Annotated in this window: 53 protein-coding genes and 1 riboswitch (2 of these 54 cut by a window edge); of the genes, 26 read left to right on the forward strand and 27 right to left on the reverse strand. The window is 71.6% G+C overall.

What is annotated here, in order from left to right; all coding sequences use genetic code 11:
* Both serS and ACFYNX_RS19385 read left to right on the forward strand, forming a co-directional pair.
* Positions 1 to 144 carry the 3' portion of a serine--tRNA ligase gene (gene serS / locus ACFYNX_RS19380; protein ID WP_365544647.1) on the forward strand. It extends 1,146 nt beyond the left edge of the window, so only the last 144 of its 1,290 coding nucleotides appear in the window; the start codon falls outside the window, past its left edge; it ends in the stop codon at positions 142 to 144.
* Positions 141 to 947, forward strand: a complete 807-nt coding sequence (locus ACFYNX_RS19385; protein WP_388662787.1) for an HAD family hydrolase — start codon at positions 141 to 143, stop codon at positions 945 to 947. Before serS ends, ACFYNX_RS19385 begins: the two co-directional genes overlap by 4 nt.
* A 157-nt stretch (positions 948 to 1,104) precedes the next feature.
* Here ACFYNX_RS19385 and ACFYNX_RS19390 read toward each other — a convergent pair whose 3' ends face one another.
* Both ACFYNX_RS19390 and lpdA read right to left on the reverse strand, forming a co-directional pair.
* Entirely contained in the window at positions 1,105 to 1,764 is a 660-nt protein-coding gene (locus ACFYNX_RS19390) for a rhomboid-like protein (RefSeq protein ID WP_388663392.1), read from the reverse strand.
* A gap of 95 nt (positions 1,765 to 1,859) precedes the next feature.
* Entirely contained in the window at positions 1,860 to 3,263 is a 1,404-nt protein-coding gene (gene lpdA / locus ACFYNX_RS19395) for a dihydrolipoyl dehydrogenase (protein WP_365544653.1), read from the reverse strand.
* A 123-nt stretch (positions 3,264 to 3,386) separates the two neighbouring features.
* On the opposite strand from lpdA, the gene ACFYNX_RS19400 reads away from it, so the two are divergent.
* Entirely contained in the window at positions 3,387 to 4,076 is a 690-nt protein-coding gene (locus tag ACFYNX_RS19400; protein WP_388662789.1) for a FadR/GntR family transcriptional regulator, read from the forward strand.
* Between the two features lie 110 nt (positions 4,077 to 4,186).
* Positions 4,187 to 5,458 (forward strand): CynX/NimT family MFS transporter, encoded by a 1,272-nt coding sequence (locus ACFYNX_RS19405; protein ID WP_388663394.1) that lies wholly within the window; start codon positions 4,187 to 4,189, stop codon positions 5,456 to 5,458.
* Between the two features lie 127 nt (positions 5,459 to 5,585).
* On the opposite strand, the gene ACFYNX_RS19410 is transcribed toward ACFYNX_RS19405, so the two are convergent.
* From ACFYNX_RS19410 to ACFYNX_RS19425, 4 genes are read right to left on the reverse strand one after another with little or no spacing between them, the layout of a single operon-like run.
* A complete protein-coding gene (locus tag ACFYNX_RS19410) occupies positions 5,586 to 6,305 on the reverse strand; it encodes an ABC transporter permease (protein ID WP_125660657.1) in 720 nt (239 codons plus the stop codon).
* Between the two features lie 14 nt (positions 6,306 to 6,319).
* A complete protein-coding gene (locus ACFYNX_RS19415) occupies positions 6,320 to 7,231 on the reverse strand; it encodes an ABC transporter ATP-binding protein (RefSeq protein WP_365544659.1) in 912 nt (303 codons plus the stop codon).
* Positions 7,228 to 8,139 (reverse strand): ABC transporter permease, encoded by a 912-nt coding sequence (locus tag ACFYNX_RS19420; protein WP_365544661.1) that lies wholly within the window; start codon positions 8,137 to 8,139, stop codon positions 7,228 to 7,230. The genes ACFYNX_RS19415 and ACFYNX_RS19420 overlap by 4 nt, the downstream gene beginning before the upstream one ends.
* Positions 8,136 to 9,110, reverse strand: coding sequence for an ABC transporter ATP-binding protein (locus ACFYNX_RS19425; RefSeq protein WP_388663396.1), 975 nt, complete (start codon positions 9,108 to 9,110; stop codon positions 8,136 to 8,138). Before ACFYNX_RS19425 ends, ACFYNX_RS19420 begins: the two co-directional genes overlap by 4 nt.
* A gap of 283 nt (positions 9,111 to 9,393) precedes the next feature.
* Here ACFYNX_RS19425 and ACFYNX_RS19430 point away from each other — a divergent pair, with 283 nt between their 5' ends.
* The 6 genes from ACFYNX_RS19430 to ACFYNX_RS19455 all read left to right on the forward strand — a co-directional run bounded on the left by ACFYNX_RS19430 (position 9,394) and on the right by ACFYNX_RS19455 (position 15,704).
* Entirely contained in the window at positions 9,394 to 10,239 is an 846-nt protein-coding gene (locus ACFYNX_RS19430) for a M24 family metallopeptidase (protein ID WP_125660647.1), read from the forward strand.
* Positions 10,239 to 12,032, forward strand: coding sequence for an SDR family oxidoreductase (locus tag ACFYNX_RS19435; protein WP_388662792.1), 1,794 nt, complete (start codon positions 10,239 to 10,241; stop codon positions 12,030 to 12,032). The genes ACFYNX_RS19430 and ACFYNX_RS19435 overlap by 1 nt, the downstream gene beginning before the upstream one ends.
* A 146-nt stretch (positions 12,033 to 12,178) precedes the next feature.
* Positions 12,179 to 13,108 (forward strand): MerR family transcriptional regulator, encoded by a 930-nt coding sequence (locus tag ACFYNX_RS19440; RefSeq protein ID WP_388662794.1) that lies wholly within the window; start codon positions 12,179 to 12,181, stop codon positions 13,106 to 13,108.
* Between the two features lie 178 nt (positions 13,109 to 13,286).
* Positions 13,287 to 13,829 (forward strand): RNA 2'-phosphotransferase, encoded by a 543-nt coding sequence (locus ACFYNX_RS19445; RefSeq protein ID WP_388663397.1) that lies wholly within the window; start codon positions 13,287 to 13,289, stop codon positions 13,827 to 13,829.
* Positions 13,830 to 13,924: 95 nt separating this feature from the next.
* Positions 13,925 to 14,797: a DUF72 domain-containing protein gene (locus ACFYNX_RS19450; protein WP_388662796.1), complete on the forward strand. Its 873-nt coding sequence runs from the start codon at positions 13,925 to 13,927 to the stop codon at positions 14,795 to 14,797.
* A 10-nt stretch (positions 14,798 to 14,807) separates the two neighbouring features.
* Complete coding sequence (locus ACFYNX_RS19455) at positions 14,808 to 15,704, forward strand: LLM class flavin-dependent oxidoreductase (protein WP_388662798.1); 897 nt, start codon at positions 14,808 to 14,810, stop codon at positions 15,702 to 15,704.
* 139 nt (positions 15,705 to 15,843) lie between these two features.
* Here the strand turns inward: ACFYNX_RS19455 and ACFYNX_RS19460 are convergent, their stop codons facing one another.
* Positions 15,844 to 16,005: a hypothetical protein gene (locus ACFYNX_RS19460; protein ID WP_365544678.1), complete on the reverse strand. Its 162-nt coding sequence runs from the start codon at positions 16,003 to 16,005 to the stop codon at positions 15,844 to 15,846.
* 320 nt (positions 16,006 to 16,325) lie between these two features.
* Between ACFYNX_RS19460 and ACFYNX_RS19465 the strand changes: the two genes are divergently transcribed.
* A complete protein-coding gene (locus tag ACFYNX_RS19465; protein WP_365544681.1) occupies positions 16,326 to 17,216 on the forward strand; it encodes a Cof-type HAD-IIB family hydrolase in 891 nt (296 codons plus the stop codon).
* Between the two features lie 95 nt (positions 17,217 to 17,311).
* Here the strand turns inward: ACFYNX_RS19465 and ACFYNX_RS19470 are convergent, their stop codons facing one another.
* The 5 genes from ACFYNX_RS19470 to hisC form a co-directional block, all read right to left on the reverse strand.
* Entirely contained in the window at positions 17,312 to 19,024 is a 1,713-nt protein-coding gene (locus ACFYNX_RS19470) for a GAF domain-containing protein (RefSeq protein ID WP_388662801.1), read from the reverse strand.
* Between the two features lie 23 nt (positions 19,025 to 19,047).
* Positions 19,048 to 22,758, reverse strand: a complete 3,711-nt coding sequence (cydD, locus tag ACFYNX_RS19475; protein ID WP_388662803.1) for a thiol reductant ABC exporter subunit CydD — start codon at positions 22,756 to 22,758, stop codon at positions 19,048 to 19,050.
* A 25-nt stretch (positions 22,759 to 22,783) separates the two neighbouring features.
* Complete coding sequence (gene cydB, locus ACFYNX_RS19480; RefSeq protein WP_388662805.1) at positions 22,784 to 23,806, reverse strand: cytochrome d ubiquinol oxidase subunit II; 1,023 nt, start codon at positions 23,804 to 23,806, stop codon at positions 22,784 to 22,786.
* 18 nt (positions 23,807 to 23,824) lie between these two features.
* Positions 23,825 to 25,333: a cytochrome ubiquinol oxidase subunit I gene (locus ACFYNX_RS19485; RefSeq protein WP_388662807.1), complete on the reverse strand. Its 1,509-nt coding sequence runs from the start codon at positions 25,331 to 25,333 to the stop codon at positions 23,825 to 23,827.
* Between the two features lie 289 nt (positions 25,334 to 25,622).
* Positions 25,623 to 26,720, reverse strand: a complete 1,098-nt coding sequence (gene hisC, locus ACFYNX_RS19490) for a histidinol-phosphate transaminase (RefSeq protein ID WP_365544695.1) — start codon at positions 26,718 to 26,720, stop codon at positions 25,623 to 25,625.
* 391 nt (positions 26,721 to 27,111) lie between these two features.
* Between hisC and ACFYNX_RS19495 the strand changes: the two genes are divergently transcribed.
* The 3 genes from ACFYNX_RS19495 (at position 27,112) to ACFYNX_RS19505 (ending at position 30,900) form a co-directional block, all read left to right on the forward strand.
* Positions 27,112 to 28,218: a LacI family DNA-binding transcriptional regulator gene (locus tag ACFYNX_RS19495; RefSeq protein ID WP_125666247.1), complete on the forward strand. Its 1,107-nt coding sequence runs from the start codon at positions 27,112 to 27,114 to the stop codon at positions 28,216 to 28,218.
* 753 nt (positions 28,219 to 28,971) lie between these two features.
* Positions 28,972 to 30,042 carry a metallophosphoesterase gene (locus ACFYNX_RS19500; RefSeq protein ID WP_388663399.1) on the forward strand — a complete coding sequence of 357 codons (1,071 nt, stop codon included), beginning with the start codon at positions 28,972 to 28,974 and terminating at the stop codon, positions 30,040 to 30,042.
* A 207-nt stretch (positions 30,043 to 30,249) separates the two neighbouring features.
* Positions 30,250 to 30,900, forward strand: coding sequence for a hypothetical protein (locus tag ACFYNX_RS19505; protein ID WP_388662810.1), 651 nt, complete (start codon positions 30,250 to 30,252; stop codon positions 30,898 to 30,900).
* 111 nt (positions 30,901 to 31,011) lie between these two features.
* On the opposite strand, the gene thiC is transcribed toward ACFYNX_RS19505, so the two are convergent.
* Positions 31,012 to 32,793: a phosphomethylpyrimidine synthase ThiC gene (thiC, locus tag ACFYNX_RS19510; RefSeq protein ID WP_365544701.1), complete on the reverse strand. Its 1,782-nt coding sequence runs from the start codon at positions 32,791 to 32,793 to the stop codon at positions 31,012 to 31,014.
* A riboswitch (TPP riboswitch) is annotated at positions 32,787 to 32,933 on the reverse strand. (Overlaps the previous gene by 7 nt.)
* A 38-nt stretch (positions 32,934 to 32,971) precedes the next feature.
* Here thiC and ACFYNX_RS19515 point away from each other — a divergent pair.
* Positions 32,972 to 34,438 (forward strand): YibE/F family protein, encoded by a 1,467-nt coding sequence (locus ACFYNX_RS19515; RefSeq protein WP_388662812.1) that lies wholly within the window; start codon positions 32,972 to 32,974, stop codon positions 34,436 to 34,438.
* 105 nt (positions 34,439 to 34,543) lie between these two features.
* On the opposite strand, the gene ACFYNX_RS19520 is transcribed toward ACFYNX_RS19515, so the two are convergent.
* The 4 genes from ACFYNX_RS19520 to ACFYNX_RS19535 all read right to left on the reverse strand — a co-directional run bounded on the left by ACFYNX_RS19520 (position 34,544) and on the right by ACFYNX_RS19535 (position 36,874).
* Positions 34,544 to 34,984 carry an SsgA family sporulation/cell division regulator gene (locus tag ACFYNX_RS19520; protein ID WP_125659784.1) on the reverse strand — a complete coding sequence of 147 codons (441 nt, stop codon included), beginning with the start codon at positions 34,982 to 34,984 and terminating at the stop codon, positions 34,544 to 34,546.
* A gap of 138 nt (positions 34,985 to 35,122) precedes the next feature.
* The gene (locus ACFYNX_RS19525) at positions 35,123 to 35,887 is read right to left on the reverse strand and encodes a helix-turn-helix domain-containing protein (protein WP_365544706.1); all 765 of its coding nucleotides are present in this window, start codon (positions 35,885 to 35,887) and stop codon (positions 35,123 to 35,125) included.
* A gap of 288 nt (positions 35,888 to 36,175) precedes the next feature.
* Positions 36,176 to 36,394, reverse strand: a complete 219-nt coding sequence (locus ACFYNX_RS19530) for a DUF5326 family protein (protein WP_125659712.1) — start codon at positions 36,392 to 36,394, stop codon at positions 36,176 to 36,178.
* A gap of 162 nt (positions 36,395 to 36,556) precedes the next feature.
* A complete protein-coding gene (locus ACFYNX_RS19535; RefSeq protein WP_030206848.1) occupies positions 36,557 to 36,874 on the reverse strand; it encodes a cupin domain-containing protein in 318 nt (105 codons plus the stop codon).
* Between the two features lie 51 nt (positions 36,875 to 36,925).
* On the opposite strand from ACFYNX_RS19535, the gene ACFYNX_RS19540 reads away from it, so the two are divergent.
* The 4 genes from ACFYNX_RS19540 (at position 36,926) to ACFYNX_RS19555 (ending at position 40,182) form a co-directional block, all read left to right on the forward strand.
* A complete protein-coding gene (locus ACFYNX_RS19540) occupies positions 36,926 to 37,303 on the forward strand; it encodes a phage holin family protein (protein WP_125659715.1) in 378 nt (125 codons plus the stop codon).
* A gap of 8 nt (positions 37,304 to 37,311) precedes the next feature.
* Positions 37,312 to 38,484 carry a cystathionine gamma-lyase gene (locus tag ACFYNX_RS19545; protein ID WP_388662815.1) on the forward strand — a complete coding sequence of 391 codons (1,173 nt, stop codon included), beginning with the start codon at positions 37,312 to 37,314 and terminating at the stop codon, positions 38,482 to 38,484.
* Positions 38,485 to 38,720: 236 nt separating this feature from the next.
* The gene (locus ACFYNX_RS19550) at positions 38,721 to 39,617 is read left to right on the forward strand and encodes a LysR family transcriptional regulator (RefSeq protein WP_125659720.1); all 897 of its coding nucleotides are present in this window, start codon (positions 38,721 to 38,723) and stop codon (positions 39,615 to 39,617) included.
* A gap of 85 nt (positions 39,618 to 39,702) precedes the next feature.
* On the forward strand, positions 39,703 to 40,182 hold the full coding sequence (locus ACFYNX_RS19555; protein WP_125659723.1) for an NUDIX domain-containing protein: 480 nt from the start codon (positions 39,703 to 39,705) through the stop codon (positions 40,180 to 40,182).
* A gap of 69 nt (positions 40,183 to 40,251) precedes the next feature.
* Here the strand turns inward: ACFYNX_RS19555 and ACFYNX_RS19560 are convergent, their stop codons facing one another.
* Positions 40,252 to 41,550, reverse strand: coding sequence for a globin domain-containing protein (locus ACFYNX_RS19560; RefSeq protein ID WP_388662818.1), 1,299 nt, complete (start codon positions 41,548 to 41,550; stop codon positions 40,252 to 40,254).
* Positions 41,551 to 41,769: 219 nt separating this feature from the next.
* On the opposite strand from ACFYNX_RS19560, the gene ACFYNX_RS19565 reads away from it, so the two are divergent.
* The 3 genes from ACFYNX_RS19565 to ACFYNX_RS19575 all read left to right on the forward strand — a co-directional run bounded on the left by ACFYNX_RS19565 (position 41,770) and on the right by ACFYNX_RS19575 (position 43,765).
* The gene (locus tag ACFYNX_RS19565; RefSeq protein ID WP_388662820.1) at positions 41,770 to 42,633 is read left to right on the forward strand and encodes a GNAT family N-acetyltransferase; all 864 of its coding nucleotides are present in this window, start codon (positions 41,770 to 41,772) and stop codon (positions 42,631 to 42,633) included.
* Positions 42,634 to 42,816: 183 nt separating this feature from the next.
* A complete protein-coding gene (locus ACFYNX_RS19570) occupies positions 42,817 to 43,275 on the forward strand; it encodes a MarR family transcriptional regulator (protein WP_365544725.1) in 459 nt (152 codons plus the stop codon).
* A 37-nt stretch (positions 43,276 to 43,312) separates the two neighbouring features.
* Positions 43,313 to 43,765: a GNAT family N-acetyltransferase gene (locus tag ACFYNX_RS19575; protein ID WP_388662822.1), complete on the forward strand. Its 453-nt coding sequence runs from the start codon at positions 43,313 to 43,315 to the stop codon at positions 43,763 to 43,765.
* 76 nt (positions 43,766 to 43,841) lie between these two features.
* On the opposite strand, the gene ACFYNX_RS19580 is transcribed toward ACFYNX_RS19575, so the two are convergent.
* The 4 genes from ACFYNX_RS19580 to dnaB all read right to left on the reverse strand — a co-directional run bounded on the left by ACFYNX_RS19580 (position 43,842) and on the right by dnaB (position 48,395).
* The gene (locus tag ACFYNX_RS19580) at positions 43,842 to 45,224 is read right to left on the reverse strand and encodes a serine hydrolase domain-containing protein (RefSeq protein WP_388662824.1); all 1,383 of its coding nucleotides are present in this window, start codon (positions 45,222 to 45,224) and stop codon (positions 43,842 to 43,844) included.
* Positions 45,221 to 46,147, reverse strand: coding sequence for an alpha/beta fold hydrolase (locus ACFYNX_RS19585; protein WP_388662826.1), 927 nt, complete (start codon positions 46,145 to 46,147; stop codon positions 45,221 to 45,223). The genes ACFYNX_RS19580 and ACFYNX_RS19585 overlap by 4 nt, the downstream gene beginning before the upstream one ends.
* Positions 46,144 to 46,737 carry a TetR/AcrR family transcriptional regulator gene (locus ACFYNX_RS19590; protein WP_388662828.1) on the reverse strand — a complete coding sequence of 198 codons (594 nt, stop codon included), beginning with the start codon at positions 46,735 to 46,737 and terminating at the stop codon, positions 46,144 to 46,146. Before ACFYNX_RS19590 ends, ACFYNX_RS19585 begins: the two co-directional genes overlap by 4 nt.
* A gap of 197 nt (positions 46,738 to 46,934) precedes the next feature.
* Positions 46,935 to 48,395, reverse strand: a complete 1,461-nt coding sequence (gene dnaB / locus ACFYNX_RS19595; protein ID WP_063885203.1) for a replicative DNA helicase — start codon at positions 48,393 to 48,395, stop codon at positions 46,935 to 46,937.
* A gap of 439 nt (positions 48,396 to 48,834) precedes the next feature.
* Between dnaB and ACFYNX_RS19600 the strand changes: the two genes are divergently transcribed.
* Complete coding sequence (locus ACFYNX_RS19600; RefSeq protein WP_388662830.1) at positions 48,835 to 50,172, forward strand: MATE family efflux transporter; 1,338 nt, start codon at positions 48,835 to 48,837, stop codon at positions 50,170 to 50,172.
* 138 nt (positions 50,173 to 50,310) lie between these two features.
* Here ACFYNX_RS19600 and rplI read toward each other — a convergent pair whose 3' ends face one another.
* From rplI to rpsF, 4 genes are all read right to left on the reverse strand, one after another.
* Entirely contained in the window at positions 50,311 to 50,757 is a 447-nt protein-coding gene (rplI, locus tag ACFYNX_RS19605) for a 50S ribosomal protein L9 (RefSeq protein ID WP_053640001.1), read from the reverse strand.
* Between the two features lie 18 nt (positions 50,758 to 50,775).
* A complete protein-coding gene (gene rpsR / locus ACFYNX_RS19610; RefSeq protein WP_005315025.1) occupies positions 50,776 to 51,012 on the reverse strand; it encodes a 30S ribosomal protein S18 in 237 nt (78 codons plus the stop codon).
* 69 nt (positions 51,013 to 51,081) lie between these two features.
* A complete protein-coding gene (locus ACFYNX_RS19615) occupies positions 51,082 to 51,678 on the reverse strand; it encodes a single-stranded DNA-binding protein (protein WP_388662832.1) in 597 nt (198 codons plus the stop codon).
* Between the two features lie 74 nt (positions 51,679 to 51,752).
* A complete protein-coding gene (gene rpsF / locus ACFYNX_RS19620; protein WP_015034882.1) occupies positions 51,753 to 52,043 on the reverse strand; it encodes a 30S ribosomal protein S6 in 291 nt (96 codons plus the stop codon).
* 295 nt (positions 52,044 to 52,338) lie between these two features.
* On the opposite strand from rpsF, the gene ACFYNX_RS19625 reads away from it, so the two are divergent.
* The 3 genes from ACFYNX_RS19625 (at position 52,339) to ACFYNX_RS19635 (ending at position 55,136) form a co-directional block, all read left to right on the forward strand.
* Positions 52,339 to 52,653: a hypothetical protein gene (locus ACFYNX_RS19625; RefSeq protein WP_388662834.1), complete on the forward strand. Its 315-nt coding sequence runs from the start codon at positions 52,339 to 52,341 to the stop codon at positions 52,651 to 52,653.
* 205 nt (positions 52,654 to 52,858) lie between these two features.
* Positions 52,859 to 53,977 (forward strand): peptidoglycan bridge formation glycyltransferase FemA/FemB family protein, encoded by a 1,119-nt coding sequence (locus ACFYNX_RS19630; RefSeq protein ID WP_125659756.1) that lies wholly within the window; start codon positions 52,859 to 52,861, stop codon positions 53,975 to 53,977.
* Positions 53,978 to 54,104: 127 nt separating this feature from the next.
* Positions 54,105 to 55,136, forward strand: a complete 1,032-nt coding sequence (locus ACFYNX_RS19635) for an alanine racemase (protein WP_125659759.1) — start codon at positions 54,105 to 54,107, stop codon at positions 55,134 to 55,136.
* Between the two features lie 57 nt (positions 55,137 to 55,193).
* Here the strand turns inward: ACFYNX_RS19635 and ACFYNX_RS19640 are convergent, their stop codons facing one another.
* Positions 55,194 to 55,391: the final stretch of a glycosyltransferase family 87 protein gene (locus tag ACFYNX_RS19640; protein ID WP_388662837.1), read on the reverse strand. The gene runs 1,284 nt beyond the window's last position; only the last 198 of its 1,482 coding nucleotides appear in the window; the start codon falls outside the window, past its right edge; the stop codon is at positions 55,194 to 55,196.

Raw genomic sequence — 55,391 nt, forward strand, 5'->3', positions numbered from 1 at the left:
CTGAACGGCACGCTGTGCGCCGTACCGCGCACGATCGTGGCGATCCTGGAGAACCACCAGTTGGCCGACGGCTCGGTGCGGGTGCCCGAGGTGCTCCGGCCGTACCTCGGCGGTCGTGAGGTCCTGGAGCCGATCGCCAAGTGAGCCCCTTCCCCTACCGCCTGGTCGCGACGGACCTCGACGGGACGCTGCTGCGGTCCGACGAGTCCGTCTCGGACCGTACGCGGGACGCGCTCGCCGCCGCGACGGCGGCGGGCGCCGCCCACATCGTGGTCACCGGCCGGGCGGTCCCCTGGACCCGGCACATCCTCGACGACCTCAGCTACGAGGGGATCGCGGTGTGCGGGCAGGGTGCGCAGGTCTACCACGCCGGTGAGCACCGGCTGCTGACCTCGCTGACCCTGGACCGGCAGCTCGCCGGCCTGGCCCTGTCCAAGATCGAGGCCGAGGTGGGCCCGCTGGCCCTCGCCGCGAGCCGCGACGGCCTGGAGGGCGAGGTCCTGATGGGCCCCGGCTACCTGGCCCACGAGGGCCCGCTGCCGTACGTGCCGTACGAGGACCCGGCGGAGCTGTGGTCGGCACCGCTGACCAAGCTCTACATCCAGCACCCGACGCTGACCGACGACGAGCTGACCCGGGCCGCCCGCGCCACGGTCGGCGGGCTCGTGGACATCGTCATGGCGGGGCCCGGCATCGTGGAGATCCTGCCGCTCGGCCTCAGCAAGGCGACGGGTCTCTCGCTCGCCGCGCGCCGGCTGGGTGTGAAGGCGGCGGAGACGATCGCCTTCGGCGACATGCCCAACGACATCCCGATGTTCGGCTGGGCGGCCCACGGCGTGGCCATGGGCAACGCGCACACGGAGCTGCGGGCGGTGGCCGACGAGGTGACCGCCTCGAACGAGGAGGACGGCATCGCGGTCGTCCTGGAGCGCCTGCTGGCCGGCTGAACCGGCCCGGGTCTTCGGAGGGGTTCCGAGGCCGAGAAAGCTCGAGGCTTGCAGACTCGAGACTTTCAAAAAGGAGGGGCGGCCCGCGCGGACCGTGGTCCGCGCGCTCGAAGCGGCCGCCCCTCCCCTCGGGAGATCCCCCGTGTCCCCCGTACGCCTAGTGTGCGCCGGGTCGCCGTTCGTGTGCGACCTGTTTTCCGCGCGTCAGCGGGTAGCAGGCGAGACCGACGGCCAGGGCGATCGTGTGCCCCAGATCGGTGTACGTGCGTTCGGTGACGAGCGGGACGACGAAGAACGCGACCACGCCCGCCAGGTAGAGCCAGCGCCAGGGGCGGGCGAGCCGGTAGGTGAGGATGCCCGCCGAGGCGGCGAGCCCGTAACTGACCCCGATGTCGACGACGTGGGCCATGCTGCGCGGCACGTCGTGGAGGCGAATGGCCGCCAGGACCACCTGCTGGCTGACGAGCGTCGCCGTGACGTGCGCGGCGGCGACGATGAAGAGCCACTTCGCGGTGCCGAGCCAGCGCTCCACGGGCGCGTGCAGGAGCTCGAAGAGCGCCGCGTACAGCACGATGCCGGCCGGGTCCTCGATCCAGAACGCGCTGCCGAGCAGGGCCCGGACCGGATGGTGCGCGAGCTGGTGCAGGTTGCTGCTGTTGCGGTGGAGGAAGTAGTTCTCCACGCCGGGCGGGGCGAGCGCGATGACGAGGCTGGTGAGCGCGATGACCGCCAGCCACGCGTGCGTGCCGGGTGACGAACGCACCCACGACCTGATCGGCCGGGACGGTTCGCCACCCGGAGGGGTTCTGCTCGGCACCTCGTCGTTCGGCGCCCTTTCGCTCGGCACCTTTCAGTGCCTATCACCCGAACCTGTGCGATTCCCGGCGAAACCGCCAGGTCGCGGGAGGAATCTCAGAAATTGATCATGTGGCCGGCGAGCCCGTGGATCGCCTCCTTCACGGCCTCGCCCAGGGTCGGGTGCGCGTGGACGTTCCGGGCGACCTCGTGGACCGTGAGGTCCCACTGCTGGGCCAGGGTCAGCTCGGGCAGCAGCTCGGTGACGTCGGGACCGATCAGGTGGGCGCCGATGATCTCGCCGTACTTCGCGTCCGCGACGATCTTGACGAAGCCGGTGGCGTCGCCGAGGCCGTGCGCCTTGCCGTTCGCGGTGAAGGGGAACTTCGCGACCTTGACGTCGAAGCCCTTCTCGCGCGCCTGCTTCTCGGTCCAGCCGAAGCTGGCGATCTGCGGCTGGCAGTAGGTGGCGCGCGGGATCATCGGGTAGTCGAGCTCCATCGTCTCGGCGTCCGCGATGGTCTCGGAGGCGATGACGCCCATGGCCTCGGCGGTGTGCGCGAGCATCAGCTTCGCGGTGACGTCGCCGATGGCGTAGATGTGCGGCACGGAGGTGCGGCAGCGGCCGTCGACGTCGATCGCGCCGCGCTCGGTCAGGGCGACGCCGGTGTTCTCCAGGCCATAGCCGGTGACGTTCGGGGCGAAGCCGATCGCCTGGAGGACCTTGTCGGCCTCCAGGACCTTCTGGGCGCCGTCCTTGCCGGTGACGGTGACGCGGACCTGCGGGCCGGACTCGTCGATGGTCTCGACGCGGGTCGAGGTCAGGACGTCGATGCCGAGCTTGCGGTACTGCTTCGCCAGTTCCTTGGAGACGTCCTCGTCCTCCAGCGGGGCGATGCGGTCGAGGAACTCGACGATCGTGACCTTGGTGCCGTAGTTGTTCAGGACGTACGCGAACTCGATGCCGATCGCGCCGGCGCCGGCGATGACGATCGACTTCGGGGCGTCCTCGGCGAGGATCTGCTCCTCGTACGTCACCACGCGGTCGGTGCGGGACGTGCCCGGCAGCAGGCGCGGGGTGGCGCCGGTGGCGATGACGCAGTTGTCGAAGGCGATCGTCTCCGAGGTGCCGTCGGACTTGGCCACCTGGAGGGTGTTCGCGTCGAGGAAGGTGCCCCGGCCGTCGAACTCGGTGATCCCGTTCTTCTTCATCAGGTAGTGGACGCCCTTGACGCGGCCGTCCGCGACCGTACGGCTGCGGCGGAACGCCTCCGTGTAGTCGAAGGAGACGGTGCCGTCGACCTTGATGCCGAAGGTCTTGGCCTCGTGCTGGAAGATGTGGGCGAGTTCGGCGTTGCGCAGCAGCGCCTTGGTGGGGATGCAGCCGACGTTCAGACAGACGCCGCCCCAGTACTTCTCCTCGACGACCGCGACCCGCTTGCCGAGCTGGGCGGCGCGGATGGCGGCGACGTAACCGCCGGGGCCGGCTCCGAGTACGACGACGTCGAAGCGGTCTGACATGACTGACTCCCGAGGGTGATGAGGGTGTGCGGTCCGCGTACGGCCCCACAGTAGCCCCGTGTTCTCGGGGTGGTGAGTTGTAGGATGACTGGGCAACCGGGCAAATGGAGAGGTCGGGACGGCATGGCACTCAAGGCGGCGGGGCGGACCTCGCTGGTGGACTCCGCGGTGGAACAGCTCCGCGGTCAGCTCGCAGGCGGGGAGTGGGCGGTCGGGGACCGCATCCCCACCGAGCACGAGCTCGCGCAGCAGCTCGGGGTGGGCCGCAACACCGTCCGCGAGGCCGTCCGGGTCCTCGTCCACGCCGGGCTCCTGGAGTCCCGTCAGGGCAACGGCACCTTCGTCCGGTCCACGGCGGATCCGGCGGCCGTCCTGCACGGGGTACGGCACGCGGGCGCGGCCGACGTACTCGAACTCCGGGTCGCCCTGGAGGCCGAGGCGGCCCGGCTCGCCGCCGCCCGGCGCGACACCCACGACCTGCTGCGGCTGCGAGCCGCCCTGACCACCCTGCGGGAGGAGGGCGACCGGGACGCCGACGCGGACCTCGCCTTCCACCTGGCGGTCGTCGGCGCGACCCACAACGCGGCCTTCGTGGAGGTCTACCGCTTCTTCTCCGCCCAGGTCCACGAAGTCCTGGTGGAGGCCCTCGGCGACCGGGAGATGCCGCCGGTCGACATCGACGCCCACGAGGCCCTGGTGGCCGCCGTCGAGGCGGGCGATCCGGAGGCGGCGGAACGGCAGGCCCGCGAACTGCTGCGGGTGCCGATGGAGACGGTCACGGCACTGACGGCGCTGACGGAGCGGACCCGATGAGCGCCGGAGCACGTACGTCCGGTACGGGGGCACGTGCGTCAGGTACGGGAGCGGACGCGTCGACGCCCGTGACCGCACCCGGCATCACACCTGTGCCCGGCTCCGCGCCCGTGTCCGGCTCCGCGCCGGACCTCGCGCCCGTGCTGGTCGACGCCGAGGCCGCGGTCCGGTCCTCGGCGGCCGGGGCGGCGGCCCGGCGTGCCCTCCTCGCGCATCCGGCGCTGCTCCTCGTGGGGATCGTGCTGGCCTCGCTCAACATGCGGGCGGCCCTCGCGAGCGTGGCTCCCCTGGTCGGCGAGATATCCGCCGCCTTCGGGCTCTCCGCGACGGCGAGTTCGCTCGTCACCTCGGTGCCGGTGCTCTTCCTCGGCGCGGGCGCGGCGGTGGCACCGTGGCTGGGGCGCCGGTTCGGTGCCGAGCGCGTGCTGTTCGCGGCGCTCCTCCTGCTCGGCGTCGGCGTCCTCGCGCGCGTGCTGCCGTCCGTGTACGCGCTGTACGGCGGCGGGATCCTCGTCGGAACGGCGATCGCCCTGCTCAACGTGCTCATGCCGGGTCTGATCAAGCGTGACTTCCCGGACCGGGCCGCGGCGATGACCTCGGTCTACACGGGGGCGATGATCGCGGGCGCCACGGTGGCCGCGGCGGCGGCCGTGCCCCTGGAGAAGGCCCTGGGCGGTGGCTGGGAGGCTTCCCTCGGCTTCTGGTCGCTGCTCGCCGCGGTGGCGGCGTTCGCCTGGCTGCCCCAGGTCCTGATCGCCCGCGGTCGTACGGGACACGCCGTACGGGCCGTCCCGGCCGGCGGCGCCCGCCCGGTGAACGTCTGGCGCTCGGCGCTCGCCTGGCAGGTCACCCTCTTCATGGGCCTGCAGTCGCTCTGGACCTACGTGCTGATCGCCTGGATGCCGACGATCTTCGTCGACCACGGGATGGACCGCTCCACCGCCGGTGTGGTCTTCGCCTTCAACAACCTGGTACAGGTGGCGGGCGCCTTCGTGGTGCCGCTCCTCGCCGGGCGGATGCGGAGCCAGCGCCCGCTGGTCGTGCTGGTCACCACGCTGGTCGCGGCCGGTTACGCCGGGTTGATGGTGGCACCGGTGGAGGGTGCCTGGCTCTGGTCGGCGCTCCTCGGCGTCGGTCAGGGCGGTGCGGTCGGGCTCGCCCTGACCCTGATCGTGCTGCGCTCGGGGGACGCGGTGATCGCGGCCGGGCTCTCGGGGATGGCCCAGACGGTCGGCTATCTGCTCGCCGCCGCCGGTCCGCTGGCGGCCGGCGCCCTCCACGAGGCCACCGGCTCCTGGACCGCGCCGATCTGCGTGGTCCTCGGCGTCTGCGCGACGGCCCTGGCCGTGGGGATCCTCGCGGCCCGGAACCGCACGGTCTGAGGTCCCGGGCGGGCGTGGCGGGGGAGCCGGGGAACCGGCCGGAGGGGCGGGGCGGCTCCGCAGGGGCCTCCCGGCTCCGGGGGCGACGACCCTCGGAGCCGTATCGCTTCCGTGTCCCTCTCCGTGCCTACTCCTCGCCGGCCAGGGTCAGTCGGCGGAGCTTCTGGCCGGCGAACCAGGTCGCCGCGACCGTGACCGCCACCAGGAGGACCACCGCCGTGGGGAGTCCGACCTCGGAGGTGACCAGGCCGTCACCGGTGACCTTCTCCGCGAGGGCGAGCGCCCACTGCTGGACGCTCAGGGTGCGGGCGCCCGAGATCAGGGAGCCGAAGAGGGTCTCCCACACCAGGGCGTAGACCAGGCCGATCACCACGGCGTGCCGGCTGACCGTGCCGAGCAGCAGGAACAGGGCGCTGTAGGCGATGGAGGCCACGAGCGCCGCCACCGTGTAGGCGACGGCCACCTGCTGGCCGTTGCCGTTGAGGACGAACCCGGCGATCAGCGTCGGCACCGCCGAGAAGACCATCGTCACCGCGATCGCCACGATCAGCTTCGTGAAGATGATCGTGGGCCGCTTCACCGGCTTGGACAGCAGATAGACGATCGAGCCGTCGTCGATCTCGGGGCCGATCGCGCCCGTGCCGGCGATCACGCCGATCAGCGGCACCATCGTGGCCAGGGCGAAGCCGCCGAGGACGTCGGCCGCGACCTGGTCGTCCGCGCCGTTGAACATGCGGACCGCCGCCGCGATGACCAGCAGCAGGGCGGGCAGCAGGAAGAGGATCAGGGCCCTGCGGCGGCCGAGGAGGGCCCGGTAGGTGAGCCGGGCGACTGTGGGGTTGTACATCGGTCGGGCTCCTTTCAGGCCGCTACGAGGTACGAGAAGACCGATTCGAGGGACTCGTCCGAGGGCGAGACCGTCAGCAGACGGATCCCCCGCTCGCGCGCGACCCTGGGCAGCAGTTCCGTGAACCGCCCGAAGTCGACCGCCTGGACGCGCAGTCCGCCGTCCGCGTGGTCGACCTCGATGCCGGCCGTGGACGGGTCGGCGATCAGTGCGGCCGCGAGGGCCCGGTCGTCGCTGGAGCGGACGAGGTAGCGGTGCGGCCGGTCCGTCATCAGTCGGCGGATCTTGCGGAAGTCGCCGGAGGCCGCGTGCCGTCCGGCCACGATCACCTCGATGTGGGAGGCGAGCTGCTCGACCTCCTCCAGGATGTGCGAGGAGAACAGGACCGTGCGGCCGTCCGCGCCCATCCGCCGCAGCAGGTCCATCAACTGCATGCGCTGGCGCGGGTCCATGCCGTTGAACGGCTCGTCGAGCAGGAGCACGGACGGGTCGTGGACGAGGGCCGAGGCCATCTTCACGCGCTGCCGCATGCCCTTGCTGTACGTGGAGACCTTGCGGTCCTGCGCGTACTCCATCTCGACCGTGGCCAGGGCCCGCTGGGCCTCCTTGGCGCCGAGGCCCTGGAGTTCGGCGTTGGCCAGGACGAATTCGCGGCCGGTGAGGAAGTCGTACATCGCCTCCCGCTCGGGCACGACGCCGATGTCGCGGTAGACAGACTCGTTCCCCCAGATCGTCCGCCCGTCGAGGGTGACGGTGCCGGTGGAGGGGTCGAGGAAGCCGCCCATCATGTTGATCAGGGTGGACTTCCCGGCGCCGTTGGGGCCGAGGAGGCCCGTGACGCCGGGGCCCACCGCCATCGTGACGTCGTTGACGGCCACGACGTTTCCGAACCAGCGGGAGACGTGGTCGATGTGGAGCGTGGTCACAGCCCGACCTTTCGGTAGCGGCGCATCAGGATGCCGTACGAGCCGGCGATCAGCGCGAGGACGACCAGGAGGTAGACCACGCCGACTCCGGCGCCCGGGCCTCCGAGCTCGGGGAACATGGGCGGTGCGCCCAGGAAGGCGGTCTGCACGCCGTCGATGAGGGTGATGGGCGAGAACAGGCCGAGCCATTCGATGGCGCCCTGGTTCTCCGTGGCGTAGGCGATGCCCATGAGCGTCGAGACCGCGCCGTACGAGATGGTCAGGACGGCGATGACGGCGGCGACGCCGAAGCCGCGGCGCGGGGTGAGGGCCGCCATGACGAGGCCGATCCCGCCGAAGAGCAGCGAGAGCAGCGCCACGGAGACGAGCCCCTGGCCGAACATCCTGGTCTGCTCGGCGAAGTCCATCTTGGCGAGCATCGAGCCGACCCACATGATCAGGAGCGGGACGGCCGTGAGGATGAAGAGGGCCGACGCCATCGCGCCGTACTTGGCGAGGACGTAGTCCGCACGCTCGATCGGGCGGGAGAAGTACAGCGGCACGGTCCTGAACCGCAGGTCGCGGGAGACGGACTGGGGCGCCTGGGAGGCCAGGTAGATGCCGATGACGACCTGGAGGAAGATCGCGTACTGCGTGTACTCGATCGAGAGCCTGGACTGCTTGGTGGCGACCGCGACGGCGACGATGATCAGCGCCGGGACGCACATCACGCCGGCGAGCAGCATCGGCAGCACCTTGGACTTGGCGCTGCGGCCCAGTCCGTACGCGCCGCGCAGGGACTGCGAGAAGAGCGACCGGCGCGCGTACGCCCGGCCGAGGCGCGGGCCGTCGTAGGACCGGTACCCGATGTTGTGGATCCGGGTCGTGTCGGGAGCGGCCTGGGAGGGCTGGGGGATCTGGGTGCTCATCGGGCCGGCACCTCCTCGTGCGGCGTGGACGCCTCGGCGGCCTTCGGACGGAAGACCTCGGCGATGTGGTGGCGGCGCTGCTCCATGCGGACCAGGCCGAGGCCGAGACCGGCGACGGTGTCGCGCACGAGGTCGTACGTCTCCTCCCCGGCGGCCTCCAGGAGCAGGATGTGGCCGGCGCCGGGCAGGCCCTCCTCCACGCCCGGGTGGAGGGTGACGCCGGCGGTGGTGAGGGCCGTGCGGAGGGCCGCCGTGCCGTCGGGGTGCTCGTCGGAGTCGGTGACCTCGACCGCGAGGGTCGTGGTGGTCCGGGTGAAGTCGCTGGTGGAGCTGGAGCGCAGGAGGCGTCCGCCGTCGATGACGACGACGTGGTCGCAGGTGCGCTCCAGCTCGCCGAGGAGGTGGGAGGTGACGAGGACGGAGATGCCGAAGTCGGTCCAGACCCGGCGGATCAGTCCGAGCATCTCGTCCCGGCCGACCGGGTCGAGGCCGTTGGTCGGCTCGTCGAGGAGGACCAGCTTCGGGTCGTGGACCAGCGCCTGGGCGAGCTTCACCCGCTGCTTCATGCCGGTCGAGTACCCGCCGATGGGGCGGTAGCGCTCCTCGTACAGGCCGACGTGGCGCAGGGTGTCGGCCGTCCGCTCGCGGGCGGCGGCCGGGGGCAGCCCGGACATGCGCGCCATGTGGACGACGAACTCGGTGGCCGAGACGTCCGGGGGGAGGCAGTCGTGCTCGGGCATGTATCCCACGCGCTCGCGGATCTGGGCGCCGGAGGTGCGGACGTCGAGGCCCAGGACCTCCGCGCGGCCCTCCGTGGCGGGGGAGAGTCCGAGCAGGATCTTGATCATCGTGGACTTGCCGGCTCCGTTGGCACCCACCAGTCCGGTCACACCGGGCCCGATGTCCAGGGAGAGCCGGTCGAGAGCGGTCACCCGGGGGAACCGCATGCTGAGGCTTTCGGTCGCGATCACAGTCACGCTTCGAAGGTAGTGGTGTGCGCCACACGTGTCGTCAGACCAACGGCTCGACCTCTGTCCGACTACAGGAGTACAAGCCCGTGGGGACGGAACGACGAAAGTCGTCACCTTCCGACCGTCCGACACACCTCCGGGGGGCTTCCGGCGAACTCGCGGTCGAGTTTTCCACAGGCCGTCGTCCGACCCCTTGACTCAGCCGCCGAGCATTGTCACATTCATCGATGTCAAGTTACGAACGCGTAGCGCAGCCGGGCGCTCACAGGGGACGGCGGGTGGCATGGCAACGGCAGTGGCAGGTGAACTCTCCGCGGAGCTGCGGGGATTCAGGGAGGTGCAGCGGCTCTCCTATGCGTGCGCGGAAGCCGTCGCGGCGCAGCTCAAGCCGGGCGTGACCGAGCGCGAGGCCGCCCGGATGCAGCGGGAGTGGCTGTACGAGCGGGGCGTCCGCGACTGGTTCCACCGGCCGTTCGCCTGGTTCGGGGACCGCACGGCCTTCGTGGACTTCAAGGTGCCGCTCCAGTTCTTCCCCACCGACCGGCGCCTGGAGGCGGGGATGCCGTTCATCCTCGACATGGCCCCGGTCCACAAGGGGCACACGGCCGACATCGGCTACAGCGGCTGCCTGGGCCTCAACCCCCTGCACGACAGACTGCTCGCCGACCTCGCGGCCCACCGCGAGCTGATCCTGCGCGAGGTGCGCGAGCGCCGTACGCTGCGCGAGATATACGAGGACGTGGACCGGCTCATGGTCCGCCAGGGGTACGCGAACCGGCACCGGGCCTACCCCTTCGGCGTCATCGCCCACAAGATCGACCGGGTGCGGGAGCGCCGCTGGTCGCCGACGCTCTTCGGCTTCGGCACCCAGGCGCTCAAGGGCCTGGCGAGCGACGCCCTGCACGGGCACCGGGACGGCTGGTCGCCGCTCTGGTCGCCGTACAAGTTCTCCGACCACCCGCCCACACCCGGGCTGTGGGCGGTCGAGCCGCACCTCGGATTCCGGGGTACGGGCGCGAAGTTCGAGGAGATCCTGGTCGTCACCGACTCCCGGGACCCCGAGCAGAGCGCGTTCTGGCTGGACGACGATCTGCCGCACGTGCGGCGCTGGAACGAGGGAGCGGTCTGATGACGGAGCTCAAGGGGGCCCGGGAACGCCGGGTCCGTACGGGCGGGATCGAGCTGTGCGTCGCCGAGCTCGGCGAGACGGGCCGGCCGACCGTCCTGCTCGTGCACGGCTACCCGGACTCCAAGGAGGTGTGGTCGGAGGTCGCGGTCCGGCTGGCCGAGGAGTTCCACGTGGTGCTGTACGACGTCCGGGGCCACGGCCGGTCGACGGCGCCGGCTCCGCTGCGCGGCGGCTTCACCCTGGAGAAGCTGACGGACGACTTCCTCGCGGTCGCCGACGCCGTCAGCCCGGACCGGCCGGTCCACCTCGTCGGCCACGACTGGGGTTCGGTGCAGGGGTGGGAGTTCGCCACCGTGCCGCGCACCGAGGGCCGGATCGCCTCCTTCACCTCGATGTCGGGGCCCTCCCTCGACCACTTCGGGCACTGGATCAAGCGGCGGATGTCCCGCCCCACCCCGCGCCGGATCGGCCAGCTCCTCGGCCAGGGCGCCAAGTCCTGGTACGTGTACATGCTGCACACCCCCGTGCTGCCGGAGCTGGCCTGGCGCGGTCCGCTCGGCAAGCGCTGGCCGGGGATCCTGGAACGGGTGGAGAAGGTCCCGGCCGGCGACTACCCGACGTCCTCGCTGCCGAACGACGCGGCGCACGGCGCCTGGCTCTACCGGGACAACGTCCGCGCCCGGCTCTCCCGGCCGCGCCCCGACGCGTACGCGCACGTGCCGGTGCAGTTGATCGTGCCGACCGGAGACGTCTTCCTCTCCGACCGGCTCTACGACGACCTGGGCACCTGGGTGCCGGAGCTGACCCGGCGCACCCTGCCCGCCAAGCACTGGGTGCCGCGCACCCGGTCGGACCAGTTGTCCTCCTGGATCGCCGAGTTCGTCAGGACCCACGAGGAGCCGGCGGCCGGGGCGCCGAGGACGGTCGCGTCGACGGCGGCGAAGAACGGGGTGCGGCCGGAGTACACGGAGCGGTTCGGCGGCCAGCTCGTCCTGGTGACCGGGGCGGCCAGCGGCATCGGACGGGCCACCGCCTTCGCGTTCGCGGAGGCCGGCGCACGGGTCGTGGCCGTGGACCGGGACGCCGACGGGGCGGCCCGTACGGCGGAGATGGCGCGGCTGATCGGCGCCCCGGAGGCCTGGGGCGAGGCCGTCGACGTCTCCGACGAGCAGGCGGTGGAGAAGCTGGCCGCCAAGGTGGAGGACGAGTACGGGGTCGTCGACGTCCTGGTCAACAACGCGGGCATCGGGCTCGCCGGTTCCTTCTTCGAGACGTCGAGCGAGGAATGGGGGCGGGTCCTGGACGTCAACCTGTGGGGCGTGATCCACGGGTGCCGGCACTTCGGGGCGCGGATGGTCGCGCGGGGCCAGGGCGGCCACATCGTGAACACCGCGTCGGCCGCGGCCTTCCAGCCCTCCCGGGCCCTGCCCGCGTACAGCACGTCGAAGGCGGCGGTGCTGATGCTCAGCGAGTGCCTGCGCGCCGAACTGGCCGAGCAGGGCATCGGGGTGTCCGCGATATGCCCCGGCATCGTCAACACCAACATCACGGCGACCACGCGGTTCGCGGGGGTGTCGGACGCGGCGGAGGAGAAGCGGCGGCAGAAGAAGGCGTCCCGGCTGTACGGACTGCGGAACTATCCGCCGGAGAAGGTCGCGGACGCGATCCTGGGGGCCGTCCTGCACGACCGGGCCGTCGTGCCGGTGACCCCCGAGGCCCGGGGCGCCCGCTTCCTGTCCCGGCTGAGCCCGGGCACGCTGCGGGCCCTCGCGCGGTGGCAGCCGCCGGCGTAGGGAGCCGTGGCCGGGGGCCGGTCGACCTGAACGAGGGGCCCCTGGCGAGGGCGAGCGCGGTCGGGGACGGGTGCGGTGGTCGTACGATCCCTCGCAGGACGGGCCCCGCGGCTGCGGGGTGGTGGAAGCGGTCGGTGGGAGCGGGTTTGTCCGAGCAGTCAGCACAGCCGGAGTACCGGATCGAGGACCTCGCCCACCTCAGCGGGGCCACGGTCCGGACGATCCGCGCCTACCAGGACCGCGGTCTGCTGCCCCGTCCCGAGCGGCGGGGCAGGGCGAACGTCTACGGGGACGCGCACCTCGCGCGGCTCCGGCGGATCGCCGACCTCCTCGACCGGGGCTACACCCTGGCCTCGATCAAGGAGCTCCTGGAGGCGTGGGACACCGGCCGGGGGCTCGGCGGGGTGCTCGGCCTGGTCGCGGAGGTCCACGGACCGTGGACGGACGAGGAGGCGGCCCGGATATCGCGCGCCGAGCTGGACGCCCGCTTCGGCGGCACACCGGACGAGGAGGCCATCCGGGAGGCCGTGGAGCTGGGCGTGCTGGAGCGGATCCCGGACCGGGAGGCGGAGGAGTACCTCGTACCGAGTCCCCAGGAGCTGGCGGTGGCGGCCGAGCTGTACGCGGCCGGGGTGCCGCTGCCGGCGATCACCGGGCACCTGAAGGAGTTGCGGGGGCAGGTCGAGCACATCGCCTCCCGTTTCCTGGAGTTCACGACCGAGTACGTCTTCGGCCGGTATCTGGAGCACCGGCCGCCGACGGACGCGGACGCGGCCGAGGCGGCGGAGATGGTGCGGCGGCTCAGACCGCTCGCCCAGCAGACGGTGGACGCCGAACTGGCGCGTGCCATGCGCCTCTTCGCCACCCGGCACCTCCAGAGCCACCTGTCGCCGGACGCGCCGGCCGCACAGGACGACGAGCCGCGGCCGGTGGTGCTGCCCGCCGGGACGGTCCGGGCCGTGCAGGGTCTGGTCGGGGCGGAAGGAGTCGCGGCCTTCGTCACGGCGGCCACGGAACGGGAGCTCCACAAGCGGACGTTGGACGCCCTCTCCGCTGGACACCACAGAGAGACATAGGGGATCAAATCGCCCCATTACCCTTAATGAGCAGCGCTGTTGTCCACAGAAAGGCCAACTTCCCTGTGGATAAGTCGGCTTGCCTGTGGATCAAACCTGTCCGACGAAGAATCCCGGAAATCATTGGCCGAGGCGCTCCCGGCTCCGGCATTCTGACGCGATGACCCCACGGCAACCCATGGACGAACGCCGCACGGTGAAGGTCTCCAAGTACCTCTCCAAGCACCTGCGGCACCAGCCCGAGCGCATCGGGCTCGTCCTCGACGCACAGGGCTGGACCGAGATCGACGCCCTGCTCCGGGCCGCCGCCGAGCACCATTTCCCGATCACCCGCGAAGAGCTCGACCACGTCGTCGCGACCAACGACAAGAAGCGCTTCGCGATCGAGGGGACCCGCATCCGCGCCAGCCAGGGCCACACCGTGCGGGTGGACCTGGACCTGCCGGCCGCCGAACCGCCCGCGTACCTCTACCACGGCACGATCGCGGACCGGCTTCCCGCGATCCGGGCGGAGGGACTGCGGCCCATGGCCCGCCATCACGTGCACCTCTCCCCCGACCGGGAGACCGCGACCCGGGTCGGCGCCCGCCGGGGCCGGCCGGTCGTCCTGAGCGTCGACGCCGGCGCCATGCACCGGGCCGGGCACGTCTTCCACGTCAGCGCCAACGGGGTCTGGCTGACCGACACCGTCCCGCCCGAGTTCCTCCGCCTCCCGTCCTGACCCCGCGGACAAAGTGAGGCGCCGGGGCCACCGGGACCGACGAAAACCCCGCGTGCCGGGCGAATCCGTCGGCGGACCCGGGGAACACTGGCCGGATGGGAGAGATCCGGGTCGGAACCTGCTCGTGGACGGACAAGGCGCTGGTCTCCAGCGGCTGGTACCCGAAGGGGCAGCGGGACGCGGAGGGCAGACTGCGGTACTACGCCACGCGGTTCCCGGTGGTGGAGGTGGACTCCACGTACTACGGGCTGCCCAGCACCCGCAACAGCCTGCTGTGGGCCGAGCGCACCCCCGAGGGGTTCCGCTTCGACGTGAAGGCGTTCTCGCTGCTCACCGGCCACCCGACCCGTCCGGAGGCACTGCCCGCCGACCTCCGCCCGGCCTTCGCGCGGCAGCGGGGGCGGGACGGCATCGACCCCGGACTGCTCGACGAGGTGTGGGACCGGTACAGCGCGGCCCTCGAACCGCTGCGGGAGGCCGGCCGGCTGGGGACGCTGCTGTTCCAGTTCCCGCACCGGCTCGTGCCGGGAGGGCCGGCGGTGGAGTTCCTGCGCCGGTGCCGAGAGCGCGCCGCGGGATGGCCGGTGGCCGTGGAGTTCCGCAATCCCGGCTGGTGGCACGAGGAGCACGCCGACGCGACGGCCGCCCTCCTGACGGAGCTGGACGCGGCCGCCGTGGCCGTGGACATGACGCAGACCCTCTCCACGTCCGTGCCGCCGGTCGCCCGGGTCTCCTCTCCGGACCTCGCCCTGGTGCGCTTCCACGGCCGCAACACCGCCTGGGGCACCGGAACCAAGGAGGAGAGGTTCCGCCACGACTACACCCCCGAGGAGCTCTCGGAGTGGGTCCCGCGCATCCGGGCGATGGCCGAGCGGGCGCGGGAGGTCCACGTCCTCTTCAACAACTGCTGCGGCGACGCGGCCGTCCGCGCGGCGGAGTCGGCGCAGCGGCTGCTCGGCCTCTCGTAGGGTCGTCCCCATGCGACTGAGCACTGTGATCCTGCCGATCGACCGCTGGCACGAGGAGGGCCGCCGGAAGTGGCGGCACGCCGAGGAGCTGGGCTTCCACACCGCGTACACCTACGACCACCTGTCCTGGCGCGCCTTCCGGGACGGCCCCTGGTTCGGCGCGGTGCCCACGCTCACCGCCGCCGCGGCGGTCACCGACCGGCTCCGCCTCGGCACCCTCGTCACCTCGCCGAACTTCCGGCACCCGGTGACGCTCGCCAAGGACCTGATCACGCTGGACGACGTCTCCGGCGGCCGGATCACCCTCGGCATCGGCGCGGGCGGCAACGGCTTCGACGCCACCGCGCTCGGTCAGGAGGCCTGGACGCCCAAGGAGCGGGCGGACCGGTTCGGGGAGTTCGTGGCGCTGCTCGACCGGCTGCTCACCGAGGACGCGGTGACGGAGCGGGGCACGTTCTACGCGGCGGACGAGGCGCGGAACGTCCCCGGCTGTGTCCAGCGCCCCCGGCTGCCGTTCGCGGTGGCGGCGACCGGCCCGCGCGGAATGCGGCTGGCCGCGCGGTACGGGCAGGCGTGGGTGACGACCGGCGACCCGAAGCTGTACGAGGAGGGGACCCCGGAGCAGTCGGTGGCGGCGCTGCGCGGCCAGATCGAGCGGCTCGGCAGGGCGTGCGCCGAGGCCGGCCGGGAGGTGGCCGACCTGGACAAGATCCTGCTCACCGGCTTCACCCCGGACCGGACGCGTCCGCTGGAGTCCGTGGACGCCTTCGTCGACTTCGCCGGGCGCCACCGCGACCTCGGCTTCACCGAGATCGTGATCCACTGGCCGATTCCGGACTCCGACTTCGCGGCCGACCAGGCCGTCTTCGAAGCCATCGCCACGGAGGCCCTCGCCCAGCTCGGCTGACGCGCTACCGTTCTACGCCCGACGCACGACCGTTCCACGCGTAACGCGCGACCGTTCCACGCACGATGCCCGACACCACGTGCCCGACGTACGGCGCCACGCGCCCGACGCACGGTGCACGCGCCCGGCGGTCGTCCGGTCAGGGCGCCTGCCGGACGTGTCTCCGTCTCTGCGCCGGCAGGGTCGGTGCGTCGGCCCGGGTCAGCGCCCCGGCCAGGCCCGCCAGGACGTCGCCCACCAGGACCGGCTCGCGCGCGGGCCGGTCCGTCCCGGTCCGCTCGCACTCGGGGCAGAGGGCCATCCCCAGACTCGCGACCCACGTCCCGTAACGAGCACCGCAGAAATCGCACTCCGCGCTCCGTCGGCCCGTGACCATGCCCCGCCCCCTCCGAGACGCCGTCAGCTCCTCGCGAAGTCTTCCCCGCCCCCGGGAAAACGAACGGATGTTTACGGCCATGTCCGAACGCGCCGGACACGGCACGACGACCCGGCTCCGGCCGGGAGCACGGCGGGGGCATCGGCTTCCGCGATCGGCGCGAATCAGCCCCTCCCTCCCCTTTTCCTCCACTCATATGTGCAGCTCCTCGCACGCCCGTGCGCGAGGTGCGGAAGAATGGGGCGGTGACCTCTCCCCGTTCTCCGCGGTCCCCGCGGTCCCCACGTCCTTCCGTCCCGGCGCCCCGGCTGATCGCCACCGATCTCGACGGCACGCTGCTCCGCGACGACAAGACCGTCTCCGAGCGCACGGTCGCCGCTCTCGCCGCGGCCGAGCGGGCCGGGATCGAGGTCTTCTTCGTCACCGGCCGGCCCGCCCGCTGGATGGACGTCGTCAGCGCGCACGTCCACGGTCACGGCATGGCCATCTGCGCCAACGGCGCCGCCGTCGTCGACCTGCACGCCGGGGGCGCCTTCCTGGAGGTCCGCCCGCTGGAGCGGACGGTCGCCCTGGACGTCGTCGAGGCCCTGCGCGCCGCCGCCCCCGGGACCTCCTTCGCGGTCGAGCTCACCACCGGCATCCACTACGAGCCGCACTACCCGCCCTTCTTCCTCGACCCCGGGGCCACCGTCGCCACCGCCGAGAAGCTCCTCTTCGAGGAGGAGGCCGGTGCGGCGGCCCCCGTGCTCAAGCTGCTCGCCCAGCACCCGGAGCTCGACCCCGACGTGTTCCTCGCGGTGGCCAGGGAGGCCGCGGGCGACCGGGCCGCCTTCACCCGGTCGAGCCCCACCGCCCTCATCGAGATCAGCGGGTTCGGCGTCTCCAAGGCCTCCACGCTCGCCCTGTGCTGCGCCGAGCGCGGCATCACGGCCGAGGAGGTCGTCGCCTTCGGCGACATGCCGAACGACATCGAGATGCTCACCTGGGCGGGCCGCTCGTACGCGATGGGCAACGCCCACCCGGACGTGATCACCGCCGCCTCGGGCCGTACGACCGGCAACAACGAGGACGGCGTGGCCGTCGTCATCGAGCAGCTCGTCGCCGAGGCGCTCGCCGGAACCACGGGTCCGCGCTAGCCGCGACGGGCAGACATGGGCCGCAACGGGCCCGCGCCAGGCACAACAGGTCCACGCCAGCCGTGAGGGGTCCCCGCCAGGCGCACGAGCAGGCGCTAGAGCGGCGCCTCCCACACCACCGTCGTCCCCCCGCCGTCCTCCCCGATGCCCGGCCCGCACCAGCTCGCGCCGCCCAGGGACTCCGCCCGGCGCGCCAGGTTGCGCAGGCCGCTGCGCCGCCCGCCCGCCGGGATGCCGACCCCGTCGTCGGCGACCGTCAGGCGTACCCCGGCGGAGCCGTCGGGCAGGGTGGCGCCGGCGTCGACGACCACCTCGATCCGGCTCGCGTCGGCGTGCCGGAACGCGTTGGAGAGCGCCTCGCGCAGGGCCGCGACGAGGTTCTTGCCGGTGAGCTCGCCGACCGTCGAGTCGATCGCGCCGAGGAAGCGGTGCGCGGGCTTGAAGCCGAGCGGCACGGCCGCCATGTTGATCTCCCGCAGGACGCGGGTGCGCAGCCCCGACGGGGCCTCGGCGGGCCCCTGCTGGAGCGCGAAGATCGCCGTGCGGATCTCCTGGATGGTCACGTCCAGCTCGTCCACGGCCTTGCCCACGCCCTCGCGCACGGCCGGCACGATCGACCTGCGCTGGGCGCTCTCCAGCATCATGCCGGTGGCGAAGAGTCGCTGGATGACGAGATCGTGCAGGTCACGGGCGATCCGGTCGCGGTCCTCGTACACGGCGAGGCGCTCCCGGTCCCGCTGCGCCTCGGCCATCATCAGGGCGAGCGCCGCCTGCGAGGCGAACTGGGTGGCGAGCGTCCGCTCCGTCTCCGTGAACGGCCGGCCGTCCCGTACGCGCGGCATGGCGAGCGCCCCGAGCACCCGTCCGCCGCTCTGCAGCGGAAGGATCATGCTCGGCCCGTACATCGAGGTCATCGGGCTGGTCATGCGCGGGTCCGAGGAGGCGTCCGCGACGAAGACCGCCTCGCCCTCGAAGAGCTGCTCCACCACGTCGCTCTCGGGCGGGACGACCACGCCCAGCCACTTCGTGGACCGGGGCGAGGAGACGGCGACGACCTCCAGGCCGCCCTCCTCGGCGGGGAGCAGCACGATGCCGGCGTCCGCGTCGGCGAGCCGGCGGGCCTGTTCGGCGACGACCGTGAGGGCGTCGTCGGCGTCGCCGCCCGAGAGCAGGGCGGTGGTGACGGCGACCGAGCCGTCGATCCACCGTTCGCGCTGGCGGGCGGCCTCGTACAGGCGGGCGTTGCCGATGGCGATGCCCGCCTCGGTGGCGAGCACCCGGACCATGTGCACGTCGTAGTCGTTGAACTCGTCCGCGCCGCGCTTCTCCGCGAGGTACAGGTTGCCGAAGATCTCGCCCTGGACCCGGATGGGGACGCCGAGGAAGGACCGCATCGGCGGGTGCCCGGCCGGGAAGCCCGCCGCGCGCGGATCCTTCGAGAGGTCGGCCAGGCGGATGGTCTGCGGGTCGCGGATCAGTGCGCCGAGCAGCCCCGCGCGGCCGTCGGGGCGGCGGCCGATCCGGCGGGCCGTGGCCTCGTCGACGCCGAAGGTGACGAAGTCGGAGAGGCCGTCGCCGTCGTCGTCGACGACGCCGATCGCCGCGTACCGGGCGTCGGCGAGTTCGGCGGCGGTCTCGCAGATGCGGTCGAGGGTGGAGTGGAGTTCGAGCCCGGTGCCGACCGAGCGCATGGCCTCCAGGAGCTGCGGCACGCGGGCGGTGAGCTCCGTGGACAGCCCCTGGAGGCTGTGAGTGACCCGGGTGGCGGCTTCCAGGGGGTCCGGGGCGTCGGACTCGGCGGCGGTCATGGCTTGAGCCTAGTAAGTCCTATTTAGCGAGAAAAGTCAGCCGTCTCCATCGTGGCGATGTCGCCCGCCATGGCGATGCCGCCCGTCGCGGTGGTGCCACCCGTCGTAACGATGTCGCCCGTCGCGGCGGTGCGACCCGCCGTGACAGTGCCACCCGTCGCGGCGGCGCCACCCCTCGCGGTGACGGCGAGCAGATCGGTCGCCCTCTCCTGCTCCAGCATCCGGCGCAGCGGCCCGTCCTCCGCCGCGAGCTCGGCGTACGGGCCGCGCTGCACGGTCCGGCCCCCGTCCAGGACGAGCACCTCGTCGACGGCGTCGAGGCCGTGCAGCCGGTGGGTGATGAGGACGGTGGTGCGGCCCTCGGTGGCCCGGAGCAGGTCGTCGGTGAGCGCGTCGGCGGTGGCGAGGTCCAGGTGCTCGGCCGGCTCGTCGAGGACGAGGACCGGGAAGTCGGCCAAGAGCGCCCGTGCGAGCGCGAGCCGCTGGCGCTGGCCGCCGGAGAGCCGCGCGCCGTGCTCGCCCACCAGGGTGTCGAGCCCCTCGGGCAGCCCGTCCACCCAGTCGAGCAGCCGGGCCCGGCGCAGCGCCTCGCGCAGCTCCCCGTCGTCCGCGCCGACCTTGGCGAGCCGCAGGTTCTCGCGCACGGAGCTGTCGAAGAGGTGCGCGTCCTGGGCGCACAGGCCGACCAGGCGCCGGACCGCGTCCCCGTCCAGCTCCCCGGCGGGCACGCCGCCGAGCCGGTACGTGCCGCCCTCCACGTCCAGGAACCGCAGCAGCACCTGGGCGAGCGTGGTCTTGCCGGAGCCGGAGGCACCGACGACGGCGACCCGCCGCCCGGCCTCCAGGGTGAGCCCGAAGCCGGTGAGCGCAGGACGCTCCTGCCCGGCGTACCGGGCGGAGAGCCCGGACAGTTCGAGGGGGAACGGACCCGCCGGGGGAGCGGCGGGCGTCCGCGGCTCCCGTACGGGGACGGGGGCGTCGAGCACCTCGAAGACCCGCTCGGCGCTGTGCTTGACGCGCTGCCGGTACTGGACGGCGAGCGGAAGGCCGGTCACGGCCTCGAAGGCGGCGAGCGGGGTGAGGACGACCACGGCGAGGGACACCCCGTCGAGCCGCCCGTCCCGCACGGCCTGGACGCCGACGAGGGCGGCGGCCACGACCGTCAGGCCGCAGACCAGGGCGGAGAGCCCGGCCCCGAGCGCGGTGGCGGCGGCCTGCCGGGAGGCGATGCCGGTGAGGTCGCGGTCGGCCTCCCGGGTCCTTTCGATACGGCTCCGCAGGGCGCCGGCCACCGTCAGCTCGGCGCAGCCGCGCAGCAGGTCGGCCACGGCGGTCGCCAGGGCGCCGCGCGCGGGGGCGAGCCGCCGTTCGGCCCGGCGGGCGAGGGCCCCGCCGGCCGCCGGTACGGCGATCCCCGCGACCAGCAGGCCCACGGCGAGGACGGCGCCGGCCTCGGGCAGCAGCCAGGCGGTGAGGCCGACGGTCCCGATGCCCACGACGAGCGCGGCGCCCGCCGGGAGCAGCCAGCGCAGCCAGTAGTCCTGGAGCGCGTCGACGTCCTGGACGAGCCGGGCGAGCAGGTCGCCGCGCCGGGTGCGCCCCAGACCGGCCGGGGCGATCCGCTCCAGGCGCCGGTAGACGGAGACCCGCAGGTCGGCGAGCATCCGCAGGACGGCGTCGTGCGAGACGAGCCGCTCGGCGTACCGGAAGACGGCCCGGCCGATGCCGAAGGCGCGCGTGGCGGTGACCGCCATCATCAGGTAGAGGACGGGAGGCTGTTCGGAGGCCCGGGAGATGAGCCAGCCGGACACGGCCATGAGCCCGACGGCGGACCCGAGGGCGAGGCTCCCGAGCAGCAGCGCGAGCACCATGCGTCCCTTGAGCTCCCCGGCCATGTCCCGGACCCGCCGCAGCAGACCGTGGGGGGCCGTGGCGTCCGGGGCGCTTCCGCCCGCGGCGGCCACCGTCCCGGCCGTTTCGATCACACCGGCCGTGACCGCCGTCCCGGACCAGACCACCGCTTCGGCCGTGCCGGGCGCCCCGGCCCCGGCCGCACCGCCGGCCGACGGCGCCGCCACCGGCGTTCCGGGGCTCGTGCCCAGGCCCACCACCCGGTCCGCCACCGCGAGCAGGGCCGGGCGGTGGACCACGAGCAGGACCGTCCGGCCGGCCGCGAGGCGCCGGACCGCGTCGACCACGCCCGCCTCCGTCTCGCCGTCGAGCGCGGCCGTGGGCTCGTCGAGCAGCAGCAGGGGCCGGTCGGCCAGGAACGCGCGGGCGAGGGCGAGCCGCTGCCGCTGCCCCGCCGAGAGTCCGGTGCCGTCCTCGCCGAGCGGGGTGTCGAGCCCGGCCGGCAGCTCCGCGACGAAGCCGTCGGCACCCGCGTCCCGCAGGGCCTCCCGTACCGCCTCGTCGGAGGCGTCCGGGCGGGCGAGCCGTACGTTCTCGGCGATCGTCCCCGCGAAGAGGTACGGGCGCTGCGGCACCCAGGCGATCCGCGACCGCCACGCCTCCGGGTCGAGCCCCGCGAGATCCGTGCCGCCCACCCGGACGGTGCCGCCCGGCTCCGGGGCCGTGAACCCGAGGACCACGTCCAGCAGCGTCGACTTGCCCGAGCCGCTCGGCCCGACCAGGGCCACCGTCTCGCCCGGCTCGACCGTCAGCGTCGTCGCGTCGAGCGAGGGCTCGGCGCGCCCCGCGTGCCGCACCGTCACGGCCTCCAGTTCGAGGCGTACGGAGTCCGGAACCGCGCCCGTCCCACCACCGCGTACCGGCCGCTCCAGGACGTCGAAGATCTCCTCCGCCGCCGCGAGCCCCTCCGCCGCCGCGTGGTACTGCGCCCCCACCTGCCGCAGCGGCAGGTACGCCTCGGGCGCCAGGATCAGGATGACGAGCCCGGTGGAGAGGTCGAGGTCGCCGTGGACGAGCCGCATGCCGATGGTCACGGCGACGAGGGCGACCGAGAGGGTGGCGAGGAGTTCGAGGGCGAAGGAGGAGAGGAAGGCGATCCGCAGCGTGCGCATGGTCGCCTGCCGGTACGCGGAGGTGATCGCGCGGATCGACTCGGCCTGGGCCTTCGCCCGGCCGAAGATCTTGAGGGTGGGAAGGCCGGCCACCACGTCCAGGAAGTGGCCGGAGAGCCGCGAGAGCAGCTTCCACTGCCGGTCCATCCTGGCCTGGGTGTACCAGCCGATGAGGATCATGAAGAGCGGGATGAGCGGCAGCGTGACGACGATGATGGCCGCCGAGACCCAGTCCTCGGTGACGATCCGGGCCAGGACCGCCACCGGCACGACCACCGCGAGGCCCAACTGGGGCAGGTAGCGGGCGAAGTAGTCGTCGAGCGCGTCCACGCCCCGCGTCGCGAGGGCGATCAGCGAACCGGCCCGCTGCCCGCCGAGCCACCCCGGTCCGAGCGCGGCGGCCCGGACGAGGAGCCGCCCGCGGAGTTCGGACTTGACCGCCGCGCTCGCCCGGTGGGCGGCGAGCTCGGTCAGCCAGGAGACCAGCCCCCGCGCCACCGCCACTCCGGCGAGCAGCAACAGGGGCGTGGCCAGGGCGGAAACCGACCGGCCCTCCTGGAAGGAACCCACCACGATCTCGGCGACGAGCATCGCCTGGGCGACGACCAGCACCGCTCCGACGAGGCCGAGGGCGACCACCGCGGCCAGGAAGAGACGGGTGGCCCGGGCGTACCGGAGCAGACGCGGGTCGATCGGTTTCACGTGAAACATGCCCCTCTCTGAGCGCCGGCCGGCCCTAGTGGGCGTCGGCGGTGTGGTGCTGCGCGTCGGCGATGTGCTGCGTGCCGATCCGCTTGCGGAACACCCAGTAGGTCCAGCTCTGGTAGAGCAGCACCAGCGGGGTCGCGATCGCGGCGCACCACGTCATGATCGTGAGCGTGTACGGGCTCGACGAGGCGTTCGTCACGGTGAGGCTCCACTCGGGGCGGAGCGAGGACGGCATGACGTCCGGGAAGAGCGCCAGGAAGAGCATCGCCACGGAGGCGGCGATCGTGACGCCGGAGAGCGCGAACGACCAGCCCTCGCGTCCCGCCCTGATGGCGACGATCGCGCCGACGAGCGCCACCGCCGCGACGACCATCGCCGCGAGGCTCCAGGTGTCGCCCGTGTGGACCTGGGTCCAGATCAGGAAGGCGAGCGCGAGCACCGCCGTGACCAGGCCCAGCCTGAGCGCGAGCCCCCGGGCCCGCACCCGGATGTCGCCGACCGTCTTCAGCGCGGCGAAGACCGCCCCGTGGAAGGTGAAGAGGGTGAGCGTGACCAGTCCGCCGAGGAGTGCGTACGGGTTGAGCAGGTCGAAGAAGGTGCCCACGTACTCCATGTCGGCGTCGATCTTCACGCCCCGGACGATGTTGCCGAAGGCCACGCCCCAGAGGATCGCGGGGAGCAGCGAGGTCCAGAAGATGGCCTGCTCCCAGTTCCGCTGCCAGTTCTCCTCGGGCCGCTTCGCCCGGTACTCGAAGGCCACACCCCGGATGATCAGACAGACCAGGATGAGCAGCAGCGGCAGGTAGAAGCCGGAGAAGAGCGTCGCGTACCACTCGGGGAACGCGGCGAAGGTGGCGCCGCCGGCGGTGAGCAGCCACACCTCGTTGCCGTCCCAGACGGGTCCGATGGTGTTGATGAGGACCCGCTTCTCGGCCCGGTCGCGGGCCAGCAGCTTGGTCAGGATGCCGATCCCGAAGTCGAAGCCCTCCAGGAAGAAGTAGCCGGTCCAGAGGACGGCGATGAGTACGAACCAGACGTCGTGAAGTTCCATGCCTCGGTCTCCTGAGCCTCAGTACGAGAAGGCCATGGGCCGGTCGGGGTCGCGGGTGTCCCCGCCGATCTTGGTGGGCGGGTGGAGGTCGTCGTCGGTCAGCTCGGGCGGCCCCGCCTTGACGTACTTGACGAGGAGCTTGACCTCGATGACCGCGAGGACGGCGTAGAGCAGGGTGAAGCCGATCATCGAGGTGAGCACCTCGGCCTGGGAGACGCCGGGGGAGACCGCGTCCCGGGTGCGCAGCACGCCGTAGACGACCCACGGCTGGCGGCCCATCTCGGTGAAGATCCAGCCCCAGGAGTTGGCGATCAGCGGGAAGAGCATCGTCCAGAGCGCGACGAGCCAGTACCACCGGCCGATCCGGGGAGTGAGGGCCTTGTTCTTGAAGAGGACCAGGTTCGGCACCTCGTCCTCCCCCGTCCGCAGCCCCGGTGCCAGCATGAACTTCTTCCGGGTCAGCCAGAGGCCGATCATCCCCAGGGTCAGGGAGGCCATGCCGAAGCCGATCATCCAGCGGAAGCCCCAGTAGGCGACGGGGATGTTGGGCCGGTAGTCGCCGGGGCCGTACTTCTCCTGCTCGGCCTTGTTGACGTCGTTGATGCCGGGGACGTACGAGCTGAAGTCGTCGTTGGCGAGGAAGGACAGCAGGCCGGGAACCTCGACGGCGACCTTGTTGTGGCCCTTGTCGACGTCGCCGTAGGCGAAGATCGAGAAGGGGGCGGGCGCCTCGCCGTCCCAGAGCGCCTCGGCGGCGGCCATCTTCATCGGCTGCTGCTTGAACATGACCTTGCCGAGCAGGTCACCGCTGACGGCGGTGCCGAGGCCGGCGATGATCAGGGTGACCAGGCCGAGCCGCAGCGAGGTCCGCATCACGGGGATGTGCTTCTTGCGGGCCAGGTGGAAGGCGGAGATGCCGACCATGAACGCGCCGCCGACCAGGAAGGCCGCCGTGATGGTGTGGAAGAACTGGGTGAGGGCCGTGTTCTGGGTGAGCACGAGCCAGAAGTCGGTGAGCTCCGCCCGGCCGCGCTCCTCGTTGATGCGGTAGCCCACCGGGTGCTGCATCCAGGAGTTGGCCGCCAGGATGAAGTACGCGGAGAGGACGGTGCCGATCGACACCATCCACATGCAGGCGAGGTGGATCTTCTTCGGCAGCTTGTCCCAGCCGAAGATCCACAGGCCGATGAAGGTCGACTCGAAGAAGAAGGCGATGAGCGCCTCGAACGCGAGCGGGGCCCCGAAGATGTCCCCGACGAAGCGCGAGTAGTCGGACCAGTTCATGCCGAACTGGAACTCCTGCACGATGCCGGTGACGACGCCCATGGCGATGTTGATCAGGAAGAGCTTGCCCCAGAACTTCGTCGCCCTGAGGTACTTCTCGTTCTCCGTCCGCACCCAGGCGGTCTGGAGACCGGCGGTGAGCGCCGCGAGGGAGATCGTCAGCGGGACGAAGAGGAAGTGGTAGACGGTGGTGATGCCGAACTGCCAGCGCGCCAGCGTCTCTGGCGCAAGAGCGAGGTCCACGTCGCTTTCTCCTTACATCGCCGTGGTCACATCGGCGGTCCGCCCTGACCCTTCCACCGATAGTGGGACGAACCGGGGCGCGCTTGTGAACGCGTTCACATTCACAAGCATTATGGCTCATACGAAATCCGTACTTGTCTTCGGGGGCCCTTTACAGGACGTCTCTTTGCTCACACGTCCCCCGCGGCCCTGAGCACGCCCCCTGCACACCCCGAGCACGCCCCCCGCACGCGAACGGCCCCCGCGAGCGGCTGCTCGCGGGGGCCGTCGAAACGCGCCTCGGTGAGGCTCAGAGCTCCTTGCGGAAGCCCTCCGCCGCCTGGAGGAACAGGTCGTTCGCCTCGCCCTCGCCGATCGTGACGCGCACGCCCTCGCCGGCGAACGGGCGCACCACGACGCCGTGCCGCTCGCACGCCGCCGCGAAGTCGGTCGTCCGCTCGCCGAGCCGCAGCCAGACGAAGTTCGCCTGGGTGTCCGGCACGGTCCAGCCCTGGGCCACCAGGGCCGCGCGGACCCGCTCGCGCTCGGCCACCAGCGAGCCGACCCGGCCGAGCAGCTCGTCCTCGGCCCGCAGCGAGGCCACCGCCGCGTCCTGCGCCAACTGACTCACGCCGAACGGCACCGCCGTCTTGCGCAGCGCCGCCGCCACCGGCTCGTGGGCGACCGCGAAGCCGACCCGCAGCCCGGCCAGACCGTACGCCTTGGAGAAGGTGCGCAGCACGGCGACGTTGGGCCGCTCGCGGTACAGCTCGATGCCGTCCGGGATCTCGGGGTCGCGCACGAACTCCTTGTACGCCTCGTCGAGCACGACCAGGACGTCGGAGGGCACCCGGTCGAGGAAGCGCTCCAGCTCGGCCCGGCGCACCGCGGTGCCCGTGGGGTTGTTGGGGTTGCAGACGAAGATCAGTCGGGTCCGGTCGGTGATCGCCTCCGCCATCGCGTCGAGGTCGTGCACCTCGCCCTCGGTCAGCGGCACCTGCACCGAGGTGGCCCCGCTGATCTGCGTGATGATCGGGTACGCCTCGAAGGAGCGCCAGGCGTAGATCACCTCGTCGCCCGGGCCCGAGGTCGCCTGGAGCAGCGACTGCGCGACCCCGACCGAGCCGGTGCCCGTGGCCAGGTGCGAGACGGGCACGCCGAAGCGCTCGGCCAGCTCCTCCATCAGCCCGGTGCAGGCCATGTCCGGGTACCGGTTGAAGGTGTCGGCCCCGGCCACCACGCTCTCCAGGACCCCCGGCAGCGGCGGGTAGGGGTTCTCGTTGGAGGACAGCTTGAAGGCCACGGGCCCGCCCGCGGCGGCCGGCTTGCCCGGCTTGTAGGTGGGGACGCCGTCCAGCTCGGCGCGCAGCCTGGGGCTGCCGGTGCTCGTCCCGCTGGTCTCGCTCACGGTGTGGCCTCCTCGATCGTCCGTACCGCCAATACTGCTCACCTTAAGAGGATTCGGCCCTGCTGCGAATGGGCTGTGGACAACAGGAGGGACACGGCTTCCCGGCCGCCTCCGGGTCGCCCCGATGAGTGGGGAGCGCGCGCACGGGTGGCGCGCGCCGGTGGCGAGCGCCGTGGCGCGCATCCCCCGTAGAGGTGAGTTGAGACCTCTTCGAGACTTCGCCCCCTCGCCAGGCCCACACCTCCCAGCACCCCGAAGGCGCAGTCCAAATGCAGCAACTACCTTTAGATCCAAGGCGTTTACTGGATTTCGATCATGCAGAAACGTGCCTGTCAACGCCTGCATATGCGACCGCCCCGACCGCCCCTCATCGCCCTACTATCGGCTCGCCATGACAGCAGCAGGGAAGCACCAGGTGAGCCGGGCACAGACCCGGGGAAGCCGGCAGGGCAGGGCGGGCATCAGGGACGTCGCCGCCGCCGCCGGGGTCTCCATCACGACTGTCTCCGACGCGCTCAACGGGAAGGGCCGGCTCCCCGACGCCACCCGCCGCCACGTCCGCGAGGTCGCCGACCGGCTGGGCTACCGCCCGTCCGCGGCGGCCCGCACGCTCCGTACCGGCAAGTCGGGACTCATCGGCCTGACCGTGACCACGTACGGGGATGAACCTTTCACCTTCACCGAATTCGCGTACTTCGCGGAGATGGCCAGGGCGGCCACGTCGGCCGCGCTCGCCCGGGGCTATGCCCTGGTCATCCTCCCCGCCACCTCCCGCCATGACGTCTGGTCGAACGTCGCCCTCGACGGCACCGTCGTCATCGACCCCTCCGACCACGACCCCGTCGTCACCGAACTGGTCCGCCAGGGACTGCCCGTCGTCTCCGACGGACGCCCCGCCGGCACCCTTCCGGTCACCGCCTGGGTCGACAACGACCACGAAGCCGCCGTCCTCGACCTGCTCGACCACCTCGCCGCCGCCGGTGCCCGCCGCATCGGCCTCCTCACCGGCACCAGCACCGACACGTACACCCGCCTGTCCACCACCGCCTACCTCGACTGGTGCGCGCGGGTGGGCCAGGAGCCCGTCTACGAGGCCTATCCGGCGCACGACCCGTGCGCGGGCGCCGTCGCGGCCGACCGGCTGCTCGCCCGCCCGGACCGGCCCGACGCCGTGTACGGCCTCTTCGACCCCAACGGGACCGACCTCCTCGCGGCCGCGCGCCGCTACGGGCTGCGCGTCCCGGACGACCTCCTGCTGGTCTGCTGCAGCGAGTCGGCCGGCTACGCCACCACCGAACCGCCCCTCACGACGCTCTCGCTCAAACCGCGCCGGATCGGCACGGCCGTCGTCCAGCTCCTCATCGACGCCATCGAGGGGGTCGAGAACGACGGACCGGTCGAGCAGGTCATACCGACCGAACTCATCGTCCGCACCTCCTCGCAGCGCCGCCCGCCCCGCACGACGGTCAGCCCGCCGCGCTCGCCCGCGAAGGACTGATCCGGGGGCCGGCGCCCTGGAGAGGAACACCTTGGGACACGCCGTTCCCGTCCCTGCCCGTGGGCGGGAACGGCCAAACCGATCACCGCACCGGTTCCAACCCTGGACTGGACCTTCCCAATTCGGGCGAAACGACTGGTGAACCCGGAGTGGACCCGGATTCACCACCCCTGGTGCGTCACACAGGAGGACGCTCATTCCTATGATGGGCGGACGACACCGCGGACCACCCCGACCAGGCCGGTCCGCGATGTGCAGGGCATCGCGACGGTGGTGGAGGGGTCGATGACTCAGGGGGCCGGTCAGGAGCCCGTGGTACGCACGGCGACATTGCGTGACTTCCGCGTACCGCCGTACGCACGCGTGCCCGTGCAGAGCCATGCCGCCGAACCGTCGGGCCCGGAGCCGTACTCCGCGCCGGACGAGCATCCGGCGGCACACGGCGCTCCCGCGCCCCACTCCGCCCCGGTCGAGCGCCATGCCGAACGTCATGACGAGCGCCATGCCGAGCACCCGACCGCGCACCCCGGCGCGCACCCGGCCCCGGCCGTCCGGCCGGCCGCCGCCGAGCCGCTGCCTCCTGCCGAGCCGCTGCCCCCCGTCGCGCCCTCCCCGGTCGAGGCCGTGCCGGTGCCGACGCCGGTGCCGGTGCCGACGCCGGTGCCGGTGCACCCCCCGGCGGCCGAGTCCGTACCGCAGGCGTCCGTGCCGCAGACGCCCCCGCCCCCGCCCCCGCCGCAGGCACCCGCGCCCATGCCCGCCGACCCGACCCTCCACCTCGGCCACCGCACCGTCGCGCCCCCCTACCCCGCCTCCCCGGACGCGCCCGCGGCCCCCGTCGCCTCCGGCCACCCCGGGAACGCGTTCCCCGAGGGCGAACCGCCCGAGGGGTACACGCCGACCGAGCGCGACCTGCCCGTCATCAACCGCGGCGACACCGTCCAGGTGAAGGTCTCCCCCGCCCCCGCCGACGAGGCCCCGGCCGGCGACGGACCCGGTCCCCTCTACGTCGTCGGCGACGTCCACGGCTACCTCGACGAACTCGTCGCGGCCCTGCGCGCCCAGGGCCTCGTCGACGAGAACGGCGGCTGGGCCGCGGGCAACGCCCGGCTCTGGTTCCTCGGCGACTTCACCGACCGCGGCCCCGACGGCATCGGCGTCATCGACCTGGTCATGCGGCTCTCCGCCGAGGCCGCCGCCGCCGGCGGCTACTGCAAGGCCCTCATGGGCAACCACGAACTGCTGCTCATCGGCGCCAAGCGCTTCGGCGACACCCCGGTCAACTCCGGCGCGGGCACCGCCACCTTCCAGGCCGCCTGGCTGCTCAACGGCGGCCAGAAGCAGGACATGGACCGCCTCCAGGACGTCCACCTCCAGTGGATGTCCCGGCTCGACGCCGTGGTGCGGGAGGACGACCACCTCCTCGTGCACTCGGACACCACCGCGTACCTCGAATACGGCGAGACCATCGAGGACGTCAACGACACGGTCCACGAGATCCTCAACCGGAACGACGCGGACGAGGTCTGGGACGTCTTCCGGAAGTTCACCAAGCGCTTCGCGTTCCGCGACGACGGGGGACCGCAGGCCGTCCAGGAGCTGCTCTCCACCTACGGCGGCAGCCGGATCGTGCACGGCCACAGTCCGATCCCGTACCTCCTCGGCCAGGTCGGCACGGAGGACGGCGAGGACGGCGGAGGCCCGGTCGTCGACGGACCGCACGTGTACGCCGACGGGCTCGCGATCGCCATGGACGGCGGAGTGACCATGGCCGGGAAGCTCCTGGTCGTCCAACTCCCCCTGAACGGCAGACCGAACGGCTGACCTAGCGTCTGACTGAACGGTTGGCCGAACGGCCGGCCGGACACCCGCTATCACCCTGCGCATCCGGGAAGGACGATTTCGGGAAACTCCCTGTCAGCCCGCCGCGTCGCCGCCATACCATCGGGTGCATCCGTAGCAGGCTCTCCTCCGTTTCCGCCCGCCCGGTCGTCTTCCCACGGCCGTCACGGGCCTACGGAGCATCGGGGGATGCACATGAACGTGGCTCCGCACCTGCTGACCGAGGACCGTGCCGAGTACGAGCGGGTCCTCGACGACGCACTGAGCACCGCCCACGCACGTCCGGAACTCGCCGGGGTCGGCACCCGGCTCACGGTCGCGCAGTTGCGCGCGATGACGCTGAACGCGACGGCGCTCGTCACCTCCGCGGCCGCGAGCGAGTACGACCACTTCGTGAAGGTCCGCGAGCAGAACCGCGCGTCCGCCGGGACCCGCACCCCCGCCCCGTACGACCTGCCCGGCCCCGGGGCGGGCGTCGTCGCGATCGTCACCGTCATGGTGCCCGTCCTCGCGGGCGCCGCCTCCGTCATCTTCCTGCTGGTCGGCGCGGTGCTGCACGCCCTCGCCCCCACCGTGGCGTTCGGCGCGACCCTGCTCACCGCCGGCCTCGTGTTCGGCTCGCTCGCCGCCGCCGGACTGCTCTGCGCGGCCGCCGGGCTCCTCGTGACGGCCCTGCGCAACAGCCCGGTCGAGGTGAGCACGGGCGGCCCGCCCGGCGCTCCGGACGACGAACTCTCCCGCGCCCGCGAGGCCTGGCGCCTCGCCCTCCTCGAACGCGGCATCGTCCCCTTCCTCCGCGACGCCCTCGCCGCCACCCCGCCGGACCCGGCCGCCCCCTGACGCGCCGGACCGGCCCGCGACTCCCCCCCCCGGGGTCGCGGGCCGGCCCCTGAGCGAAAGAGTCCCGGGCGGACGGTTCCCGAGCGAACGGACCCCGGGCTGACGGGTCCCCTACTCCGCCAGCGGCAGGTACACGCGGTTGCCGCTCGCCGCGAACTCCTTCGACTTCTCCGCCATGCCGGCCTCGATCTCCTGCTCCGTACCGCCGTGTTCGCGGCGGATGTCCTGGGAGATCTTCATCGAGCAGAACTTCGGACCGCACATCGAGCAGAAGTGCGCGGTCTTCGCGGGCTCCGCCGGCAGCGTCTCGTCGTGGAACTCGCGGGCGGTGTCCGGGTCGAGCGCCAGGTTGAACTGGTCCTCCCAGCGGAACTCGAAGCGCGCGTCCGAGAGCGCGTCGTCCCACTCCTGCGCGCCCGGGTGCCCCTTGGCGAGGTCCGCCGCGTGGGCCGCGATCTTGTACGTGATGACGCCGGTCTTCACGTCGTCGCGGTTGGGCAGGCCCAGGTGCTCCTTGGGCGTCACGTAGCAGAGCATCGCCGTGCCCCACCAGGCGATCATCGCCGCGCCGATGCCGGAGGTGATGTGGTCGTAGGCGGGCGCCACGTCCGTGGTCAGCGGGCCGAGCGTGTAGAACGGCGCCTCCTCGCAGATCTCCTGCTGGAGGTCGATGTTCTCCTTGATCTTGTGCATCGGGACGTGTCCCGGGCCCTCGATCATCGTCTGGACGTGGTGACGCTTGGCGATCGTGTTCAGCTCGCCGAGCGTCTTCAACTCCGCGAACTGGGCGGCGTCGTTGGCGTCGGCGATCGAGCCGGGGCGCAGACCGTCGCCGAGCGAGTACGTGACGTCGTACGCCGCCAGGATCTCGCAGAGCTCCTCGAAGTGCGTGTAGAGGAAGTTCTCCTTGTGGTGCGCGAGGCACCAAGCGGCCATGATCGAGCCGCCGCGCGAGACGATGCCGGTCTTGCGGCGCGCCGTGAGCGGAACGTACGGCAGGAGCACGCCGGCGTGCACGGTCATGTAGTCGACGCCCTGCTCGGCCTGCTCGATCACCGTGTCCTTGTAGATCTCCCAGCTCAGCTCCTCGGCCTTGCCGTCGACCTTCTCCAGGGCCTGGTAGAGCGGCACGGTGCCGATCGGCACGGGGGAGTTGCGCAGCACCCACTCGCGGGTGGTGTGGATGTTGCGGCCGGTGGACAGGTCCATGACCGTGTCGGCGCCCCACTTGGTCGCCCAGGTCATCTTCTCCACCTCCTCCTCGATGGAGGAGGTCACGGCGGAGTTGCCGATGTTGGCGTTGACCTTCACCAGGAACCGCTTGCCGATGATCATCGGCTCGATCTCCGGGTGGTTGACGTTCGCCGGGAGCACGGCCCGGCCCGCCGCGATCTCCTCCCGCACGACCTCGGGGGAGACGTTCTCGCGGATCGCGACGTACTCCATCTCCGGCGTGATCTCGCCACGGCGGGCATACGCGAGCTGCGTCACCGCCTGGCCGGAGCGGCCCCGGCGCGGCAGGCGGGGGCGGCCGGGGAAGACCGCGTCGAGGTTCTTGAGCCCGCCGCCGCGCGGCGAGGTGTGCTTGATGCCGTCGTCCTCGGGGCGGGCCGGGCGGCCCGCGTACTCCTCGGTGTCACCGCGCGCGATGATCCAGTTCTCGCGCAGCGGCGGCAGGCCCCGCCGCACGTCGGTGTCGACGGTGGGATCGGTGTACGGGCCGGAGGTGTCGTACAGCGTGACGTCCCTGCCGTTGGTGAGGTGCACCTGACGGACCGGAACCCGCAGGTCGGGGCGAGAGCCCTGGACGTATCCCTTGTGCCAGCCCGGCGTGCGCCCGTCGGACTGGTCGTTCTGGTCGGAGGCAGGCGTGCGTGCGTCCTGAATGGTCATGAGACCGATCTCCCTACGCCGGCATTACCCGGTAACAGGTTCGGCGGTCGGCGCAGCCTCCTCCCGTACGTACATCGGTACGCGCGTACGGTGATCAGCGCCCTCTCAGCCCGGTGCTCCGAGCTCCCGCGTGTGCAAAGGTGCCACCACGCTAGCGTCATCCCGGGCGTGCTGAACAGTGGGCCCCCGCCGTTCTTGCGATGATCGGTCGGTGACTTCCCCCCAGCAGACCCCCGAGCCGCACGACCACTCCCACGGCACGGGCCCGTCGTCCCACGGCCCCGGACCCGGTTCCGGGCACGGTGCGGGCCAAGGGCACGGATCAGGCCATGGCCATGGATCCGGGCACGGGCACAGCCACAGTCATGGCCCCGCCGCGCCCGTGTCCCGGCACCTGCGCAAGGTCATCGCCGCCGTCCTGGTCCCCTTCGCCACCGCCGTCGTGGTCGGGCTGGCGGTCCTGTGGCCCGGCGGCGCCCCGGCGCACGAGCGCACCGGTGTCGGTTTCGACCGGCAGACCGAGCAGGGCGAGGTCGTCTCCGTCGAGTACGTCGACTGCAAGGTCGTGAACGCCGGTCAGGTCCCGCCGACCGGGGACACCTCCACCCCGGAGGGGCGCGAGGCGGTCGAAGCCCAGCAGGGGGAGTGCAAGAAGGCGAGGGTCCAGGTCACCACCGGACCGAACAAGGGGCGCGAGTTCACCGAGATCGTGCAGCCGGGAGCACCGCGCCAACTGGAGGAGGGGCAGGGCGTGGTGGTGGCGTACGCCCCCGACGCCCCGTACGACCTCCAGTACTCGGTGACGGACGTGAACCGCAAGGTGCCGTTGGCGGTGCTCGCCGGCATCTTCGCCCTCGCGGTCGTGGCGGTCGGGCGAATGCGGGGGCTCATGGCCCTGGTCGCGCTCGCCGTGAGTTTCCTGGTGCTGATGTTCTTCATCCTGCCCGCGATCCTGCAGGGGTCGAACCCGCTGGTGGTGGCGGTGGTCGGGTCGAGCGCGATCATGCTGATCGCGCTCTACATGTGCCACGGCCTCTCGGCCCGCACCTCGGTCGCGGTGCTCGGCACGCTGATCTCGCTGCTGCTCATCGGGCTGCTCGGCTCGCTCTTCATCGGCTGGGCCTCGCTCAGCGGCAACACGGACGACAACACCGGACTGATCCACGGGCTCTACCCGGACATCGACATGTCCGGTCTGCTGCTGGCCAGTGTGATCATCGGTTCCCTCGGTGTGCTCGACGACGTGACGGTCACCCAGACCTCGGCCGTCTGGGAGCTGCACCAGGCCGATCCGGGCATGGGGCCGCGCGGCCTGTACCGGGCGGGGATCCGGATCGGCCGCGACCACATCGCCTCGGTCGTGAACACGCTGGTGCTCGCCTACGCGGGCGCCGCGCTGCCCCTGCTGCTGCTCTTCTCCATCGCGCAGAGCAGCATGGGGACGGTGGCCAACAGCGAGCTGGTGGCCGAGGAGATCGTCCGGACGCTGGTCGGTTCGATCGGTCTGGTGGCGTCCGTCCCGGTGACCACGGCGCTCGCGGCGCTCGTGGTCTCGGCCGATCGCGCCGAGGGCACCGACCGCCCGGGGACCGGCGGCCGGAAGACCTCGTCGGGGCGGGGCGGACGGCGCCGCCGCGCCAAGTGACGGAAGGGCGAGGAGTGGTACGTCCGGTTCGTCGGCGTGCCGGCTCGGGGGGTCGGCTACGCAGAAGGGTCCGGATCAGGACAACTCGACGCCGGTGCGGCGGTTTCAGGCCGGGCCGGCGTTCTCCTCGGCCAGGATCCGGCCCAGCGCCGCCTCCAGGTTGTCCTCGAAGTCGCCGAGTGCCCGTTCCTGACCGAGCGGCACCAGCTTGTCCGTACGGTCGAGGAAGGCGACGAGCGGTGGCGCGCTGGCCCGGAACAGGGCGCGGTCACCGCCGACCTGGAGCCGGATGGAGACGTCCGAGAGCCGCTCGGGCTCGGTCGGGGCGATGTGCACATCGCCGTCCCCGCTCGGCCGGTTGATCCCGTCGAGCAGCAGTTCGCGGCCGAAGGCCCAGGTCACGGGTGCGTCCCCGGGGAGATGGAACGTCATCCGCACCGCGTAGGGATCCCGGGTCTCATACCGCAGTTCGACCGGGATCTTGAAGGAGAGCTCCTCGGAGACGAGGAAGCTCATCAGGACCTCGGCCTGAACCGACTCTCGCATCATGTACCCCGCAGTAGATGAAGCAGTTGTGTAAACACCGCTGCTGAAAGCTGTGACCGAAACGGCCAGGAATGATCCCCCGTGGCCCTCTTGACGCAATCGTGCTGTAAGCACTAGCAGATCACAAGGAGTGATTTTTCAAATACTGATAGAGAACGCGAGTGATCCGAAGAGCTTTCCGATCTCGGTGCGTAGTCGATCGACTGCTGGGAGCAACCGTTCTTGCTGGTGGAGGGGGAGGGAAAGGGCGATTGCGGCCGCCATGGAGCCCGCGGTGAGGGGGATTGCGGCGCAGACCGTGCCGAGCGCATATTCCTGACGCTCCACCAGGGGCTCCATTCTCCCCAAACCGCCCAAACGATCCAAAAGCGCACTTCGGTTACTCACCGTGTACGGAGTGATGGATTCCACCGGGTGGCGGTCAAGGTGGTCTTGACGAGTTCCCGGATCAAGTTGGCTCAAGATGCACTGCCCGATCGCGTGGGCGTGCGCCGTCTCGCGGAAATCGGCCCATTCCTCCACGGCGGGGATGGAGGGGGTGTCGGCGACGGCGACGAGTTCGACCTCTCCCTCCCGGTAGACGGCGAAGTAGACCGGGACGCCGAGCTCGTCCCGCCAACGGGCGAGAGAGTTCTCGATCTTGATGCGACGATTCTGCACAGCTCCGCCGGCGGCGAGCCCGATGACGGCGTCCCCCAGGACGAACACGCCCTTCTCGCGGAGCAGATAGCCCTCGTGCGTCAGGGTGCGGAGCAGGTGATACGTGGTGGGGAGCGGAAGGCCCGTCTCGCGGGCGAGCTGTTTCGCCGGGGCGCCGTCCGGGTGGGAGGCCACGGCCTCCAGGAGTCTCAGCGCGCGCTGCACCGAGCCGATCAGGGTTGGAGCGGTCGTCCGCGTAGCCATGGCCAAAGGTCACCCCCAGGCGTGACGACGGATGCGTCGCACCCGCCCGCGGGGGCCGCCCCCGCGCCCGCCGGGCCTGGGAAACCGCTGGTCAGTAAGGAGGTCTACGCCTGTAGTCCCCATCGCGGCGGAGAGATTCCACTCTAGTGGCAGCCTTCGGGCCCCCACCCCGTTCCGCCCGGCCCGTTCCCCCGCCCGGGCTAACACTCTCCGCTGCCGCCATACCGATGAGTGGCTTGTGCTACCGGTGCTCGTGCCCGGCCACCGGCCCTCCCCGGCGGCCCTCCGCTACCAGTCCTCGCGCGAGCGGCCGGAGGAGCTGAACTTCCGTACGACGTAGAGCAGTCCGGCGACGAGGGCCACGAGGAGCAGCACCTTGAAGAGCAGACCGATCACGAAGGTCAGGACGCTGGTGATCAGTCCGCCGAAAACGAGCAGGACGAGGGCGGGTATGGCGACCCACTTCACCCACCAGGGCGTCCCCGCGAGCATCTCCCGTACGGCCATCGTCCTACCTCGCTTCCCGAAGGTCCGTTCCGCGCACTCCGCGCCGAACACCCTCAAGGCTAGGCGTCCGCAGGGGCCGTCGGTGGCCGTGGGGCCCCCGCTCTCCCCTGATCCGTCCCCTAGGGGGACCGGGCCCGTCCCCCGGATCCGGCCCCGGGTTCCTCAGCCCTCCGGGGGCGAGAAGACCACCATGACCCGCAGGTCCTCGCTGATGTGGTGGAACTTGTGCTCCACCCCGGCCGGCACGTAGACCACGCTGCCGCGCGCCACCTGGGTCGTCTCCGTCCCGACCGTGATCGCCGCCCGGCCGCTCACCACGAAGTACACCTCGTCCTGGCGGTGCGGCTGCTGCGGGTCGAGTTCCCCGGCGTCGAGCGCGTACAGGCCGACCGACATGTTCCGCTCCCGCAGGAACTGGAGGTACGCGCCCTTGTTCGCGGCACGCTCCGCCTCCAGTTCGTCCAGCCGGAATGCCTTCATCGCCCGTCCGCCCCTGCCCTCGGTCCGATCACGTCTGCCACGATCAGACACATGATGAATTTCCTAGTCAAGACGCTCGCGAACGCGGGCGCCCTGGGAGTCGCCATCTGGCTGCTCCAGGACATCACCCTGACCGGTGAGAGCACCGGCAGGAAGATCCTCACCCTCATTCTCGTCGCCCTGGTCTTCGGCCTGGTGAACGCCGTGGTGAAGCCGGTCGTCCAGCTCTTCACGTTTCCCCTCTTCGTCCTGACGCTCGGCCTGTTCACCCTCGTGGTGAACGCCCTGATGCTGCTCCTCACCTCCTGGCTGTCCGACAAGCTGGACCTCAGCTTCCACGTGGAGGGCTTCTGGACCGCGGTCCTGGGCGCCCTGATCATCTCCGTCGTCTCCTGGGCACTGAACGTCGTGCTCCCCGACCGGGACTGAGGGGCACCGTGACGCACCAGGAACACGCCTCCGGCCCCGACCGGAGGGCCGCCGCGCTCGGCGACGGGACCCGCGCGGTGCGGGCCGGACTCCCCGAGCCGGTGAAGTACGAACCGACCCTCCCGGGCCCGGTGTTCGCCGCCCACTTCCACCTGCCGGGCGAGCCGACCGGTCCGTACACCTACGGCCGCGACGAGAACCCCACCTGGACCCACCTGGAGCGGGCGATCGGCGAGCTGGAGGCGCCGGGGGAGGAAGGCGTCGAGACGCTGGTCTTCGCCTCCGGCATGGCCGCGATCTCCGCCGTCCTCCTCTCCCAGGTGAAGTCCGGCGACGCCGTGGTGCTCCCGACCGACGGCTACCAGGCGCTGCCCCTGCTCCACGAGCAGCTCCGGGCGTACGGGATCGAGGTCCGCACCGCCCCGACCGGGGGCGACGGGCAGCTCGCCGCCCTCGAAGGGGCCCGGCTGCTGTGGATCGAGACCCCGTCCAATCCCGGGCTCGACGTCTGCGACATCCGCCGCCTGGTGCGCGAGGCACACGCCGCGGGCGCGCTCGTCGCCGTCGACAACACCCTGGCCACCCCCCTCGGCCAGCGGCCCCTGGAGCTGGGCGCGGACTTCTCCGTCGCCAGCGACACCAAGGGCATGACCGGGCACGGCGACGTCCTGCTCGGCCACGTGAGCTGCCGCGATCCCGAGCGGGCGGCGGAGGTACGGCGCTGGCGCAAGATCGTCGGTGCCATCCCCGGTCCCATGGAGGCCTGGCTCGCCCACCGCTCGCTCGCCACGCTCCACCTGCGGATCGACCGCCAGTGCTCGACCGCCCTGGAGCTGGCGCGGACGCTCGCCGGGCGGACGGACGTCACCGGGCTGCGCTACCCCGGGCTGCCCGGCGACCCCTCGCACGCCGTGGCCTCCCGGCAGATGCGGCGCTTCGGGCCGGTGGTCTCCTTCGAGCTGGCGGACCGGAAGCGGGCCGAGCGGTTCCTGGAGGAGCTGCGGCTCGTGGACGACGCCACCAGCTTCGGCGGGGTGCGCTCCACGGCGGAGCGGCGCGGGCGCTGGGGCGGGGACGCGGTCGCGGAGGGCTTCATCCGCTTCTCCGTCGGCGCCGAGGACCCCGAGGACCTGATCGCCGACGTGCTGCGCGCCCTCGACGAGGCCGGTTCCGCCGGCTGAACAGCGGGTACGGGTCTCCCCGTGTGGAGCGGGGCGCTCCGAGCCTCCCCCCTCGTGGCTCGGAACGCCCTCGGTTCCACGCGCGGAAACCTTCTGCACAAGGCTAGTTGACTGTGCGTCAGTGTCCAATCACGGTAGCGACAGAGACCTATCGACTTATTTATAGTTGGACGGTCCTGAGGTGCTGTCAGCCGACCGCCTGAGTCGAACGGCCCCGCGGCCGGGAGGGGGCGGACATGGATCTTGCCCTGCTGAGGACGTTCGTCACGGTGCACCGGGCCGGCTCCTTCACCCGGGCCGCCGCCCTCCTGGGCCTCTCGCAGCCCGCGGTCACCAGCCAGATCCGGACGCTCGAACGCCAACTGGGCCGGCCCCTCTTCCTCAGACGGGCGCGCGGCGTGACCCCGACCAGCATCGGCGACGAGCTGGCGCACCGCGCCGCCCCGCACCTGGACGCCCTCGTCGAGATCACCGAGACCGGACTCGACGAGGAGAGCGGCATCCGGACCCTCCACGTCGCAGGTCCCCCGGAGTTCACCGCGCTCCGCGTGCTGCCCGCCCTCACCCCGCTGGTCGGCCGGGGCCTCGCCGTGCGGACCTCCTTCCCCGTCACCACGGAGGAGATCCTCGACGGACTCGCCGCCGGTCACCACGACCTCGCCGTCACCACCGCCCGCCCGCGCGGCGGCCTGCTCGTCTCCACCCCGCTCTGCGACGAGGAGCACGTCCTGGTCGCGGCCCCCCGCTGGGCGGCCCGGCTCTCCCCCGAGGTGCTCCTGAGCAAGGGCGCGGTGGTCCTGGAGCAGCTTCCGGTGGTCGAGGTCCACGAGTCGCTGCCGTTCGTCTCCCGCTACTGGGCGAGCGTCTTCGACACCGGGCCGGCCGCCGCCGCGACCGTGATCGCCCCCGACCTGCGGGCCGTACGGGACTCCGCCGCCTCCGGGGCGGGGCTGGCCGTCCTGCCGCGCTACCTGTGCGAGGAGGCCCTGGAGCAGGGGCGGCTCGTGGCGCTCCTCGATCCCCCGGTGCCCCCGCTGCGGACCTACTTCCTGGCCGTACGGACGGGGACGCTCGCGCTCGCCCACCTCGCCCGGGCGCACGAGGCGCTGCTGAACGCCGCCGCGGACTGGTGACCCGCCCCCGGAGCCCGTCCGGTCTCCCCGTCGTCCCGCCGGACCGTCGCGTTTCAGCCCTCGCCGGACGGGCCATTTTCTTCACATGACCGAACGGCCCGTGATCAAGCGCACCGCACGCGCCATCCTGCTCGACGGGGACGACCTCATCCTCATCAAGCGGACCAAGCCGGGGATGGATCCCTACTGGCTCACGCCCGGCGGCGGCGTGGAGCCCACCGACTCCACCGTCGTCGAGGCCCTGCACCGCGAGGTGCTCGAAGAGCTCGGCGCCAAGGTCACCGACGTGGTGCCCTGTTTCGTCGACACCGTCGAGCACATCGTCGACGGCGGGATCTCCGGGGTGAAGGTCCAGCACTTCTTCGTGTGCCGGCTCGGCTCCATGGACACCTCCCTGCGGCACGGGCCCGAGATGGACGAGCCCGTCGGCGAGTACGAGATCGTCCGGGTGCCCTTCACCCGGGTCGGCATCGCGGCCGTGCACCTCGTCCCGCTCTCCCTGCGCCACTACCTCGACGGCAACATCGAGGGAGTCCGCGCGATGCACGCCCCGGACCTGGGCTGACCGGACCCGGGGCGGCCTGAACAGGGGCGCCTTGACCTGGGCGGCCCGACCCGGGCGGTCCGGCCCGGGTCAGCCGGAAGCCGTGGGAGCCAGCTCGGCCAGGAAGTCGTGGCGGATGCGTTCCGAGGGGACGCCCGCTCCCCGCAGCGCGTCCACCCCGCGCCGGACCATGCCCAGCGGGCCCGAGAGGTAGGCGTCGCGCTCCCCCCAGGGGCCGTAGCGGCAGACGGCGTCCGGGAGGTGTCCCTGCGCTCCGGTGACCGGGTGGACGGAGAGCCACGGGAAGGTCTTCTGGAGCCGCAGCATCGTGTCGATGTCGTAGAGGTCGTGACCGCTGCGCGCCCCGTAGAAGACGTCGACCGGCCGCCGGTCCCCGTGCTCGGCGACGTCCTCGACCAGGGCCTTGATCGGCGCTATCCCCGTGCCGCCGCCGAGGCAGAGCAGCCCGGTGTCCGTGGAGTGGTCGACCGTCATGGAGCCGCCCGGCGGCCCGAGCCGCAGCACGTCCCCGGGGCGCGCCCGGTGGACCAGCGCGTTGGACACCCAGCCGGCCGGGACGGCCTTGACGTGGAGGGAGAGCAGCCCGTCCGGCCGCGGCGCCGAGGCGAAGGAGTAATGGCGCCAGATCCGCGGCCACCACGGGGTCTCCAGCGTCGTGTACTGCCCGGCGAGGAAGGGATAGGGCTGGTCGGGCCGGAGGGTGACGACGGCGACGTCCGGGGTGCGCAGGTCGTGGGAGACCACCTCTGCGTGCCACCAGGCGGGAGCGGACCGCTCGTCCTCCGCTGCCGCGTCGATCATGATCTGGGAGATCGTCGTGTACGTGCGCACCCACGCCGCCTGGGTCGCGTCGTCCCAGGTCCTCGTCGCGTACCGGGTGAGGGCTCCGATGAGGGCCTCGCCGACGGCCGGGTAGTGGGCGGCGTGAGTGCCGTACTTCCGGTGCCCCCGGCCGAGGTTCTCCAGGTACGCGGTGAGGACCGGGGCGTTGTCCAGGTGCTCGGCCGCCGTCAGAAGGGCCTTGAGCAGTCGGTCCCGCTGGGCGTCCATGGCGACGGGGAACATGTCGCGCAGCCCGGGGTTCCGCACGAAGAGCAGGGCGTAGAAGTACGAGGTCACCCGGTCGGCGACCGGTGCGATCTCCGCCAGGGTGCGGCGGACGAGGATCGCGTCGGCGGAGGGTCCTCGGGCTGTCGGGGGTTCCTTCCCGTCCACCGCCGGGGGTTCGTGCTCGTCCGCGTCCTTCGCGTCCGTCGTGGTGGTCGGAGCATCCATCATGTGCCTCGCCTCGTGCCGGCCGGGCTTCCGTGAACGCAGCATGAGGGGTCCGACCGCCTTCGGGGACAGAAAGTGGCGTTCTCGGTCCATAGGGCCGGGTTTCTGGCTAAGCTGCGCTGTTTTGGACCAGGATTTTTCTGGTGGGCCAAGATTTTTCCGATGGGCCGGGTTCCTCCCCTCGGGTCCGGTGCCGTTTCACGTGAAACATCGTCCGTATGCCACAGGACGGGACGATCAACCCTCCCGGGAGTCGACCAGATCCGGTAAAGCGGTGGACGGAAGATCACCGCGTCGGACAGCCTGAAAGGCATGCCGATTTCTCCCGCCGCCCTGGCGCAGCTTCCCGTCCGGCGCCTCACCCCCGGCGACCTCCTCGCCTGCGCCGACCTCTCCGAGAACCGGGAATGGCCCCGTGAGGAGCACAAGTGGGGCTTCCTGCTCACCGCCGGCACCGGCTACGGCATCGACGACCCGGCGGGTGAGGGACTGCTCGCCGGGTGCGTGGTCACCTCGTACGGTCCGGAGCTCGCCGCGATCGGCATGGTGCTCGTCGCCGAACGCTACGCACGCCAAGGGGTGGGACGCCGGCTCATGCGGCACGTCCTGGAGGAGGCCGGGGACACCCCGCTCACCCTGCACGCCACAGCGAACGGACAGCCCCTCTACGAACAACTGGGCTTCACACAGACGTCCCGTGCGGAGATGGTGCGCGGGCGCTTCGGCTTCACCACGCCCGCTCCGGCCGTCCCGGTCCGTCCGGCGACGGCCGAGGACCTCCAGGCGATCCTCCGCCTGGACCGGGAGGTCTTCGGTCTGGACCGCACCCATGTGATCACCCGGCTCCCCGCCTTCGCGGACCACCTCCGGGTCGCGGAGGAGGACGGCGAGATCACGGGCTTCGCCGCGGCCTGGCCCAATATGGACACCCATGTCATCGGACCGCTGATCGCCCGGGACCCGGCCACGGCCAAGGCCCTGATCGCCTCCCTGGCCGCCGCCACCGACCGGCCCCTGCGCACGGACATCGACGTGCGCCACACCTCGCTGCTGAGCTGGGCGAAGGAGAACGGCATCGACCCGATCGCCACGAACGCGGTGATGGTCCGCTCCCTGCCGGACCTCCCCGGCGACTGGCGCCGCCGCTTCGCCCCCCTCACGGTCGCGGCCGGATAGCCCGGCACGACGACCGGGGCCGGACAGGCGCCGTCCTGACCGGTCCCGGGCAGATGTCGTCCCGACCGGCCCCGGCTTGTGGTCGCCCGAGAACAGATTTACTTGCAGACGCCCATTATTGCGTTTCATCCTTTACGCTGGATCCGAGCCGCCCGGGCGCCGAGGAGAGACCGAGGAGAGATCATGACCGCGACGGACCCCGCACTCACCGCGCTCTCCCAGCGCTGGTGCGCCCTCTCCCTGCTGCACGGCAGGATCGAGTCCCACCTCGAGCGCGCCCTGGAGTCCCGCCACGGCCTGAGCGTGCGGGAGTACTCGCTGCTCGACGTCCTCAGCCGTCAGCACAACGGTCCCGGCGGTCACCTCCAGATGAAGCAGGTCGCCGACGCGGTCGTGCTCAGCCAGAGCGCCACCACCCGGCTCGTCACCCGTCTGGAGGACCGCGGCCTGCTCACCCGGTACCTCTGCGCCACCGACCGGCGCGGCATCTACACCGACGTGACCGAGGAGGGCCTGAAGCTCCTCGAAGAGGCCCGCCCCACCAACGACAGCGCCCTGCGCGAGGCCCTCGACGAAGCGGCCAAGAACCCCGTGCTGGCCCCGCTGGTCCAGGTCGTGGAAGGCGTGGGCGCCCCCGCCTGAATCCGGCGCGAAGGCGGCCGGGCGTACGCTGCGGCCCATGAGCGATCTTGAGATACGTCCGACCACCGTGGAAGACCTCCCGTCCGTCGTCGCGATGCTCGCCGACGACCCCCTGGGGGCGCAGCGGGAATCCCCCGACGACCTCGCCCCGTACCTCGCCGCCTTCCAGCGGCTGGCGAACGACCCCCACCAGCTTCCCGTCGTGGCCGTCCGCGGGGGCAGGGTCGTCGGCACCCTTCAGTTGACGATCGTCCCCGGCCTCTCCCGCCGGGGAGCCACCCGCTCGATCATCGAAGCCGTCCGCATCCACGCGGACGAGCGCGGCAGCGGCCTCGGGACGCAGCTCATCGAATGGGCCGTCGAGGAGTCCGGTCGGCAGGGTTGCAGCCTCGTCCAGTTGACCTCCGACGCCACCCGCGCCGACGCCCACCGCTTCTACGAGCGACTCGGCTTCGAGGCCTCCCACGTGGGCTTCAAGAAGTCCCTCTGACGCTTCCGTTCCCTTCCGGGCCGGCACGCTGTTTCACGTGAAACGCCCGGTTTCACGTGAAACAGCCGCCCGAGCCTCAGAGGCCGCGCCAGCCCTTCTCGTCCACGCCTCCCGGCACCGCGTCTCCCGGCGCGTACGGCTCACGCGTGAAGACGAAGGACCCGAGGTCGAGGTGGCTCACACTCCCGTCGGGGCGCCGCACCACCCGGAGCGTCTCCCCCTCGTAGTAACCGTTCAGTCCGACCCAGTCGCCGTCGGGCAGTGCCCGGAAGCGGGCCCGCCGCCCGGCGCCCCGCAGGGGTTCGAGCACCACACCGCGCTCGGGACCGAGCCGCAGCCCGTAGGCGTACGTGCCCCAGTACCAGGGCCCGGTCAGGGAGAGCAGCTCCGCGTCGGCCTCCGCCTCGGGGAGGGGGCGCCACGGCTCCGGGAGCCTCGGCTCCGCCTCCGCCACGATCCGTACGAGATCGGCGGCCACGGCCCCCACCAGCGGTCCCGAGGTGGCGTTGGAGAGGGCGATCCCCGCGAGGCCGTCCTCCACGCTCACCCACAGGCAGGCGACGAAGCCCGGCAGGGAGCCCGTGTGGCCGATCAGGGTCCGGCCGTCCCGGCGGAGGAGCTGGAGCCCGAGGCCGTAGCTCCCCTCCCATTCGCCCTCACCGGGCGCGGAGGCCGGAGCGCGCATCTCCGCCACGGAGGCCGCGCCGAGCACCCGCTCGTCCCCCTCCGCGAGGAACGCCGCGAACCGGGCGAGGTCCGCCGCCGTCGACCAGAGCTGTCCCGCCGGCGCCATCAGGCCGAGGTCCTCGGACGGTTCGGGCAGCATCACGTCGGCCCAGGGGTGCACCGCCCAGCCACCGGCGTGCGGAGCCACCGGATCGACCGTCGTACGGCCCATCCCCAGCGGCTCCAGGATCTCGCGCCGCAGCGACTCCTCCCAGGGCCGTCCGCGCATCTCCTCGACCAGGGAACCGAGCAGCGTGTAACCGGGGTTGGAGTAGTGGTGGCGGCGTCCCGGTGCCTGGAGGAAGGGCCGCTCTCCCAGGACGTCGGAGAGTTCCGGCCGCAGCGCGGCGGACGAACGCTCCCACCACGCACCGGGCGTCTCGGCCGCGAGTCCGCCGCTGTGACCGAGGAGTTGGGCGACCGTCACCTCACCGGCGCCCGTCCCCTTGAGGTGCAGCTCCAGCGGGTCGTCCAGCCGGAGGGCCCCTTCGTCCCGCAGCCGCATCACCAGAACGGCGGTGAACACCTTGGTGATCGAGCCGATCCTGAACTGCGTGTCGGCGTCCGGCGCGTGACCGTCCACGCAACTGCGCGAACCGCTCCACACCAGGGTCCCGTCACGGACCACCGCCCCCACGAAGGAGGGTGTCCGTCCCTCGGTCTGGGCCACCGCGACCCGGTGCAGCAGGGCCCGCTCGGTTCCGGGCAGCAGAGCTTCGAAAGATGTCGTCATGGGCCCATCCAACGCGATCCGCGCCCCGTCGGCCCCCTCCGGTCGTCGGCTCCCGACCCGGACCGTCCGCGGATTCGGCTCGGGTCGGCCAAGGCCTTCCGCAGGAGCTCGCCGAACTCCTCGGGGTGGGTGGTCAGACCGGTGTGCCCACCGGGGAAGAGCCGGAGCGGGGTGTTCAGGCGCTCGGCCAGGAACGCGGCCGCGCGGTAGGGGAGTTCGCCGCGCGAGTCCCGGCCTCCGGCGAGGAGGAGCCGGTCCGTCAGCGCCTCCAGTCGGTCGACGTCGGGGACGTACGCCATGAAGCGGGGCACGATGCTGCCGACGAAGTACGGCAGGTTGGCCATCGTCCGTTCCCTGCGCGCCGCCGCCCGCGGCGGAAGGGCGGTGTCGGCGCCGGGTCCGGGCCCGGCCGGTTCGCCCGCCTTCCTCAGGCCCGCCGCGAAGACGCCCATCGCCAGCACGAGCCCCCGGGTGCGCAGGGTCTCGGTCACCCGCGCGACGAGGGCGCGGTGCTCGGCCGCGTCCGGCAGGACCTCCACCACGGGCGGCTCGTGCGCCACGACGCGGGCGAAGCGCCCGGGGTGTGCGGTGAGCAGGTGCAGGGCGGTGATCGCACCCGAGCTCGCGCCGAACACCCGGGCCGGCGCGGCCGGTGACAACAGCTCGACGAGCCGGAACGCGTCCTCGGCGTGCTGGGCGACGCTCTGCTCGGCGTCCGGGTCGTCCAGCGTGCTGCGGGACATGCCGCGCGGGTCGTAGGTCGCGACCGTGTACGAGGCCGCAAGGTCGTCGGCGACGCCGTCGAAGGAGGCCGTGTCGCCGCCCCCTCCGGGTATCAGCAGCAGGAGGGGGCCCCGGCCGCGCACCTCGTAGTACAGGGTCGCGCCGTTCACGCGCAGGCTTCCGGTGGACGGTCCGGTCATGAGGGATCTCCTTCTCGGGAGGCGGGCCAGTGCTCCAGGAGGACGTGCAGGGCGTCGAGGGCCCGGATCCACGACTGCTGCGGCGACCGCTCGTGCGCGAAGCCGCCCGCCGCCTCCAGGGCGACGAACCCGTGGAAGGTGCTGCGCAGCAGCCGGACCGCGTCGGTCAGATCGGGCTCGGCCAGGCCGTAGCCGCGCAGCATTCCGTAGGTCAGCTCGACCGCCCGCCGCGGCCCGGCCGCGGCCGCGGCCAGTTCGGGGTCGATCCGTACCGTGCTCTGGGTCGCCGCGTAACGGCCCGGGTGCCGGTGGGCGTACTCCCGCCAGGCGTCGGCGAAGGCGATCAGCGCGTCCTTGCCCGCCCGTCCGGCGGTCGCTCCGGCGATGCGGAGGGTCTTCTCGTCCGCCGCGAGGAGCGCGATCCGTCCGCGCAGGTCGTCGAGGCCGCGCACGTGCGTGTAGAGGCTCGCGTCCTTCACGCCCAACCGACGTGCCACCTGCGACATGGTCACCCGCTCGAACCCGACCTCGTCCGCCAACTCGGCGCCCACGGCCGTCACTCGCTCCGCCGACAGTCCCGCCCGCGCCATGCGTCCTCCTGCATTTCCTAGGGGTCCTAGTTATAACCTAGGGACCCTAGGATCGCGAGCAAGAAAAACGCCCCTCGCGCGATGCGAGGGGCGGGCCGTACGGGCGCGGCGCCGACGTCCGTTCCACACGGCCGCCGCGCCGGGGGTCCGAGGAGGACCGGTCCACGGCCGTGCCGGGCGGTGGACCGGAAGGCCCGTCAGGTCTGGGCCATGTCCACGAAGCGGGAGTAGTGGCCCTGGAAGGCGACGGTGATCGTGGCCGTCGGGCCGTTTCGGTGCTTGCCGACGATGATGTCCGCCTCGCCCGCGCGCGGGGACTCCTTCTCGTAGGCGTCCTCGCGGTGCAGCAGGATCACCATGTCGGCGTCCTGCTCGATCGAGCCGGACTCACGCAGGTCGGAGACCATCGGCTTCTTGTCGGTGCGCTGCTCGGGGCCACGGTTGAGCTGGGAGAGCGCGATCACCGGCAGCTCCAGCTCCTTGGCGAGGAGCTTGAGGTTTCGCGACATGTCCGAGACCTCTTGCTGACGGCTCTCCTGGCGCTTCGAACCGCCCGACTGCATGAGCTGGAGGTAGTCGATGATGACGAGCTTGAGGCCGTTGCGCTGCTTGAGGCGCCGGCACTTCGCCCGGATCTCCATCATCGACAGGTTCGGCGAGTCGTCGATGTAGAGGGGGGCCTGGGAGACGTCCGGCATCCGGCGGGCCAGGCGCGTCCAGTCCTCGTCGGTCATCGTGCCGGAGCGCATGTGGTGGAGCGCGACCCGGGCCTCGGCCGAGAGCAGGCGCATCGCGATCTCGTTGCGGCCCATTTCGAGCGAGAAGATGACGCTGGGCAGGTTGTGCTTGATGGAGGCCGCGCGGGCGAAGTCCAGGGCGAGCGTCGACTTTCCCATGGCGGGACGGGCCGCGATGATGATCATCTGACCGGGGTGCAGTCCGTTGGTCAGCGAGTCGAGGTCGGTGAAGCCGGTCGGCACGCCGGTCATCTCGCCGCTGCGGGAGCCGATCGCCTCGATCTCGTCGAGCGCCCCCTCCATGATGTCGCCGAGCGGCAGGTAGTCCTCGGTGGTGCGCTGCTCGGTGACCGCGTAGATCTCGGCCTGGGCCGAGTTCACGATCTCGTCGACGTCCCCGTCGGCCGCGTATCCCATCTGCGTGATCTTGGTGCCCGCCTCGACGAGGCGGCGCAGGACGGCGCGCTCGTGGACGATCTCGGCGTAGTACGAGGCGTTGGCCGCGGTCGGCACCGACTGGACCAGGGTGTGGAGGTAGGAGGCCCCGCCGACCCGGGTGATCTCGCCGCGCTTGGTGAGCTCGGCGCCGACCGTGATCGGGTCGGCCGGCTCGCCCTTGGCGTAGAGGTCGAGGATCGCCGCGTACACGGTCTCGTGCGCGGGCTTGTAGAAGTCGTTGCCCTTGATGATCTCCACGACGTCCGCGATGGCGTCCTTGGAGAGCAGCATGCCGCCGAGGACGGACTGCTCGGCGTCGAGGTCCTGCGGGGGGACGCGCTCGAACCCGGAGAGTCCGCCGTCCCAGGGGCCTTCGCCGCCCCGCTCGTGCTGGTCGTCGCGCCCGCGGCCGCGACCGCGTTCACCTCGGGTACGGGTGGGCAGCCGGTCGCTCGGTCCGCTGTCGGCCCAGGGGTCGTCCAGGGCCTCGGGAACGCTCACCAAGCCACCTCCTCCGTCCGCTCCGCGGACCTAGCCGTGCCACTCTTTCACGCCACGGACCTGATCAGAGAGTGGCTTCGCGACCGCTTCCGGGACGTCGGGCGACGGACCAGGGTAGGCCTGTGGAGAGCTCCAGCCAATCCGGTTATCCACAGGCCCTGTGGGTGAACGCCCAGATGCTGTGGAGAACTTGCCAGATCCTGTGCACAGAGCAGGGGACAGCCTTGTGGACAAACTCATACCGCTCTCTACACCACCCACATGACCTGCGCTTTTCCCATCCACCGGCTGTGGGGGAGAAAAAGTTTTCCTCCTGGGCCAAGATCAGAACAAACGGCCCACATCCGGAGCCCTCCCTCCTCCACAGGTAAGGGTCCCCAATGGCTTGTATCTCTTACCTGTGGAAGATTAGATTGCTCCCATGAGTCAGGCTCCCCCGACCTCCAAGGTTGCCCGTCGTCAGCACGACCGCGAGATCGTCTCCCTCGCCCTGCCGGCCTTCGGCGCCCTCGTCGCCGAGCCGCTCTTCCTCATGGTCGACAGCGCCATCGTCGGCCACCTCGGCACCCCCCAGCTCGCGGGCCTCGCGATCGCCGCGGCCCTGCTCTCCACCGCCGTCAGCGTCTTCGTCTTCCTCGCCTACGCCACCACGGCGGCCGTCGCCCGGCGCGTGGGCGCGGGCGACCTCCCGGCCGCCATCCGGCAGGGCATGGACGGCATCTGGCTCGCGCTCCTCCTCGGTGCCGCCGTCGTCGCCCTGACCCTGCCCGCCGCGCCCTGGCTCGTCGACGTCTTCGGAGCCTCCGACACCGCCGCTCCCCACGCCGTCACCTATCTCCGGATCTCCAGCCTCGGCATCCCCGCCATGCTGGTGGTCCTGGCCGCCACCGGCGTCCTGCGCGGCCTCCAGGACACCCGTACGCCGCTCTACGTGGCGATCGGCGGCTTCGCGGCCAACGGGGCGCTCAACCTCGGTCTGGTCTACGGGGCCGGACTCGGCGTCGCGGGTTCCGCCTGGGGCACGGTCGTCGCCCAGTGCGGGATGGCCGCCGCGTACCTCACCGTGGTCGTACGGGGCGCCCGCCACCACGGCGCCTCCCTGCGCCCCGACGCGGCCGGCATCCGGGCCTCCGCCCGGGCCGGCGTCCCGCTCCTCGTCCGTACGCTCTCGCTGCGGGCGGTCCTGATGATCGCCACGGCCGTCGCGGCCCGGTTGGGGGACGCGGAGGTCGCCGCCCACCAGATCATCCTGTCCCTGTGGAGCCTGATGGCCTTCGCCCTCGACGCGATCGCCATCGCGGGCCAGGCCATCATCGGCCGCTACCTCGGCGCGGACGACCCCCGGGGCGCCCAACAGGTCTGCCGTCGGATGGTCCAGTGGGGCGTGGTCTCCGGAGTGGTGCTCGGCGTGCTCCTGGTCCTCGCCCGCCCCCTGTTCGTCCCGCTCTTCACCGGTGACACCGTGGTCCGGGACACCCTGTTCCCGGCCCTGCTCGTGGTCGCGGTCTCCCAGCCGATCGCCGGAGTGGTCTTCGTCCTCGACGGCGTCCTCATGGGCGCGGGGGACGGCCCCTACCTGGCCGGGGCCATGCTGCTGACCCTCGCCGTCTTCGCCCCGGTCGCCCTGCTGATCCCGGCCTTCGGCGGCGGTCTCACCGCCGTGTGGTGGGCGATGGCGCTGATGATGACGGTCCGGATGCTGACGCTCTGGCTCCGTGCGCGCTCGGGCCGCTGGATCGTCACGGGCGCCACCCGCTGACCCCCCGCGCTTCCCGCTCCCCGCTTCCCATTCCTCGTTTCACGTGAAACGGAGGAAGCCGTCACATATGCCGGAAGGGCCGCACCCCGAGGGGTGCGGCCCTTCCTCACTGCTGAGCGCAGACTGCCGGAGGCAGCGTTACGCGGCGACGACCTCGACGCCGAGCTTCGCGGCGACCTCGGGGTGCAGACGCACGGACACCTGGTGCGAGCCCAGGGTCTTGATCGGCGAACCGAGCTCGACGCGACGCTTGTCGACGTCCGGGCCACCCGCGGTCTTGATCGCCGAGGCGATGTCGGCCGGGGTCACGGAGCCGAAGAGACGGCCGGCGTCGCCGGAGCGAACGGCCAGGCGCACCTTCGTGCCCTCGAGCTGGGCCTTGATCTCGTTGGCCTGCTCGATGGTCGCGATCTCGTGGATCTTGCGGGCGCGGCGGATCTGCGCCACGTCCTTCTCGCCACCCTTGGTCCAGCGGATCGCGAAACCGCGCGGGACCAGGTAGTTGCGAGCGTAGCCGTCCTTGACGTCGACGACGTCGCCAGCGGCACCGAGGCCGGAAACCTCGTGGGTCAGGATGATCTTCATTAGTCGGTCACCCTTTCCTTATCGCGCGGTGGACGTGTAGGGCAGCAGCGCCATCTCACGGCTGTTCTTGACGGCCGTGGCGACGTCACGCTGGTGCTGCGTGCAGTTGCCGGTCACGCGGCGGGCACGGATCTTGCCGCGGTCGGAAATGAACTTCCGCAGCATGTTCGTGTCCTTGTAGTCCACGTACGCGGTCTTGTCCTTGCAGAACGCGCAGACCTTCTTCTTAGGCTTGCGCACAGGCGGCTTCGCCATGGTGTTTCTCCTGTGTGATCAAGAAGTGTGGGGTACGAGCCGCTTCGAGGGCGTGCCCCGAGGGGATCCCTAGAAGGGGGGCTCGTCCGAGTAGCCGCCGCCGGAGTTCCCACCCCAGCCGCCACCGCCGCCACCGGCCTGCTGGCCGCCGCCGGAGGGAGCACCGGTCGCCCACGGGTCTTCGGCGGAAGCACCGCCGCCACCCTGCTGGCCACCGCCGGAGTTTCCACCCCAGCCGCCACCGCCGCCACCGGCCTGCTGGCCGCCGCCACCGCCGCCGTACCCGCCCTGGCCGCCGCGACCGGTGGTCTTGGTGACCTTGGCCGTGGCGTTCTTGAGGCTGGGGCCGACTTCCTCGACGTCCAGCTCGTAGACCGTGCGCTTGACGCCCTCACGGTCCTCGTAGGACCGCTGCTTCAGCCGGCCCTGCACGACGACGCGCATGCCTCGCTGGAGCGACTCGGCGACGTTCTCCGCCGCCTGACGCCAGACCGAGCAGGTGAGGAAGAGGCTCTCGCCGTCCTTCCACTCGTTGGTCTGACGGTCGAAGGTGCGGGGGGTGGACGCGATACGGAACTTCGCGACCGCCGCACCGGACGGGGTGAAGCGCAGCTCGGGGTCGTCGACAAGATTGCCGACGACCGTGATGACGGTCTCGCCTGCCATGGGGGAACCTCTCGGCGGGATTGCTTCTGGCTGCTGTGTTGCTACTCGGACCCGATGACCTCTGAGCTAGAAGCTCAGTGGGTCTCGGGACGGAGGACCTTGGTCCGGAGGACCGACTCGTTCAGGTTGAGCTGTCGGTCGAGCTCCTTGACGACCGCAGGCTCGGCCTGCAGGTCGATGACCGAGTAGATGCCCTCGGGCTTCTTCTTGATCTCGTAGGCGAGACGACGACGGCCCCAGGTGTCGACCTTCTCGACCTTTCCGTTGCCCTCACGGACGACGGAGAGGAAGTTCTCGATCAGCGGGGAGACAGCGCGCTCCTCGAGATCGGGGTCGAGGATGACCATCACCTCGTAGTGACGCATGTGGAACCCACCTCCTTTGGACTCAGCGGCCACGGTCGTTCCGTGGCAGGAGGGTCGTGATGCGTGAACAACGGTATCCGCCACCACTGACAGTCCCCCTCGCCGAACGCGTCGGACGAGGGGCACCGCCGGGATCCCGGGAGGGACCTGGGCAGACACCGGTGCAGACCGTACAGCGTACCCGCACATGCGCTTCCGGTTGAAATTCCCTGGTGAAGGGACGCAATCTGTACACAACGGATGTGGGCGGCGCTACGATGCGCCGCCTTCCGGCAAGCACGCCAGGAGGTGCCCCATGGCCCAGGCAATGCGACGCGACCCCGGCCACTCCCTCTTCGCCACCGACGGCAAGCCGCACCCGCTCCAGGACGCCCTGGTCGGCGTGACGCTGGTCCTCGGTGCCCTCGCCTTCATCAGCGCCCAGTTCCACAGCCTCCACCTGCTCAGCTCCTGGGCGGGCCTGGTCGGCATCCTGACCGGCGGATACGGGCAGTTCATCTCCGCGACGACCCGCGAGCGCTTCCTCCTGATCATCGGACTCGGCGCCTCGGCGATCGGCTTCTACCTCGGCATGGCCCACGGCGGCCTCTTCACCGGCGTCATCAACTGACCCGGGCCCCCCGGGACGGCCGACCGGACCCCGCACCCCCCGATCGGCCCTGAGGCCGCCACCCGGTCTCGGGGCCGGTCGGGCGGGGTGCGCGGCACGTCAGGGCCCGTACAGACATACGGGGCGCTCCCCGGTCACAGTAGGCTTCGGCGCGAGAGCCGGAGCCCCTGACCGATGGGGACACACCTGCCGAGGAGCGCCCCGCATGAGCCTGACCCTGAGGACCATCAGCCGTGAGCAGCATCTGGGTTTCATCCAGAGCCAGCCCTCGGCGAGCCACTGCCAGGTTCCGGCGTGGGCCGATGTGAAGACCGAGTGGCGCTCGGAGAACCTCGGCTGGTTCGACAAGAACGGCGAGCTCGTCGGCGCCGGTCTGGTGCTCTACCGCCAGCTCCCGAAGATCAAGCGCTACCTGGCCTACCTGCCCGAGGGCCCGGTCATCAACTGGTACGCGCCCAACCTCGACGACTGGCTGCAGCCGATGCTGGCGCACCTCAAGCAGCAAGGCGCCTTCTCGGTGAAGATGGGCCCGCCGGTCGTCATCCGCCGCTGGGACTCGGCCGCCATCAAGTCCGGCATCCAGAACCCGGACGTCAAGCGCCTCAAGGACGTCGAGGCCAGCCACATCGAGCCGCGCGCCTTCGAGGTCGCGGACCGGCTGCGGAAGATGGGCTGGCAGCAGGGCGAGGACGGCGGCGCCGGCTTCGGCGACGTGCAGCCCCGCTACGTCTTCCAGGTCCCGCTCGCGAACCGCTCGCTCGACGACGTCCTCAAGGGCTTCAACCAGTTGTGGCGCCGCAACATCAAGAAGGCCGAGAAGGCCGGCGTCGAGGTCGTCCAGGGCGGCTACGAGGACCTGGCCGAGTGGCAGCGGCTGTACGAGATCACGGCCGTCCGCGACCACTTCCGGCCGCGCCCGCTCTCGTACTTCCAGCGCATGTGGACCGTCCTCAACAGCGAGGACCCCAACCGCATGCGGCTGTACTTCGCCCGCCACAACGGGGTGAACCTCTCCGCCGCGACCATGCTCGTCGTCGGCGGGCACGTCTGGTACTCCTACGGCGCCTCCGACAACATCGGGCGCGAGGTCCGGCCCTCGAACGCGATGCAGTGGCGGATGCTGCGCGACGCCTACGCGATGGGCGCGACCGTCTACGACCTGCGGGGCATCTCGGACTCCCTCGACGAGACCGACCACCTCTTCGGCCTCATTCAGTTCAAGGTCGGCACGGGCGGCGAGGCCGTCGAGTACGTCGGCGAGTGGGACTTCCCGCTCAACAAGCTGCTCCACAAGGCGCTCGACATGTACATGTCCCGACGCTGACCGGTCCGCGCGCGGCACCGCCCCAGGACGTGCCGCGCGCGGTTCCGTACCCTCGTAGACACCTGTCACCCGCAGACACCTGTCACTCCCGACACACCGCAGCCATCAGAAAGGTTCCGGGCCGGCCATGGCGCTCTCCCTGTACGTCGACACCGCTCGCTGGCGGGCGCACCAGAAGACGGTCATCGACCAGTTCCCCGGCCTGATCCCCGTCTGCAAGGGCAACGGCTACGGCTTCGGCCACGAGCGGCTCGCGGACGAGGCGGCCCGGTTCGGCGCCGACATGCTCGCCGTGGGCACCACGTACGAGGCCGCGAGGATCAAGGACTGGTTCAGCGGCGACCTGCTGGTCCTCACCCCCTTCCGCCGGGGCGAGGAGCCGGTGCCGCTGCCCGACCGGGTGGTGCGCTCCGTCTCCTCCGTGGACGGTGTCCACGCCCTGGTGGGCGCCCGCGTCGTGATCGAGTGCATGAGCTCGATGAAGCGGCACGGCGTGCGCGAGGAGGAGCTCCACCAGCTCCACGCCGCCATCGAGGACGTGCGCCTGGAGGGCTTCGCCCTCCACCTCCCGCTGGACCGCCCGGACGGCACCGACGCCGTCGAGGAGGTCATCTCCTGGATGGACCGGCTGCGCAACGCCCGGCTGCCGCTGCACACCATGTTCGTGAGCCACCTGCGGGCCGAGGAGCAGGCCCGGCTCCAGCAGCAGTTCCCGCAGACACGTTTCCGCGCCCGCATCGGCACCCGGCTCTGGCTGGGCGACCACGAGGCCACGGAGTACCGGGGCGCGGTCCTCGACGTGACCCGGGTCTCCAAGGGCGACCGGTTCGGCTACCGCCAGCAGAAGGCCGCGTCGGACGGCTGGCTGGTCGTCGTCGCCGGCGGCACCTCGCACGGCGTGGGCCTGGAGGCCCCCAAGGCGATGCACGGCGTCATGCCGCGCGCCAAGGGCGTGGCGCGGGCCGGCCTCGCCACCGTCAACCGGAACCTGTCGCCGTTCGTGTGGGCGGGCAAGCAGCGCTGGTTCGCCGAGCCGCCGCACATGCAGGTGTCGATCCTGTTCGTGCCCGCCGACGCCCAGGAGCCCCGGGTCGGCGACGAGCTCGTGGCGCACCTGCGCCACACCACGACGCAGTTCGACCGGATCGTCGAGCGCTGACCGTCCGGTCCGGGTCCGGGGCGCCACGCCCCCGGGCCCCGGGCCGGCCGTGACCGTTCAGCCCCTGAGTTCCCGCTCCCCGGAACCGGAACCGGAACCGTAAGCGGCGTGCCGGGCCGGGCGCGCCGCACCGCCCGCCACGAAGACGTCCTCCGCACCGTCCAGGACGCCCCCCGAGGGGTCGTCCGAACCGTCCTGCCGCACCGGATCCTTCCCCGGCGCCAGGACGTCGCGCACGACCAGCGCGCACAGGTA

The organism is Streptomyces sp. NPDC007872, from assembly GCF_042868165.1.
GTDB lineage: Bacteria > Actinomycetota > Actinomycetes > Streptomycetales > Streptomycetaceae > Streptomyces.

Excerpts from the sequence above, each read along its gene's own strand:
- cydD (WP_388662803.1), bottom strand. The coding sequence starts at position 22,758 with ATGTTTCACGTGAAACCGATCGACCCGCGTCTGCTCCGGTACGCCCGG.
- ACFYNX_RS19615 (WP_388662832.1), bottom strand. The coding sequence starts at position 51,678 with ATGGCAGGCGAGACCGTCATCACGGTCGTCGGCAATCTTGTCGACGAC.
- ACFYNX_RS19410 (WP_125660657.1), bottom strand. The coding sequence starts at position 6,305 with ATGTACAACCCCACAGTCGCCCGGCTCACCTACCGGGCCCTCCTCGGC.
- ACFYNX_RS19540 (WP_125659715.1), top strand. The coding sequence starts at position 36,926 with ATGATGAATTTCCTAGTCAAGACGCTCGCGAACGCGGGCGCCCTGGGA.
- rpsR (WP_005315025.1), bottom strand. The coding sequence starts at position 51,012 with ATGGCGAAGCCGCCTGTGCGCAAGCCTAAGAAGAAGGTCTGCGCGTTC.
- cydB (WP_388662805.1), bottom strand. The coding sequence starts at position 23,806 with ATGGAACTTCACGACGTCTGGTTCGTACTCATCGCCGTCCTCTGGACC.
- lpdA (WP_365544653.1), bottom strand. The coding sequence starts at position 3,263 with ATGTCAGACCGCTTCGACGTCGTCGTACTCGGAGCCGGCCCCGGCGGT.
- ACFYNX_RS19455 (WP_388662798.1), top strand. The coding sequence starts at position 14,808 with ATGCGACTGAGCACTGTGATCCTGCCGATCGACCGCTGGCACGAGGAG.
- ACFYNX_RS19520 (WP_125659784.1), bottom strand. The coding sequence starts at position 34,984 with ATGCGAGAGTCGGTTCAGGCCGAGGTCCTGATGAGCTTCCTCGTCTCC.
- ACFYNX_RS19460 (WP_365544678.1), bottom strand. The coding sequence starts at position 16,005 with ATGGCCCTCTGCCCCGAGTGCGAGCGGACCGGGACGGACCGGCCCGCG.
- ACFYNX_RS19535 (WP_030206848.1), bottom strand. The coding sequence starts at position 36,874 with ATGAAGGCATTCCGGCTGGACGAACTGGAGGCGGAGCGTGCCGCGAAC.
- ACFYNX_RS19430 (WP_125660647.1), top strand. The coding sequence starts at position 9,394 with ATGGCAACGGCAGTGGCAGGTGAACTCTCCGCGGAGCTGCGGGGATTC.
- ACFYNX_RS19420 (WP_365544661.1), bottom strand. The coding sequence starts at position 8,139 with ATGAGCACCCAGATCCCCCAGCCCTCCCAGGCCGCTCCCGACACGACC.
- ACFYNX_RS19580 (WP_388662824.1), bottom strand. The coding sequence starts at position 45,224 with ATGACGACATCTTTCGAAGCTCTGCTGCCCGGAACCGAGCGGGCCCTG.
- ACFYNX_RS19470 (WP_388662801.1), bottom strand. The coding sequence starts at position 19,024 with ATGACCGCCGCCGAGTCCGACGCCCCGGACCCCCTGGAAGCCGCCACC.
- rpsF (WP_015034882.1), bottom strand. The coding sequence starts at position 52,043 with ATGCGTCACTACGAGGTGATGGTCATCCTCGACCCCGATCTCGAGGAG.
- ACFYNX_RS19590 (WP_388662828.1), bottom strand. The coding sequence starts at position 46,737 with ATGGCGCGGGCGGGACTGTCGGCGGAGCGAGTGACGGCCGTGGGCGCC.
- ACFYNX_RS19575 (WP_388662822.1), top strand. The coding sequence starts at position 43,313 with ATGAGCGATCTTGAGATACGTCCGACCACCGTGGAAGACCTCCCGTCC.
- ACFYNX_RS19495 (WP_125666247.1), top strand. The coding sequence starts at position 27,112 with ATGACAGCAGCAGGGAAGCACCAGGTGAGCCGGGCACAGACCCGGGGA.
- rplI (WP_053640001.1), bottom strand. The coding sequence starts at position 50,757 with ATGAAGATCATCCTGACCCACGAGGTTTCCGGCCTCGGTGCCGCTGGC.
- ACFYNX_RS19635 (WP_125659759.1), top strand. The coding sequence starts at position 54,105 with ATGGCGCTCTCCCTGTACGTCGACACCGCTCGCTGGCGGGCGCACCAG.
- ACFYNX_RS19525 (WP_365544706.1), bottom strand. The coding sequence starts at position 35,887 with ATGGCTACGCGGACGACCGCTCCAACCCTGATCGGCTCGGTGCAGCGC.
- ACFYNX_RS19600 (WP_388662830.1), top strand. The coding sequence starts at position 48,835 with ATGAGTCAGGCTCCCCCGACCTCCAAGGTTGCCCGTCGTCAGCACGAC.
- ACFYNX_RS19450 (WP_388662796.1), top strand. The coding sequence starts at position 13,925 with ATGGGAGAGATCCGGGTCGGAACCTGCTCGTGGACGGACAAGGCGCTG.
- ACFYNX_RS19560 (WP_388662818.1), bottom strand. The coding sequence starts at position 41,550 with ATGGACCGAGAACGCCACTTTCTGTCCCCGAAGGCGGTCGGACCCCTC.
- ACFYNX_RS19435 (WP_388662792.1), top strand. The coding sequence starts at position 10,239 with ATGACGGAGCTCAAGGGGGCCCGGGAACGCCGGGTCCGTACGGGCGGG.
- ACFYNX_RS19530 (WP_125659712.1), bottom strand. The coding sequence starts at position 36,394 with ATGGCCGTACGGGAGATGCTCGCGGGGACGCCCTGGTGGGTGAAGTGG.
- ACFYNX_RS19505 (WP_388662810.1), top strand. The coding sequence starts at position 30,250 with ATGCACATGAACGTGGCTCCGCACCTGCTGACCGAGGACCGTGCCGAG.
- ACFYNX_RS19585 (WP_388662826.1), bottom strand. The coding sequence starts at position 46,147 with ATGACCGGACCGTCCACCGGAAGCCTGCGCGTGAACGGCGCGACCCTG.
- ACFYNX_RS19625 (WP_388662834.1), top strand. The coding sequence starts at position 52,339 with ATGGCCCAGGCAATGCGACGCGACCCCGGCCACTCCCTCTTCGCCACC.
- thiC (WP_365544701.1), bottom strand. The coding sequence starts at position 32,793 with ATGACCATTCAGGACGCACGCACGCCTGCCTCCGACCAGAACGACCAG.
- ACFYNX_RS19630 (WP_125659756.1), top strand. The coding sequence starts at position 52,859 with ATGAGCCTGACCCTGAGGACCATCAGCCGTGAGCAGCATCTGGGTTTC.
- ACFYNX_RS19570 (WP_365544725.1), top strand. The coding sequence starts at position 42,817 with ATGACCGCGACGGACCCCGCACTCACCGCGCTCTCCCAGCGCTGGTGC.
- ACFYNX_RS19565 (WP_388662820.1), top strand. The coding sequence starts at position 41,770 with ATGCCGATTTCTCCCGCCGCCCTGGCGCAGCTTCCCGTCCGGCGCCTC.
- ACFYNX_RS19445 (WP_388663397.1), top strand. The coding sequence starts at position 13,287 with ATGGACGAACGCCGCACGGTGAAGGTCTCCAAGTACCTCTCCAAGCAC.
- ACFYNX_RS19500 (WP_388663399.1), top strand. The coding sequence starts at position 28,972 with ATGCCCGCCGACCCGACCCTCCACCTCGGCCACCGCACCGTCGCGCCC.
- ACFYNX_RS19400 (WP_388662789.1), top strand. The coding sequence starts at position 3,387 with ATGGCACTCAAGGCGGCGGGGCGGACCTCGCTGGTGGACTCCGCGGTG.
- ACFYNX_RS19550 (WP_125659720.1), top strand. The coding sequence starts at position 38,721 with ATGGATCTTGCCCTGCTGAGGACGTTCGTCACGGTGCACCGGGCCGGC.
- ACFYNX_RS19555 (WP_125659723.1), top strand. The coding sequence starts at position 39,703 with ATGACCGAACGGCCCGTGATCAAGCGCACCGCACGCGCCATCCTGCTC.